The organism is Candidatus Methylopumilus turicensis (assembly GCF_000953015.1).
In the GTDB taxonomy this organism is placed as follows: domain Bacteria; phylum Pseudomonadota; class Gammaproteobacteria; order Burkholderiales; family Methylophilaceae; genus Methylopumilus_A; species Methylopumilus_A turicensis.
In genome coordinates this window covers 1436823-1494493 of record NZ_LN794158.1, presented here as the reverse complement: position 1 = coordinate 1494493, position 57671 = coordinate 1436823, and the positions used below count along the sequence as shown (strand labels likewise).

The 57671-nt window shown below is 44.7% G+C and carries 57 protein-coding genes (2 of these 57 cut by a window edge); 39 read left to right on the top strand and 18 right to left on the bottom strand.

Annotation, left to right across the window (positions count from 1 at the left end):
* Together argA and BN1209_RS07520 are read right to left on the bottom strand one after the other, a co-directional pair.
* A protein-coding gene (gene argA / locus BN1209_RS07525) for an amino-acid N-acetyltransferase (protein ID WP_045751628.1) crosses the window boundary here: on the bottom strand, positions 1-994 show its 5' portion. Its footprint begins 650 nt before the window's first position; the window shows 994 of its 1644 coding nt (coding positions 1-994); its start codon is at positions 992-994; its stop codon lies beyond the left edge, outside the window.
* 82 nt (positions 995-1076) lie between these two features.
* On the bottom strand, positions 1077-1826 hold the full coding sequence (locus BN1209_RS07520) for a 16S rRNA (uracil(1498)-N(3))-methyltransferase (RefSeq protein WP_045751627.1): 750 nt from the start codon (positions 1824-1826) through the stop codon (positions 1077-1079).
* 59 nt (positions 1827-1885) lie between these two features.
* Between BN1209_RS07520 and BN1209_RS07515 the strand changes: the two genes are divergently transcribed.
* The 9 genes from BN1209_RS07515 (at position 1886) to ppa (ending at position 11707) form a co-directional block, all read left to right on the top strand.
* On the top strand, positions 1886-2440 hold the full coding sequence (locus BN1209_RS07515; RefSeq protein ID WP_045751626.1) for a thioredoxin family protein: 555 nt from the start codon (positions 1886-1888) through the stop codon (positions 2438-2440).
* A 278-nt stretch (positions 2441-2718) separates the two neighbouring features.
* Entirely contained in the window at positions 2719-4704 is a 1986-nt protein-coding gene (gene tkt, locus BN1209_RS07510) for a transketolase (RefSeq protein ID WP_045751625.1), read from the top strand.
* 75 nt (positions 4705-4779) lie between these two features.
* A complete protein-coding gene (gap, locus tag BN1209_RS07505; RefSeq protein WP_045751624.1) occupies positions 4780-5778 on the top strand; it encodes a type I glyceraldehyde-3-phosphate dehydrogenase in 999 nt (332 codons plus the stop codon).
* A gap of 9 nt (positions 5779-5787) precedes the next feature.
* A complete protein-coding gene (locus BN1209_RS07500) occupies positions 5788-6963 on the top strand; it encodes a phosphoglycerate kinase (RefSeq protein ID WP_045751623.1) in 1176 nt (391 codons plus the stop codon).
* A 315-nt stretch (positions 6964-7278) separates the two neighbouring features.
* Positions 7279-9201: an EAL domain-containing protein gene (locus BN1209_RS07495; RefSeq protein WP_171816519.1), complete on the top strand. Its 1923-nt coding sequence runs from the start codon at positions 7279-7281 to the stop codon at positions 9199-9201.
* A gap of 132 nt (positions 9202-9333) precedes the next feature.
* A complete protein-coding gene (locus tag BN1209_RS07490; RefSeq protein WP_045751621.1) occupies positions 9334-10233 on the top strand; it encodes a phosphoribosylaminoimidazolesuccinocarboxamide synthase in 900 nt (299 codons plus the stop codon).
* A gap of 6 nt (positions 10234-10239) precedes the next feature.
* Positions 10240-10530 (top strand): YkvA family protein, encoded by a 291-nt coding sequence (locus tag BN1209_RS07485; RefSeq protein WP_045751620.1) that lies wholly within the window; start codon positions 10240-10242, stop codon positions 10528-10530.
* Positions 10523-11155: a carbonic anhydrase gene (locus tag BN1209_RS07480; RefSeq protein WP_045751619.1), complete on the top strand. Its 633-nt coding sequence runs from the start codon at positions 10523-10525 to the stop codon at positions 11153-11155. The genes BN1209_RS07485 and BN1209_RS07480 overlap by 8 nt, the downstream gene beginning before the upstream one ends.
* A 27-nt stretch (positions 11156-11182) precedes the next feature.
* Positions 11183-11707 carry an inorganic diphosphatase gene (gene ppa / locus BN1209_RS07475; protein WP_045751618.1) on the top strand — a complete coding sequence of 175 codons (525 nt, stop codon included), beginning with the start codon at positions 11183-11185 and terminating at the stop codon, positions 11705-11707.
* A gap of 52 nt (positions 11708-11759) precedes the next feature.
* Here ppa and BN1209_RS07470 read toward each other — a convergent pair whose 3' ends face one another.
* Positions 11760-12173 carry a DciA family protein gene (locus BN1209_RS07470; RefSeq protein ID WP_045752059.1) on the bottom strand — a complete coding sequence of 138 codons (414 nt, stop codon included), beginning with the start codon at positions 12171-12173 and terminating at the stop codon, positions 11760-11762.
* 199 nt (positions 12174-12372) lie between these two features.
* Between BN1209_RS07470 and secA the strand changes: the two genes are divergently transcribed.
* The 6 genes from secA to BN1209_RS07440 all read left to right on the top strand — a co-directional run bounded on the left by secA (position 12373) and on the right by BN1209_RS07440 (position 18876).
* Positions 12373-15081, top strand: coding sequence for a preprotein translocase subunit SecA (secA, locus tag BN1209_RS07465; protein ID WP_045751617.1), 2709 nt, complete (start codon positions 12373-12375; stop codon positions 15079-15081).
* Positions 15082-15084: 3 nt separating this feature from the next.
* Positions 15085-15270, top strand: a complete 186-nt coding sequence (locus BN1209_RS07460) for a DUF1289 domain-containing protein (protein WP_045751616.1) — start codon at positions 15085-15087, stop codon at positions 15268-15270.
* 116 nt (positions 15271-15386) lie between these two features.
* On the top strand, positions 15387-16616 hold the full coding sequence (argJ, locus tag BN1209_RS07455; protein WP_045751615.1) for a bifunctional glutamate N-acetyltransferase/amino-acid acetyltransferase ArgJ: 1230 nt from the start codon (positions 15387-15389) through the stop codon (positions 16614-16616).
* 2 nt (positions 16617-16618) lie between these two features.
* The gene (locus tag BN1209_RS07450) at positions 16619-17497 is read left to right on the top strand and encodes an ATP-binding protein (RefSeq protein WP_045751614.1); all 879 of its coding nucleotides are present in this window, start codon (positions 16619-16621) and stop codon (positions 17495-17497) included.
* The gene (locus BN1209_RS07445) at positions 17494-18435 is read left to right on the top strand and encodes a Nudix family hydrolase (protein WP_082048429.1); all 942 of its coding nucleotides are present in this window, start codon (positions 17494-17496) and stop codon (positions 18433-18435) included. The genes BN1209_RS07450 and BN1209_RS07445 overlap by 4 nt, the downstream gene beginning before the upstream one ends.
* Complete coding sequence (locus BN1209_RS07440; protein WP_045751613.1) at positions 18436-18876, top strand: hypothetical protein; 441 nt, start codon at positions 18436-18438, stop codon at positions 18874-18876. It abuts the gene before it with no gap.
* 5 nt (positions 18877-18881) lie between these two features.
* Here BN1209_RS07440 and BN1209_RS07435 read toward each other — a convergent pair whose 3' ends face one another.
* From BN1209_RS07435 to BN1209_RS07420, 5 genes are read right to left on the bottom strand one after another with little or no spacing between them, the layout of a single operon-like run.
* Entirely contained in the window at positions 18882-19328 is a 447-nt protein-coding gene (locus BN1209_RS07435) for a copper chaperone PCu(A)C (RefSeq protein WP_052661127.1), read from the bottom strand.
* Between the two features lies 1 nt (position 19329).
* Positions 19330-19527, bottom strand: a complete 198-nt coding sequence (locus BN1209_RS09060) for a DNA gyrase inhibitor YacG (RefSeq protein WP_082048428.1) — start codon at positions 19525-19527, stop codon at positions 19330-19332.
* Positions 19528-19550: 23 nt separating this feature from the next.
* On the bottom strand, positions 19551-20309 hold the full coding sequence (gene zapD / locus BN1209_RS07430) for a cell division protein ZapD (protein WP_045751612.1): 759 nt from the start codon (positions 20307-20309) through the stop codon (positions 19551-19553).
* Between the two features lie 46 nt (positions 20310-20355).
* A complete protein-coding gene (gene coaE / locus BN1209_RS07425) occupies positions 20356-20973 on the bottom strand; it encodes a dephospho-CoA kinase (protein WP_045751611.1) in 618 nt (205 codons plus the stop codon).
* A gap of 3 nt (positions 20974-20976) precedes the next feature.
* Positions 20977-21840, bottom strand: a complete 864-nt coding sequence (locus BN1209_RS07420) for a prepilin peptidase (protein WP_045751610.1) — start codon at positions 21838-21840, stop codon at positions 20977-20979.
* A 152-nt stretch (positions 21841-21992) separates the two neighbouring features.
* On the opposite strand from BN1209_RS07420, the gene BN1209_RS07415 reads away from it, so the two are divergent.
* Entirely contained in the window at positions 21993-22349 is a 357-nt protein-coding gene (locus BN1209_RS07415) for a hypothetical protein (RefSeq protein ID WP_045751609.1), read from the top strand.
* On the opposite strand, the gene BN1209_RS07410 is transcribed toward BN1209_RS07415, so the two are convergent.
* The gene (locus tag BN1209_RS07410; protein ID WP_231855126.1) at positions 22346-23314 is read right to left on the bottom strand and encodes a polyprenyl synthetase family protein; all 969 of its coding nucleotides are present in this window, start codon (positions 23312-23314) and stop codon (positions 22346-22348) included. The two genes, BN1209_RS07415 and BN1209_RS07410, sit on opposite strands and share 4 nt — an antisense overlap.
* Positions 23315-23553: 239 nt before the next feature.
* Between BN1209_RS07410 and rplU the strand changes: the two genes are divergently transcribed.
* The 6 genes from rplU to BN1209_RS07380 all read left to right on the top strand — a co-directional run bounded on the left by rplU (position 23554) and on the right by BN1209_RS07380 (position 28262).
* Positions 23554-23916, top strand: coding sequence for a 50S ribosomal protein L21 (gene rplU / locus BN1209_RS07405; protein WP_045751607.1), 363 nt, complete (start codon positions 23554-23556; stop codon positions 23914-23916).
* Positions 23917-23926: 10 nt separating this feature from the next.
* On the top strand, positions 23927-24184 hold the full coding sequence (rpmA, locus tag BN1209_RS07400) for a 50S ribosomal protein L27 (RefSeq protein WP_045751606.1): 258 nt from the start codon (positions 23927-23929) through the stop codon (positions 24182-24184).
* A 155-nt stretch (positions 24185-24339) separates the two neighbouring features.
* Positions 24340-25449, top strand: a complete 1110-nt coding sequence (gene obgE / locus BN1209_RS07395) for a GTPase ObgE (RefSeq protein WP_045751605.1) — start codon at positions 24340-24342, stop codon at positions 25447-25449.
* A gap of 12 nt (positions 25450-25461) precedes the next feature.
* Positions 25462-26598, top strand: coding sequence for a glutamate 5-kinase (proB, locus tag BN1209_RS07390; RefSeq protein WP_045751604.1), 1137 nt, complete (start codon positions 25462-25464; stop codon positions 26596-26598).
* Between the two features lie 27 nt (positions 26599-26625).
* A complete protein-coding gene (gene purE, locus BN1209_RS07385) occupies positions 26626-27126 on the top strand; it encodes a 5-(carboxyamino)imidazole ribonucleotide mutase (protein WP_045751603.1) in 501 nt (166 codons plus the stop codon).
* Positions 27127-27161: 35 nt separating this feature from the next.
* Positions 27162-28262, top strand: coding sequence for a 5-(carboxyamino)imidazole ribonucleotide synthase (locus tag BN1209_RS07380; RefSeq protein ID WP_231855167.1), 1101 nt, complete (start codon positions 27162-27164; stop codon positions 28260-28262).
* Between the two features lie 84 nt (positions 28263-28346).
* On the opposite strand, the gene rpsT is transcribed toward BN1209_RS07380, so the two are convergent.
* On the bottom strand, positions 28347-28610 hold the full coding sequence (gene rpsT, locus BN1209_RS07375) for a 30S ribosomal protein S20 (protein ID WP_045751601.1): 264 nt from the start codon (positions 28608-28610) through the stop codon (positions 28347-28349).
* A 221-nt stretch (positions 28611-28831) separates the two neighbouring features.
* On the opposite strand from rpsT, the gene murJ reads away from it, so the two are divergent.
* From murJ to BN1209_RS07310, 13 genes are all read left to right on the top strand, one after another.
* The gene (murJ, locus tag BN1209_RS07370; RefSeq protein ID WP_045752056.1) at positions 28832-30370 is read left to right on the top strand and encodes a murein biosynthesis integral membrane protein MurJ; all 1539 of its coding nucleotides are present in this window, start codon (positions 28832-28834) and stop codon (positions 30368-30370) included.
* A 4-nt stretch (positions 30371-30374) separates the two neighbouring features.
* A complete protein-coding gene (locus tag BN1209_RS07365; protein WP_045751600.1) occupies positions 30375-31295 on the top strand; it encodes a bifunctional riboflavin kinase/FAD synthetase in 921 nt (306 codons plus the stop codon).
* Positions 31296-31333: 38 nt separating this feature from the next.
* The gene (gene ileS / locus BN1209_RS07360; protein WP_045751599.1) at positions 31334-34156 is read left to right on the top strand and encodes an isoleucine--tRNA ligase; all 2823 of its coding nucleotides are present in this window, start codon (positions 31334-31336) and stop codon (positions 34154-34156) included.
* A complete protein-coding gene (gene lspA, locus BN1209_RS07355) occupies positions 34149-34607 on the top strand; it encodes a signal peptidase II (RefSeq protein ID WP_171816518.1) in 459 nt (152 codons plus the stop codon). The genes ileS and lspA overlap by 8 nt, the downstream gene beginning before the upstream one ends.
* A 39-nt stretch (positions 34608-34646) precedes the next feature.
* Positions 34647-35528, top strand: coding sequence for a transporter (locus BN1209_RS07350; RefSeq protein WP_171816517.1), 882 nt, complete (start codon positions 34647-34649; stop codon positions 35526-35528).
* Between the two features lie 40 nt (positions 35529-35568).
* Positions 35569-35973: a DUF2946 domain-containing protein gene (locus tag BN1209_RS07345; protein WP_052661126.1), complete on the top strand. Its 405-nt coding sequence runs from the start codon at positions 35569-35571 to the stop codon at positions 35971-35973.
* Between the two features lie 84 nt (positions 35974-36057).
* A complete protein-coding gene (locus tag BN1209_RS07340; protein WP_052661125.1) occupies positions 36058-38379 on the top strand; it encodes a TonB-dependent receptor in 2322 nt (773 codons plus the stop codon).
* A 27-nt stretch (positions 38380-38406) separates the two neighbouring features.
* Positions 38407-39588: a sialidase family protein gene (locus BN1209_RS07335; protein ID WP_045752053.1), complete on the top strand. Its 1182-nt coding sequence runs from the start codon at positions 38407-38409 to the stop codon at positions 39586-39588.
* Entirely contained in the window at positions 39585-40061 is a 477-nt protein-coding gene (locus tag BN1209_RS07330) for a TlpA disulfide reductase family protein (RefSeq protein WP_052661124.1), read from the top strand. The genes BN1209_RS07335 and BN1209_RS07330 overlap by 4 nt, the downstream gene beginning before the upstream one ends.
* A gap of 74 nt (positions 40062-40135) precedes the next feature.
* Positions 40136-42724, top strand: a complete 2589-nt coding sequence (gene clpB, locus BN1209_RS07325) for an ATP-dependent chaperone ClpB (protein WP_045751595.1) — start codon at positions 40136-40138, stop codon at positions 42722-42724.
* A 3-nt stretch (positions 42725-42727) separates the two neighbouring features.
* Complete coding sequence (locus BN1209_RS07320) at positions 42728-43252, top strand: hypothetical protein (RefSeq protein WP_045751594.1); 525 nt, start codon at positions 42728-42730, stop codon at positions 43250-43252.
* A 6-nt stretch (positions 43253-43258) separates the two neighbouring features.
* A complete protein-coding gene (locus BN1209_RS07315; protein ID WP_045751593.1) occupies positions 43259-43678 on the top strand; it encodes a secondary thiamine-phosphate synthase enzyme YjbQ in 420 nt (139 codons plus the stop codon).
* Between the two features lie 3 nt (positions 43679-43681).
* Positions 43682-44305 carry a glutathione S-transferase gene (locus BN1209_RS07310; RefSeq protein ID WP_082048426.1) on the top strand — a complete coding sequence of 208 codons (624 nt, stop codon included), beginning with the start codon at positions 43682-43684 and terminating at the stop codon, positions 44303-44305.
* A gap of 52 nt (positions 44306-44357) precedes the next feature.
* Here the strand turns inward: BN1209_RS07310 and clpA are convergent, their stop codons facing one another.
* The 7 genes from clpA to tgt all read right to left on the bottom strand — a co-directional run bounded on the left by clpA (position 44358) and on the right by tgt (position 52792).
* Positions 44358-46652 (bottom strand): ATP-dependent Clp protease ATP-binding subunit ClpA, encoded by a 2295-nt coding sequence (gene clpA / locus BN1209_RS07305; RefSeq protein WP_045751591.1) that lies wholly within the window; start codon positions 46650-46652, stop codon positions 44358-44360.
* Between the two features lie 29 nt (positions 46653-46681).
* The gene (gene clpS, locus BN1209_RS07300) at positions 46682-46993 is read right to left on the bottom strand and encodes an ATP-dependent Clp protease adapter ClpS (protein ID WP_045751590.1); all 312 of its coding nucleotides are present in this window, start codon (positions 46991-46993) and stop codon (positions 46682-46684) included.
* 55 nt (positions 46994-47048) lie between these two features.
* A complete protein-coding gene (locus tag BN1209_RS07295) occupies positions 47049-48323 on the bottom strand; it encodes an HlyC/CorC family transporter (protein ID WP_420885828.1) in 1275 nt (424 codons plus the stop codon).
* Positions 48324-48383: 60 nt separating this feature from the next.
* A complete protein-coding gene (secF, locus tag BN1209_RS07290) occupies positions 48384-49319 on the bottom strand; it encodes a protein translocase subunit SecF (protein WP_045751588.1) in 936 nt (311 codons plus the stop codon).
* Positions 49320-49373: 54 nt separating this feature from the next.
* Positions 49374-51191, bottom strand: coding sequence for a protein translocase subunit SecD (gene secD / locus BN1209_RS07285; RefSeq protein WP_045752052.1), 1818 nt, complete (start codon positions 51189-51191; stop codon positions 49374-49376).
* A gap of 76 nt (positions 51192-51267) precedes the next feature.
* Positions 51268-51585: a preprotein translocase subunit YajC gene (yajC, locus tag BN1209_RS07280; RefSeq protein WP_045751587.1), complete on the bottom strand. Its 318-nt coding sequence runs from the start codon at positions 51583-51585 to the stop codon at positions 51268-51270.
* Between the two features lie 94 nt (positions 51586-51679).
* Positions 51680-52792, bottom strand: a complete 1113-nt coding sequence (gene tgt / locus BN1209_RS07275; protein ID WP_045751586.1) for a tRNA guanosine(34) transglycosylase Tgt — start codon at positions 52790-52792, stop codon at positions 51680-51682.
* 124 nt (positions 52793-52916) lie between these two features.
* Here tgt and pssA point away from each other — a divergent pair, with 124 nt between their 5' ends.
* From pssA to BN1209_RS07260, 3 genes are all read left to right on the top strand, one after another.
* Positions 52917-53732, top strand: coding sequence for a CDP-diacylglycerol--serine O-phosphatidyltransferase (pssA, locus tag BN1209_RS07270; protein WP_045751585.1), 816 nt, complete (start codon positions 52917-52919; stop codon positions 53730-53732).
* Positions 53733-54013: 281 nt separating this feature from the next.
* A complete protein-coding gene (locus BN1209_RS07265; protein ID WP_045751584.1) occupies positions 54014-55555 on the top strand; it encodes a 2-isopropylmalate synthase in 1542 nt (513 codons plus the stop codon).
* Positions 55556-55621: 66 nt separating this feature from the next.
* Complete coding sequence (locus BN1209_RS07260; protein WP_045751583.1) at positions 55622-56287, top strand: histidinol-phosphatase; 666 nt, start codon at positions 55622-55624, stop codon at positions 56285-56287.
* 10 nt (positions 56288-56297) lie between these two features.
* On the opposite strand, the gene BN1209_RS07255 is transcribed toward BN1209_RS07260, so the two are convergent.
* Positions 56298-57101 (bottom strand): cytochrome C assembly family protein, encoded by an 804-nt coding sequence (locus BN1209_RS07255; protein ID WP_045751582.1) that lies wholly within the window; start codon positions 57099-57101, stop codon positions 56298-56300.
* A 129-nt stretch (positions 57102-57230) separates the two neighbouring features.
* On the opposite strand from BN1209_RS07255, the gene ffh reads away from it, so the two are divergent.
* Positions 57231-57671: the beginning of a signal recognition particle protein gene (gene ffh, locus BN1209_RS07250; RefSeq protein ID WP_045751581.1), read on the top strand. 912 nt of this gene lie beyond the right edge of the window; only the first 441 of its 1353 coding nucleotides appear in the window; it begins with the start codon at positions 57231-57233; the stop codon falls past the right edge of the window.

Sequence of the window (57671 nt, the reverse complement as noted above, 5' to 3'; positions counted from 1 at the left end):
TTTTGACGTGTTGCAAAAGATTTTTTGCTTTTTGCGCAGTCATTTCCCGCAAGAGTTCGCCTCTGGCATTGTGTACCCCAGAAGAGTCCATTAAGAAGATGAGCTTGTCAGCATCCAGTGCAATTGCAGTGCTCACGGCAACATCTTCCAGTGAAAGATTGAATGCCTCGCCGGTGGGTGAATAGCCAAGCGGAGATAGCAATACCATCTCGCCATCATCTAATCTCTTTTGGATGGCCATGCCATCTACCTTTCGCACTTCCCCGGTGTGTTGTAGATCAACGCCCTCAAGCACGCCAATCGGTTTTGCGGTGACGAAGTTTCCGCTAGCCACTCTAATATCAGAGCCCGCCATTGGCGAGTTCACCAAGCCCATCGAAAGCAGGGATTCAATTTCTACTCGAATTGAGCCATTAGCCTCTTTAACAACCTCCATTGCTGCGTCATCCGTGACTCGCAGGCCGCCTGCGAGTTTGGTTTCTAAATTTGCACGTTTTAACCGTGATTCAATTTGTGGGCGAGCCCCATGCACCAGCACTATTCTTACTTCAAGGCTCGCGAGCAAATTAAGGTCGTGGGATAAAGAAACAAATTGTCCATCGTCGACCACTTCACCTCCAAACGCGATGACAAAGGTTTTTCCACCAAAGGCATGGATGTAAGGTGCAACAGAGCGAAACCAACTGACGAACTCCTGCGGTCTATTGAGGCTTTGGGCTGAAGGCGTTTGAAATGGCTGCTTGTTAAAAATTGCGTAATCCGCAATTTTTTCAGAGGTGATGAGTGCTTGGCTAGGTTCGGATTGAGCGTACAAAAACGCAGGACTGCACTTTAAAGCAGCGCATAATTTACGCAGCATAACCTCGGTGATTCCTTGCTCACCCCGCTCTATTCTTGATAAATTACCAGCATCAGCACCGACCTCATCAGCAAGTGCTTGCAAGGTAAGGTGTAATGCTTTCCGTTGTTGTCTGATGGCTGCACCTAATGACATAAAGCACCTGCTAAATTTGTTTGAACAACAATATCTTAATGAAAAAATGTTTTAAATGCAAATTTAGCGGAGTTTTATTGCGTTAATCGCAAAAGTCACCCCAAATAGTTTGCATGGTGGCAATGGCAGCAAGTGGTGCCGTTTCTGTACGAAGGATACGTTTTCCTAGGCGTACTGGTGTAAAGCCTTGTGATTCGGCTAGGGTAATTTCATCTTCAGTGAGCCCGCCTTCTGCGCCAACAAGAAGGCATATATTACCTTTAGGTGCTGGGAGCTGTTTGAAATTGACTTCGGCGGTAGGTGCCAGTGTGATTTTGGTTTCTGCATCTGGTTTGCTGGCTAGCCATTGGTTAAGGGGCATAGGCATTGCAACTGTTGGCACAAAAGCACGGCCGGATTGTTCACAGGCTGAATTTACAACATTTTGCCAATGCTCACGACGCCTCTCGGCTCGTTCGCCTGAAAGTTTAACGACGCTGCGTTGGCTGGCGATGGGTTGAATTTCGGTGACGCCCATTTCCACTGCTTTTTGGATGGTGAAATCCATGCGGTCGCCACTTGATATTGCTTGCGCTAAAGTGATCTTGATGGGGGACTCTTTGTTGACTGCTTTGCAGCTGATGATCTTCGCGATGACTTCATTTTTCTTAATGAACGTTAACTCTCCGTGATAATCATTGCCATCACCGTTAAATAGAATCACTGAGGCGCCAATATCCAACCTCAGTGCTCGGGTTGCATGTGTTGCAGCACTTTCAGAAAGTTTGATTTGTGAGCCAAGTGCAAGCTTGTCTGAAGTCTTGGGGTCGCAGTAAAAGCGTGGGTTAGCCATAATTTTCGAGCCGAAGTGATAAAATCTTAAAGAAGTATTTTAATAGAAGGAATACCCAAATGGTAAGTTTGAATCCACCTGTCTGTGATTTTGGTTGGAAAGCACCGAACTTTAATTTGCCTGGCGTGGACGGCAGGAATTGGTCGCTTGATGACCTTGCCGGAGAAAAGGGCTTGTTGGTGATGTTTATTTGTAATCATTGTCCTTACGTACAAGCGATACGTGAAAGGTTAGTCGATGATATGGCAACGCTGAAGTTGCTGGGCGTTAATGCAGTTGCGATTTCATCGAATGATGTGGTGAATTATCCTCAGGACAATTTTGAGCGGATGAAGGAAGTTGCGCGCGCGTTTAATTTTGGATTTCCATATTTATTAGATAAGTCGCAAGCAGTGGCGCGGGCTTACGATGCAGTGTGTACACCAGACTTTTTTGGGTTCAACAAAAATTTAGAGTTGCAATATCGTGGTCGATTTGATGATCAAGGGCGTGATTTAACCCCTAAGGCGAATGCCACTAAAGATTTGTTGGAGGCAATGAAGTTAGTTGCGGCGACTGGTGATGGCCCAACAGCACAAATTGCCAGTATTGGATGCTCAATAAAATGGAAATAACCCAGGCTTAAAAAGTGCATTTTGTAACCATTAACAGATGATTGGTATTGCTCAAAATGCCTTATTAAGCAATAATTCAGCCCTAAGCTCCCGTAAAACTAATTAATAAATATCACGCTACCAAAAAAATAAGTAGCCTGGATGTGCATGAATTTGAGGGAGAGGCTTGAAGAATTTCAGTGCCATGCTTATTTTGATGCGTTTTTAACATTAATTCGCTCATTAAAATAAGCTGGCATTTTTTGCGCTTTATAGATTGATTGATTAGGGAGAAATAAATGGCAACTCGTAAAGATTTAGCAAACGCTATCCGTGCTTTGTCTATGGATGCGGTGCAAAAAGCTAACTCTGGCCACCCAGGTGCGCCGATGGGCATGGCAGAAATCGCTGAAGTACTATGGAACCACAACATGCGTCACAACCCAACAAACCCAAATTGGGCTGACCGTGATCGTTTCGTATTGTCTAATGGCCACGGCTCAATGTTGATTTATTCATTGTTGCATTTGACTGGCTACGATTTGCCTATGGATGAAATCAAGACATTCCGTCAATTGCATTCTAAATGTGCTGGTCACCCAGAATACAGCTATGCACCAGGTATCGAAACAACGACTGGTCCATTAGGTCAAGGTATCACTAACGCGGTTGGTTTCGCGATGGCTGAAAAATTGATGGCTAACCAATTCAACAAACCAGGTCACGACATCGTTGACCACTACACATATTGCTTCCTAGGTGACGGCTGTATGATGGAAGGTGTATCACACGAGGCTTGTGCTTTGGCTGGTACATGGGGCTTGGGTAAATTGGTGGCTTTCTGGGATGACAACGGTATTTCTATCGACGGTCATATTGAAGGTTGGTATACAGATGACACAGCTAAACGCTTCGAATCTTACGGCTGGCATGTTCAATCAGTCGATGGTCATGACTCTGATGCAATTAATGCAGCAATTCAAAAAGCGAAAGCAGTCACAGACAAACCATCATTGATTTGCTGTAAAACAGTCATTGGTATGGGTTCGCCAAACAAATCTGGTAGCCATGATTGCCACGGTTCTGCACTAGGTGAAGAAGAAGTTGCAGCGACACGTGCAAACATCGGTTGGAACTATCCTCCATTTGAAATCCCTGCAGACGTTTATGCTGGTTGGGATCAAAAAGCTAAGGGCGCTAAATTAGAAGCGGACTGGAATGCTAAGTTTGATGCCTACGCTAAAGCTTTTCCAGCTGAAGCGGCTGAATTCAAACGCCGTATGGCAGGTGATTTACCAGCTAACTGGAAACAAGCTTCTGATGCATTGATTGCTGCAACAAACGAAAAAGCAGAAACCATTGCAACACGTAAAGCTTCACAAAATGTTATCGCTGCTTTGGCGCCAACATTACCAGAATTCTTGGGCGGTTCAGCTGACTTGACTGGTTCTAACTTAACCTCATGCGGCAGCTTCACACACGTTGATGGTAAAAAGCCAGGTAACTACATCTCTTACGGTGTCCGTGAATTCGGTATGTTTGCCATCATGAACGGTATGGCATTGCACGGTGGTTTCTTACCATTCGGCGGTACATTCCACATGTTCTCAGACTATGCGAAGAGTGCATTGCGCATGGCTGCGTTGATGAAACAACGTACTGTTGCAGTGTTGACACATGACTCTATTGGTCAAGGTGAAGATGGTCCAACGCATCAACCAATCGAAAACACATCTGGCCTTCGTTACATTCCGAACATGGATGTATGGCGCCCAGCTGACTCTACAGAAACAGCTGTTGCTTGGGTTGCAGCGGCTGAGCGTGATAATGGTCCATCAAGCTTGGTATTAAGCCGTCAAAACGTGCCTGGCATCAAACACGACACAGCACACTTTGACTTAATCCGTAAGGGTGGTTATGTGTTCTCTGATGTTGCTGGTAAAGCAGATGTGATCATTATTGCTAACGGTTCTGAACTTGATTTGGCAATTAAGGCTGCTGCTGAATTGAGTGCTGCTGGTACGAAAGTACGCGTGGTTTCAATGCCATCAACAAACGTATTTGACCGTCAAGACAAAGCATACCGTGACAGCGTGTTAACTGCAGGCGTTAAGCGCGTGGCTGTTGAAGCTGCTCACCCTGACTTCTGGCGCAAGTATGTTGGCTTAGAGGGTGCTGTCGTTGGTATCGACACATTTGGTGAGTCTGCACCTGGTGGCGTATTGATGAAGCACTTTGGTTTCACTGTTGAAAACGTAGTGAAAACTGTTAAGTCAGTACTGTAATTATTGAAATAAGCTAGACCAAGGGAGCCTGTATTTTTTGGCTCCCTTTTTGTTTGTAAAACTAAGGTAACAATCATGACAGTTAAAGTAGGCATCAACGGATTTGGTCGTATTGGTCGCATGGCTTTGCGTGCGGCATTTCAGGATTTTGAGAATATTGAAGTGGTCGCGATTAATGGTACACAAGACCCTGATTATCTTGTTTACATGGCGAAATATGATTCAGTCCATGGCAACTTTAAAGGCAGCATCGAATACAAAGATGGCTATTTAGTTGTCGACGGTAAAAAAATACTGCTAACTTCGGAAAGAAATCCAGAGAACCTCAATTGGGGTGCCATGGATGTTGATGTCCTGTTAGATTGTACGGGTGTTTTCTTAACCCAAGAGAGTTGCCAAAAGCACATTGATGCAGGTGCTAAAAAAGTGGTGCAATCGGCGCCACCAAAAGATGATACGCCGATGTTTGTTTATGGTGTAAATCATGACGAATATAAAGGTGAAACCATTGTTTCAGCCGCTTCATGTACGACGAATGCTTTAGCGCCAATCGCTAAAGTGTTGAATGATACGTTTGGTATTAAGCGTGGGCTCATGACCACTGTGCATGCCGCAACGGCTTCACAGCAAACGGTTGATGGCCCTTCAAGCAAAGATTGGCGAGGCGGTCGTGGTATTTTAGAAAATATTATCCCTTCATCTACTGGCGCAGCAAAAGCTGTTGGTAAGGTAATTCCAGCACTCAATAAAAAACTCACCGGCATGGCATTCCGAGTGCCAACCTCCGACGTTTCTGTGGTTGATTTAACTTGCGAGCTTAATAAAGAGGCGAGTTATGAAGAAATTGTGGCCGCGATGAAGTCAGCTTCAGAGTCAGAGCTAATGAAGGGTGTTTTAGGCTTTACTAAAGACAAAGTAGTTTCGACGGACTTCCGTGGCGCTGCCTTTGCAGCTGTTTTTGATGCTGAAGCAGGCATTGCGCTTGACCCAACTTTTGTGAAAGTCGTTGCATGGTATGACAATGAGTACGGCTATACCTGCAATATGTTGCGATTAGCAGCCTACATCGCTTAAGGAAGCATCATGGCAATTATTAAAATGACCGATTTAGATTTGTCGGGGAAGCGTGTATTTATTCGTGCGGATTTAAATGTGCCTGTGAAAGATGGGCAAGTGACTTCCGATGCGCGTATTACAGCCTCCATGGCGACGATTGAGTTCGCGCTCAATGCTGGTGCAAAAGTGATGGTGACATCGCACCTTGGTCGTCCTGAAGAAGGTGTTTATTCTGAGGAGAATTCACTTCAGCCTGTTGCTGACATTATTTCTGCTAAGTTAGGAAAATCTGTTCGCTTAATCAAAGATTGGGTGGCTGGTGGATTTGATATTGCGGATGGTGAGTTAGTTTTGTTAGAAAACTGTCGCTTTAATCCAGGTGAAAAAAAGAACCTAGACGAAACTGCGCAGGCTTATGCCAAACTTTGTGATGTGTTTGTAATGGATGCGTTTGGAACAGCCCATCGTGCCGAGGCCTCGACTTACGGCGTAGCTAAATTTGCGCCAGTGGCTGCTGCCGGTATTTTGCTTACTCAGGAGTTGGACGCCTTAAGCAAGGCTTTGCTCAACCCTGCTCGTCCGATGGTCGCCATTGTCGGCGGATCTAAAGTCTCTACAAAACTGACCGTACTTGAAAGCTTATCTGAAAAAGTAGATCAGTTAGTGGTCGGCGGGGGCATCGCCAATACATTTCTAAAAGCAACAGGGCATGAGATTGGTCACTCGCTATGTGAGGATGACCTTCTTCCTACGGCTCGTGCACTCATTAGCAAAATGGCTGAGCGCGGTGCTGCTGTGCCAATTGCTGTTGATGTGGTGACGGGAAAGCATTTTGATGCAAATGAACCGGCGGTGATTAAGGATGCTGGCAAGATTGCGCCTGATGACATGATTTTTGATATTGGTCCAAAGTCTGCCCAGGAGCTTGCTAATATTATTATGAATGCGGGTACTGTGGTTTGGAATGGCCCGCTGGGTGTGTTCGAGTTTGATCAGTTTGGTGAAGGTACAAAGACGATTGCAATGGCTATTGCTCACACTAAAGCATTCACTTTGGCTGGAGGTGGCGATACGATCGCCGCGATCCAAAAATATAATATTTACGATCAGGTTTCATACATTTCGACCGCTGGTGGTGCTTTCTTAGAGTTTTTAGAGGGTAAGAAACTACCCGCCGTTGAGATTCTAGAATCACGGAGCTAAATCAACAATTTGGATGAAAAAAAGAAAAAGGGCCTACGGGCCCTTTTTCTTTAAGTTTAATATTTAACAATCTGAAAATTATGAATTTTAAATTTTATTGTAAATTATATTTTCTGATAGAATCCATCATCCTGACGTAGATTAGTATCATTAATCCACACGAATTGTTGAGCAAAAATTTTGAACCATACATCGACGGCACGTAATTTAAAGAGAGTCTTGGTGCTAGCCCGAGCGAATTTCATTCGTCTGATACCTACCGAGTCAATCTTTTATTTAAGAGAGGCGATGATTTGGACTTTGCCATGCGCAATTATGTCTGCCATTTTTGTTGCTACCGCCTTTATGTTTCAGTTGATAGGAATTGCGCCTGAGTTCGTTGCTAATTTGTCGAGTTTAAATAAGATATTTTCAGGCTTGATACCAATCATCGCAACGAGTGCGCTTGCTTATATATTAAGCGTTAAAAAGCGCTTACCCCCCATGCCAGTTTCTCTATTGGCTCTGATTTCTACGCTTGTTGCTAAACAGCAGCTTGGTGGTGACTCTAGTCGCGCCGATACTTTTATGTTGATCATTGGCATCATTATTCCTTTTGTTGTGGTGCCTTTAGTTTATTGGTTATACCAAAAAAAGTGGGCAAGAATTACTGATGCTGACTTTGCGGGTGGGAATGTGAAGGGTGCGCTTAATTTGACCATTCCTGGAATTGTGGTTTTTTCGATTATTTTCGTCACGCTCAAAGCGTTGATTTATGTCAGTTCTTTTTTTATTTTTCCTGATTTTCTGAGTGATGCATCGATTGGTGCATCTTACTTAGGGGGTGTTCTTTATACGAGTTTGAATTCTATATTGTGGTTTTTTGGTATTCATGGGGCAAATGTCTTACACCCATTAATGGTGCAATTGACAGAGAACTCAGCCGCAGGACTTGGCCTGGTAAACGAGTCATTTTTGGGTGCTTTTGTATTTATGGGAGGGTGTGGCGCAACGTTCTCGTTAATTATTTCAATATTAATTTTTTCTAGAAGTAAAACATTACGTTTGCTAGCAGTTGCTAGCGTGCCAATCGGCCTACTAAACGTCAATGAGCTACTGCTATTCGGCCTTCCCATTATTTTAAACCCAAAAATGTTAGTGCCATTTTTAGTTGTTCCAGTGGTGAATGTTGTGGTTGCCTTGACGGTTATCAACTTCGGTTGGGTGGCGATCCCTAATGCAACTATTCCACTCAATAGTCTAATTGGCTTCAATGCTTTTTTTGCAACGCATCACGACATTCACGCAGTCGCCTTACAGTTATTTAATATTATGCTTGGTTCTATGATTTACAGTCCTTTTATAAAAGTCATTGAACGAGAGAGCTCAAAATCTCTGAATGTTTATTTAAAGTCATTGAAAATGACTTATACACACTTTCAAGAAGAGGCATCCTTATTTTCGGATGACGTTGTACAGCAATCAAATACCTTACGTCATGCAAAGAATCGCAAACGTCAGCAGCTAGAGCGTTTAGCAGAGCTTGATTTCTTTTTGGAGTATCAGCCCCAGGTATCCGTGCAAACCAAGCATTTTGTTGGGGCTGAAGCCTTACCTCGCGCGCGTGAAAAATCAGGAAAAACGATTATGCCTTTCGAGTTTTTACCATGGTTGGACGAGGCTGGTTTGATGAAAAGTATTGATTTATGGGTCGCGGGTGAAGTGCTAGAACAAGATGCAATTTGGCAAGAAATGGGGGTTGATGTGCCAATAAAAATTAATGTGACCGGTGCCACGTTAAGCGAAAAAGTAGCGACCAATGAGCTGATTAATAAAATCAGCCAAGCAAAAGGCAGAATTTCAATTGAAATTGTTGAGCAGGACTTTTCAACAGGATTAGTTGAAGTGGTTGATGCAATTAAACGTATTCATGCATTTGGCGGGAAGGTTTATATTGATGACTTTGGAACTGGTTATTCATCATTAAGTTATTTAAATAGTTTGCATGCAGATTATATTAAAGTGGATAGAAGTTTTGTCCTCGCCCTCGAAACCGAGGGGGGGCAGAAAGTCATGTCCGGCATCTTCAACTTTGCTGAAGCTTTGGGCCTATCTCTAGTGGTTGAAGGGGTTGAGAGCGAAGAGCAACTGTCCAAAATTCCAAAGAATGTCCCATTCTCTGTTCAGGGATGGCTCTATAGTAAAGCGCTGCCCCCAGATTTAATTCCCGCTTTTGCTAAACAATATTCTGCTGCTTAATCTCCTTGGTTTTTAGAGATATGCACACTTAAGGTATAATCAATCCTAACGGATTAATGGCTTGAACATCTTATTTTGTATGCTCAAACGCTTTTAAATGGGTCTTCGTGAATTATTCATTAGGAAAATGCATTGTCTACTACGCTTACGCAATCAAGTATCAAGAGTCTGCCGCTGTTACATCAAGGGAAGGTTCGTGATATCTACGATATCGATGCTGATACTATGCTATTGATTGCCACAGATAGGCTATCTGCATTTGACGTTATTTTGCCTACGCCGATCAAAGACAAAGGTGCGATTTTGACTGAAATCGCTAACTTCTGGTTTGCGAAACTTGGGCACATTATTCCTAACCATTTGACCGGTATCAACCCAGACACGCTCGTGAGCGATCCTGCTGAAAAAGCGCAATTAGGAAAGCGTGCACTTGTCGTTAAGAAACTCAAGCCTTTGCCAATCGAAGCGATTGTGCGTGGGTATTTGGTAGGTAGTGGGTGGAAAGAATATCAAACCAGTGGCACTGTGTGTGGGATTGAACTTCCCGAGGGCTTAAAAGAGGCATCAAAATTGCCTGCGCCAATTTTCACGCCATCTAGCAAAGCGGATGTTGGCGATCATGATGAAAACATTACTTTAGAAAAATGTGCATCACTTTTAGGCCAAACGCTCGCCGAAAAGGTCTCAAGCGTGAGTCTTCGGTTATACAAAGAAGCGGCTGAATATGCATTAACACGAGGTATTATTATTGCCGACACTAAATTTGAATTTGGACTCGATGCAGTCGGTGAGCTTTATCTCATTGATGAAGCGCTGACGCCAGATTCATCTCGTTTCTGGCCTGCAGATCAGTATGTTGTAGGCAAGAACCCGCCAAGCTTTGACAAACAATACGTTCGTGATTGGCTTGAGGCTTCTGGATGGAATAAAACTCCGCCAGCGCCTATATTGCCTGATGATGTGGCAGAAAAAACCAGTGAGAAATATCGCGAAGCTTATACCAAGCTGACAGGTTTAGACTTGGTTGTTTAGACGCTCATGCTAAGTCAGCTTAAGACGGTTGCGGCACAACTAAAGCAGGAGTTTGAAGTTTATCGACTTGTTTTAAAGCATCCTGAGACGCCAATGGTGGCGAAGTTTTTTTTAGGCTTGGCGATAGGCTATGTATTGATGCCTTTTGATTTAATTCCAGATTTTATTCCGTTGATTGGCCAATTGGATGACTTAGTGATTGTGCCTTTATTAGTCTATATCGCCATAAAAATAATTCCAGATGGCTTAGTCAGTGAGTGTCGTGAACTGATAAAAAGAGAAAAAACGAATGAGTAATATTGATCAATTTGTTGCAGGGTACGAGCGCTTCCATGAAAATTACTTTGCCGGTGATACGCCATTATTCGGTGAATTGAGCCAAGGACAAAACCCGAGCACAATGATTATTGCTTGTTCGGACTCTAGGGTAGACCCAGCCATTGTGATGGATGCAAAGCCGGGTGATTTGTTTGTGGTGCGTAATGTAGCCAATCTTGTACCGCCTTATGAAAAGGGTGGTGGATATCACGGTGTGAGCGCTGCACTCGAGTTCGGTGTTTGTGGGTTGGGTGTTCGTCACATTATGGTGATGGGTCACAGACAATGTGGTGGTATCAAAGCGCTAACCGAAGGGGTGCCAGAGGGGATTGATGGTGAATTTATTCGTCCTTGGGTAAGCATGGCTAGCCATGCTTACCGACGTGTAAAGGCAGACTTTCCAAATGCAAGTGCCGGAGAAATGGCTTGCCATTGTGAGTTAGCAGGCATCATTGTTTCTCTTGAGAACCTAGCCACCTTCCCTTTTATCAAAAAGCGTATTGATGAAGGCACCTTGACCTTGCATGGTTGGTATTTTGATATTGAAACTGGGGTCATGTCTGCTTATGATCCTAAAACATTAAAATTTGCACCATTGTTATAATTTTTTAAAACTGCTTAAGGAAAAACGATGTCATTAAGTAATGTGCCTGCGGGCAAAGATGTGCCAAATGATTTTAACGTCATTATTGAAATCCCGATGCGTGGCGAGCCGATTAAGTTTGAAGTTGATAAAGAATCTGGAGCGATATTTGTAGATCGTTTCATGGGAACATCTATGCATTACCCGTGTAACTACGGCTATATTCCGCAAACACTTTCAGAAGATGGCGACCCAACGGATGTGCTTGTTATTACACCTATCCCATTGCAACCTGGCGTAGTGATTCGTTGCCGCGCCATTGGCGTGTTGATGATGGAAGATGAATCAGGCATGGATGCTAAAGTATTGGCGGTGCCAGTAGATAAAATCTGCCCGCAATACAAAAACGTAAAAAGCTATGAAGATATTCCTGATTTCCAATTAGCGCCAATTGCGCATTTCTTTGAGCATTACAAAGATTTAGAAAAAGGCAAATGGGTTAAGGTTGGCCAATGGCAGGGAGTCGATGCTGCAAAAGCTGAAATCGTTGCTAGCGTAGCACGCGCCAAATAATCAAAAGCTTGAGTTTTGAGAGAACAATGGCCACTTTTTAGTGGCCGTTTTTTTAGGTGCGTTTTGACAGTCTGGTTAAGACATCGCCCAGCTCAGAGCCCTCTAATTGCTTCGCTAATGATTGTAGACTGGTTGAGGCATTTTCGCTGATGTGGCGAGAGGGTTTTACTGCTTTATCTTGCTTAGACTGGACGTCTACTTGCACTCTGATCGAGGTGACTTCTACACCCTGCTTTTGTAGCTTGGTAATCAAGCTAGGCAATAAAAGCTTAATTTTGGCAGCAATTGCACCATTTTCAACATGCACAGTCAGACGTTTGTGTTCAATATTACCTGCCTGCGAATAGGGCTTGAGTTGAGTCGGGACGATTTCATTCCAAATTTTTTGGATGGAGGTCAGGTCTTTGGCTTTTTCAGCCATTTTTGACAGTGCGCTGTTTTTAAGTATTGCATTGATTAATTGCAAAATTAAGCCCTCGCGCAAGTGAAATTAAATAATGGTAGATTGTTCCTATTAATATTATATCGTCTGTAAGGCTGTTCGTGTTTTAAGTGTCGTTGTAATGGCTGCCGAGAGGTGGCTTGAGTATGGTAAAATCGCAAGAATTTATTTTTAAGTCAACCTTAAAGAAGGTTCCGCGATAGCGGAAAGTTGGTGTCACTCTATGTTATCCAAGCTTTTTAGAAAATTATTTGGTAGTCGTAACGATCGCCTAGTGAAGCAATATTTTGAGCAAGTGGCGGTGATTAATGCCCTTGAGCCTCAAATGCAAGCGCTCAGCGATGACCAATTGCGTGCAAAAACAGAAGAATTCAAGGGCCGTTTTCAGGCAGGCGAAACGCTAGATCAGCTTCTACCAGAAGCGTTTGCAGTGGTGCGCGAAGGCGGTCGCCGTGTATTCCAAATGCGCCATTTTGACGTGCAATTGATCGGTGGCATGGTGCTCAATGCAGGCAAAATTGCAGAAATGCGGACGGGTGAAGGCAAGACCTTAGTGGCAACACTGCCAGCCTATCTTAACGCGCTAACAGGGAAGGGTGTTCACGTCATTACCGTGAATGATTACTTGGCAAAGCGTGATGCTGAGTGGATGTCTAGACTTTACAATTTCTTGGGTTTAACGGTTGGTATTAACCTGTCACAGATGCCTCATGATGTAAAGCAACAAGCCTATGCTGCAGACATCACCTACGGTACCAATAATGAGTTTGGTTTTGATTACCTTCGTGACAACATGGTGTATACAGCTGAGGAGCGGGTACAACGCAGCCTAAGCTATGCCTTGATCGACGAGGTGGATTCGATTTTGATTGATGAGGCGCGAACCCCGCTGATCATCTCAGGTCAAGCCGACGATAGCATCGACTTATACAATCAAATGCACGGTATCGCTGCTCAGTTGGTCCGTCAAACGGAAGAAGAGGGCGAAGGCGATTACTGGGTTGATGAAAAATCCCAACAAGTCATTATGTCCGAGCAGGGCCATGAGCATGCAGAGCAGTTACTTGAAAAATCAGGACTGTTGGCAGAAGGTGTTAGCTTGTACGACGCTGCAAGTATTAGTTTGATCCATCATTTGTATGCATCTTTGCGCGCCCAGTCTTTATTTCATAAAGACCAGCACTATGTTGTGCGTGATGGCGAGATTGTCATCGTTGATGAATTCACAGGCCGTATGATGACAGGCCGTCGTTGGTCTGATGGCTTGCATCAAGCCGTTGAAGCGAAAGAGGGTGTGGCGATTCAAAAAGAGAATCAAACGCTTGCTTCTATTACTTTCCAAAATTATTTCCGCATGTATGGCAAATTATCTGGCATGACAGGCACTGCTGATACGGAAGCGTATGAGTTTAATCAAATTTACGGTTTAGAAACCGTTGTGATTCCAACGCATCGCATCATGCAACGTAAAGATCAGATGGATAAGGTTTATCGCACTGGGCGTGAAAAATACAATGCGGTGATCGAAGATATTAAAGAATGCCAAGGTCGTGGCCAACCAGTATTAGTCGGCACTACTTCGATCGAAAATTCTGAATTGATTGCTGATTTGCTGACTAAGGCAAAACTAGATCATCAAGTATTGAATGCAAAACAACATGAGCGAGAAGCCCACATTATTGTGCAGGCTGGTCGCCCAGGGATGATTACAATCGCCACTAATATGGCTGGTCGTGGAACGGATATTGTCTTAGGTGGCAATCCAGAACCTAAAATTGATCTTGTTCGTGCAGACGAGGGTCTTTCAGAAGCAGAGAAGCAAACTAAGATTGCAAACATTAAAGCAGAATGGCAAATTCGCCACGATGCGGTATTGGCTGCAGGTGGTTTGCATATTATTGGTACAGAGCGTCACGAGTCTCGTCGCGTGGATAACCAATTGCGTGGACGTTCAGGTCGTCAGGGCGATACAGGCTCTAGCCGCTTTTATTTGTCTCTTGAAGATCAATTATTACGTATTTTTGCATCTGATCGTGTTTCAGCGATTATGGAACGGCTCAAAATGCCTGAAGGTGAAGCGATTGAGCATCCATGGGTCACCCGTGCGATTGAAAATGCACAGCGTAAAGTAGAAGGCCGTAACTTCGATATTCGTAAGCAACTTTTGGAATACGATGATGTAGCCAATGATCAGCGTAAAGTGATTTACGAGCAACGTAATGAGCTCTTGGAAGTGACGGATGTGGGTGAAACGATTGGTGCAATGCGTCATGACGTCATTAACAACATCATTGCAACCTACGTGCCACCAGGTAGCGTGGAAGAGCAGTGGGATGTCGCTTCGTTAGAGAAAGTGTTGCAAGGTGAGTTTAATTTATCTCTGCCATTGCAAAAAATGTTGGAAGAAAATCCAGAATTGCACGAAGAAACATTACGCGACACTATCCAAGGTGCTGCCGAAGAAGCTTACACAGCCAAAGAACAAATGGCTGGCGCGGACACGATGCGTCAATTTGAGCGTGCGGTCATGTTGCAAAGTTTAGACAATCATTGGCGCGAGCACTTGGCTGGTTTGGATCATTTACGTCAAGGTATTCATTTACGTTCATATGCGCAAAAGAATCCTAAGCAAGAATACAAACGTGAAGCTTTTGAGTTATTTGCCGCTTTGCTTGATACGGTGAAGCATGAAGTGACGCAAGTCACCATGCAAGTTCAAGTCAAGAGCGCTGCCGATTTAGAAGCCGTTGAAAAGCCAACAGAGCTGGAGAATGTGCAGTATCAACATACAGACTATGACGAAGCTTTAGCCTCGTCAGCGGTTGAAGATAGTGCGCCATTTGAACGCGAAGGTGTGAAGATTGGCCGCAATGATCCATGTCCATGCGGCTCAGGACAAAAGTACAAACAATGTCACGGAAAGTTAAACTAATTTATGGGTATTGAAGATATCGTTTCGCCTTGTATTGGCGTTTGTGCAATCAATGATAGCAATGGTTTTTGCCAGGGCTGTTATCGCACGGTTGAAGAAATTCGTGAGTGGTGGAATATATCTGACCAAGAGCGAGATAAAGTGATGGGTACTTTAGACCAGCGTTTGTTAGATAACACCACGTTCTAAATAAAAAGCGGCTTTAAAGCCGCTTTTTTTATACTCAGAATCTGTGTTTTGCTTCATGCAAGTTTTGTCTATCGGTTAAAATCCTACTATTCCTTGATGACTTAGAGCTCACAAAAATGCCAGTTAATTTATCAGCACCGCAAGCCAATTCTTTATTGCCTGTGAAAGGTGTTCAACTCGGGTTTGCGGAAGCTAATATCCGCAAGCAAAACCGCAAAGATTTGTTAGTGATTAAGCTCAGTGAAGGCACACGCGTTGCTGGTGTCTTTACCAAAAATCAATTTTGCGCTGCGCCCGTGACTTTGTCTAAAGATCACCTCGCAAGCGGTAATGAAATTCGTGCGCTTGTGGTTAATACGGGCAATGCCAATGCGGGAACTGGTGAGCCAGGTATGCAACATGCCAAACAAACTTGTGTGGCGTTAGCTGATTTGTTGGGGGCGAAATCTGCATCACAAATTTTACCGTTTTCGACAGGTGTTATTTTAGAATCCTTGCCTGTGGATCGTGTGATTGCTGGTTTGCCCGCATGCATTGAGAACCTAAAGGAAGATAACTGGCTCAATGCTGCCGAAGCCATTATGACGACGGATATTGTGGCAAAAGGGTATTCCAAACGGATTTCTTTAGAAGGTAAGACCATTACCATTACAGGTATTTCTAAAGGCTCAGGCATGATTCATCCCAACATGGCGACCATGTTGGGTTATATCGCAACCGATGCGGCCATCAGCCAATTAGCGTTGGAGCAGTTGATTGATTACGCGGTCAATCGCTCATTTAATTGCATTACGGTAGATGGTGATACCTCCACAAATGATTCTTTAATTTTGATGGCGACTGGTCAATCTGGGATTGCTGAGATTCAAGCAGATACGGCCGATTATCTGGCTCTTCGCGATGCCATGACTGAAGTCGCCACATTGCTAGCGCAAGCGATTGTACGTGATGGAGAAGGCGCTACTAAATTTATGACGGTGCAAGTGGAGGCAGGTCGAGATCTCGAGGAGTGTCGCAAAGTGGCTTATGCCATTTCGCATTCTCCACTAATTAAAACGGCTTTCTTTGCATCAGACCCTAATTTAGGCCGTATCTTGGCGGCAATTGGTTACGCCGGCGTTGATAGTTTAGATGTCAATGCCATGCAGCTTTATTTAGGTGATGTGTTAGTGGCTGAAAATGGCGGTCGTGCACAAGCCTATCAAGAAGAGCAGGGTGCGGCGGTGATGAAAGAGCCAGAGATTTTAGTGCGCGTCGTGCTTAATCGCGGCGAAGCCAGTGCAACCGTTTGGACTTGCGACTTCTCATACGATTACGTAAAAATTAACGCGGATTATCGCTCTTAATGATGGCGAATATTGAAAGCCTGATTAATCGTGCGGAGTCTATTTTAGAAAGGCTTTCAGCCTATCTACCATCAATTCAGCAAGATGTTGATTGGAATGCTTTAGCTTGGCGTTGGCAAATCATGAATGGCCGAGGTTGTCTGCAAGCTGTTCCACATCCCCACCAAATCAAGCTAGAAGCCATTTGCAATGTAGATGCCCAAAAAGCTGAAGTTGTGCGTAACACAGCGCAGTTCGTCAGCGGCTTTCCTGCGAATAGTGTGTTGCTAACAGGCGCGCGGGGCACGGGAAAATCCACCCTTGTAAAAGCGTTGTTGAGTGAGTTTGCAAAAGATGGATTGCGTATTGTCGAGGTTGAGAAACAGGACTTGGTTGCCTTGCCCGAGATTGTCAGTTTGCTTCGCGCAAGGCCTGAGCGATTTATTATATTTTGCGATGACCTTTCCTTTGAAGCGACAGACCCAGGTTATAAAACGCTTAAAGTGGTGCTGGATGGCTCCATCGCAACCACTTCAGATAATGTCGTGGTTTATGCTACTTCTAACCGTCGGCACCTCATGCCTGAATACATGGCGGAAAACTTAGAAACCCAGTATGTGGGTGAGGAAATTCGTCCAGGTGAAACCTCAGAAGAGAAGGTCTCGTTGTCGGAACGTTTTGGCTTGTGGCTCTCTTTTTACGCGTTTGACCAAGATGAATATTTAACAGTCGCAGCTTATTGGTTATCCGAATATGGCATTGCTGAAATGAACGACGAAGTAAGACGTGCTGCATTAACTTTTTCTTTAACGCGCGGCGCCCGAAGTGGCCGTGTTGCCTATCAATTCGCACGTGACTATGCGGGCCGTCAGGCTTTGGCTAATCAAAAGTCAGCATCTTGAACACTAACAAAGTAGTCCATGCCGCAGTAGCAGTTTTGATGCGCGAAGATGGGATGGTCTTATTGGGTAATCGGCCTGCAGGGAAGGCCTGGGCTGGTTGGTGGGAATTCCCAGGCGGTAAGATTGAAGACGGCGAAACGCCACTTGAAGCCCTGCAACGTGAGCTAGATGAAGAGCTTGGCGTGCAAGCGACTGAAGCCTACCCATGGCTTGTTCGTACCTTTGACTACCCAGAAAAAACCGTCAAGCTCAACTTCTTTATCGTAAAGTCGTGGCAAGGCGAGCCTGTTGGGCGTGAAGGTCAGCAACTTAGTTGGCAAAACCCTGCAGCCTTAACGGTTGAGCCTATGTTGCCTGCTAATATTCCTATTCTCAGTGCCTTAAGTTTGCCAGCTGTTTACGCGATTACTAATATGATGGAGATGGGTGAAGCATCTTTTTTCAAGGCTTTAGCACTCCAATTGGAAAAAGGATTGAAGTTGATCCAAGTGCGTGAAAAACAACTGGGTCGAGAGGCATTAATTGCATTTGCACATAAAGTAATTGCGCTCGCACGTCCCTTCGGCGCTAGAGTGCTGATGAATGCAGATTGGGATGATGTGATGAAAGCAGGCGCCGATGGCATGCATTTGAATAGTCATGCGCTAATGAATTTGAGTGAGAAGCCTCATGGTTTGTTGGTCGCTGCGTCTTGTCACAATACTCAAGAAATGGCAAAAGCAGTCCAAATGAATGTAGATTTTGTGATGCTCTCTCCAGTATTGCCAACCCGCAGTCATCCGGAAACTCAAGCCATGGGCTGGGAAGCGTTTGCGAAGATGAAACAAGATTATCCATTACCTGTTTATGCACTTGGCGGCATGCAATATTCAGCGCTTAAAAATGCTTGGCAAGCAGGTGGCCATGGCATCGCCATGCAGAGAGCCGTTTGGGAATAAATGAAGAAATTTTTTTTACTACTAGTTTTGTTGATTGCACTAGGCTTTGGGGCGAAGTTTTATTTTGCTAAGCCAGAGTTGGCGCCCATTAGCGTTTTATCTTGTGCTGATATTACTCAGTCATGTGGCAATGAGGTGTTCACGGTTCAGTTTGCCGAAGCGCCGCAAGTGATGAAGCCGTTGCATTTAAATTTGCATCTTAATCGAGCTGAAGCCGTTAAAAACATTCATGTTGATTTTGCGATGCAAGATATGGAAATGGGCTTAAATCGTTACCGCTTAATCCAAGTGAATCAATCTGGCGATTGGAAAACAGAGGTGACTTTGCCTATTTGTATGCAGGGGCGTAGTGATTGGAATATGTTGCTTGAGATTGAAGCTGGCAATGGGATCCAGCGCCTTCAGTTGCCATTTTCAGTTATGGCTAATCGCGCTAATTAACTAGCTTATGGCTGTTCAGCAAGGATGGGACTGCTGACTGTAACCAAACTTTCTTTGCCAGCTTGATTTTTGAAATGCAAAGCAAATGAAACGGTTTCGCCAGCTTTTAGCGGTTTCTTCAAATCAAATAACATTAAATGGAATTCCCCCGGCGCAAGCTTGTTGGGTGTGTTCGCTTTTAAATCTAATTGTTCAAGCATGCGCATTTTCATGACGCCATTTTCCATGATCATGCTATGAATTTCGACACTATCTGAAGCAGAGCTTTCCACTTTGACCAGGCGGGTGTCTGATGTGCTGGTGATGGTCATATAAGCCGCGCCTACCTCTTGGCCTTCAGCTGTTGCACGGACCCAATTGTCAGTGATGGAAATTTCGGGCGCTTGTTTGCTGCAAGCCAGCAACATTGTCACTAAGATTGTTAATACAAAATATAGCTTCTTTTTTAGCATCTTAATTCAGACCTTCTGTATCTAAATCATCTGCAGTGATAGGTGTTTCAATGCGATAGCCTTCACTTGCCCAAATGCCTAAATCAATCATTTTGCATCGCTCAGAGCAAAAGGGTCTAAACGCATTGCTAGGACTAAATTCAGAAAGTTTTCCACATTCTGGGCATGGGACTAGACGTTTTTTTTCGACAGATTGCATTGGGGACTAAACTTAAAAAAGAATTAAAGGTTGCCGAGTGTGAGTGAGAATGGAATATCAAATTCACATGGATGTGGTTTTTCAGTGCGGCTCATGGAGATAAAGCGCAAATTGATTGCATATTTATTAGCACTAATTTCAGGATAGCAATTTAAGTCGTCATCGACTTTTACTTGCAACATTTGGGCTGGTTTTGCATTACCAAGCATTTGCTGGTAAGCCCCATTGACAGCAATATTTGCAACGCCTTTACCGCTTCCTCTGAGGATGTTTAGAATGATTCCTAGTGCGTCATAGATTGGCGTGACGTGACCTAACCATTTTTCTAAATCCTGCTTTCGTTCCTCCGCAGGACTTTCTAACCAATAATGGTAAGAGGGCAAATCAAACTCGCACAAGCCGCCAGGAATAACAGCGCGCTGTTTAATCGACATCAGCCACTCGTTTTCTTTGAGCGGCTGGCCTATTCTGGTGCTAATGGTTCTAAGTCGCGCTGACGTGCCAATGATTTTGTCTAAAATAGGCTGAAGCACTTCAGATGCGATGTTTGGATTGCCTACTAAACTTGTCATGATGACTTTTTGGCGATCTAACTCTTGTAGTAGGTCAGTTTTTAAATCTGTACGGTCAAGAATATCCAGAATCTGGAAAAAAGACACAATGGCATTATGGTGATGGCTTGGGTGTTCTGAAGCGATATTAAGCAAAACCTTAGAGAATAAATCCTCTAGACGAAGCAGAGTTCTGATTCTTTCGTTAAAAGGAAATTCGTAAATCGCCACTTTAGTTTTCGCTTAAATATTTTATTAAACACTTAGATACGTCAGATTATGGGTTTGAATTGTCAATTACGCAAGTATTGATATATTTCTCATGTACGCGCTTAATTTTCTCTTTTAATTCTTCAATTAAGCCGTCATTTAAAATGATATCGTCTGCGAGTGCGTTTCGCTTTTCACGTGGTATTTGGATATCAATGATTTTCTGAATATCCGACTCTGAAAGGCCGTCTCGCTTGCTTGCTCTGGAAATTTGCATCTCAGGACTACTATCAATCACTAGACTGCGATTGATGATTTTTAAGTAACGGTCACTTTCAAACAAAAGCGGAATGGCTAAAACTTGATAAGGAGCTGTAGCATTTTTATTAAGCGCTTCCATTGCCTTGTTGTAAATGGCTGGATGGAGAATGGTTTCTAGTTTTTTTCTAGCTTCGCGATCTGCAAACACTTTTTGGCGTAAAGCTGCTCTATTGAGGCTGCCATCGCTATTTAGCATATCTTTACCAAAAACCTGGGTAATTTCTTCCAAAGTGCCTTGGCCGCTGGCGGTTAATTCATGGCTGATGATGTCGACGTCCACGATAGGCACCCCTAGCTCAGCAAATAGCCTTGCTGCTTCACTTTTTCCGCTACCTATGCCACCTGTGAGTCCAACAACATACATCGCTTAGCCACCCAAATATAAGTGTGAAAGTTGCGTGCCCCAAAACAAGGCTGCAATGCCACCGAGTGCGAGATAAGGCCCAAAAGGAATGGCGGTGTTTCTTCCCTTTTTAGCGAAAATAATCAAGCCAATCCCGATAATTGAGCCGGCAATGGAGGAGAGCAGGATGACCGCTGGGAGCATCGCCCAGCCAAACCAAGCGCCTATTGCCGCTAGCATTTTAAAGTCACCATAGCCCATGCCTTCTTTGCCCGTAATCAGCTTAAATGCCCAATAAACGATCCACAAGATTAAATAGCCCGCTACTGCACCGATGATGGCTGATTGAATATCTGTGAAGCCGCCATTTAGGTTGAAAAGCAAGCCTAGCCAAAGTAGCGGCAGGGTGATGTCGTCTGGTAAAAGCTGGGTGTCTAAATCTATCAAGGTGAGTGTTAACAGCGCTAGAACAAACGCTGATGCGGCCAAGGCGTTGATCGAAAAGCCGAACTGATAGGCAGTTAGGCCCACTATTAATGCACTGATGATTTCAACAGCAGGGTAACGCCAGCTAATAGTAGCTTTACATTCTTTGCATCTACCGCCAAGTACTAGAAAGCTAATGACAGGAATATTGTGCCATGCTGCGATGGCTTTTTGGCAATGCGGGCAGGTTGATCGCGGATTGATTAAATTATATTTTTTGGTTTTTTCGGCATGATCAATACCGTTAAGTGAGGCACATTGTTCGCGCCAATTCATCTCCATCATGATGGGCAATCTGTGTATCACCACATTCAAGAAGCTACCAGTCACAAGGCCTAAGAGGCTGGCGATAATGATGAAAATGGTTGAGTTTTGTTGAATGAGCGCAATTAATTCGGACATGAGACTTTCTTTTGTTTATTGGTTGATCTTAATGAAGAGCATATTCGCATTGAATATTGGTCAGGGCAACTCCATAAATAATATGCGCTATTGAAATGCAAAAAACAGTCTCCAATATATAATGAATAAAACTGCTGTTAGGAAAAGATTGTATGCGCCCTGAGCCAAATGTAGAAGCCTCAATATTAGAAATGGATGAAACCCAAGTGGAAGCTTGGACTAAGCCTGTTGTCTGCCGCGTAGAGGTAGATTTGCCTAATTGGATGGCCCAGCTGACGGGCCATAAAAACTGGGAAGTATTTAATGAAGAGGAAACTGACGATTATATGAGCTATGCGATGCGCTTGGGTCGTCAAGAGGCTGAAGTGACTCTATATCACAGCGGTTATGCCGTGGTCGATGTGGACGGGGAGTCCTTATTTAACGGCACACTCACGAATGGCAAGAATGCTTGCGCGCAATTGACTTACTTCAACCCAGAAAACGGCGAGCCTATTACCCTTAATTAATAGGTTCTGGCGACGGAAAATTCTGCTAAATCAATCAGTGCTTGGTGTTGGGCTGTCTTTGGTAAATGTGCAATCGCTTGGCATGCAAGCGTCGCTTCTTGTTTTGCAAGGCCTCTCACGTAGTCTAAGGCACCCGTCTCTTTAACCGCTTGTGTCACAGCAGCTAAATCCTCCAAGCCCCCTTGTTCAATGGCGTTACGAATAAGATTGCGCTGGGCTTCGTTGCCGTTTCTCATCGCATATAGTAGCGGTAGCGTTGGCTTTCCTTCAGCGATGTCGTCGCCAAGATTCTTACCGATATCTTCGCTCTCGCCGCTTAAATCAAGCACATCGTCAATGAGTTGGAAGGCTGTGCCTAAGCGCATGCCATACTCTGCCATGGCCTGTTCATCGTGGGCTGATGCTTGGCAAATTACAGCGCCTAATCGAGTGGCGGCCTCAAATAATTTAGCCGTTTTGTAATGAATGACGCGAAGATAGTCTTCATCGCTAATATCAGCATCATTAATGTTGAGCAGTTGTAACACTTCGCCTTCAGCAATGATGTTGGTGGCTTCAGCCAAAATATCCATGACGCGCATATTCTGAACGCTTACCATCATTTGGAAGGCGCGCGAATAAACAAAATCACCTACTAACACGCTGGCGGCGTTACCAAATAGGGTATTTGCGGTTGCGCGGCCGCGACGCATGGCAGACTCATCAACAACGTCATCATGTAATAAGGTCGCGGTGTGGATGAATTCCACAACTGCAGAGAGCATGTGGTGGTGCGGCTCAATTTTTCCGAAAACGCCTGCAGATAAAAGCACTAAAGCAGGACGCAAGCGTTTGCCACCGCTATTAATGATGTAATCCGCCACTTGATTAATGAGGACGACTTCAGAATGGAGTGATTGACGGATGACGTCATCGACGGCACGCATGTCGTCTGCAATGCTTGATTGAATAAGGCTAAGTGACAATTGAAGCTACCAATAAAATTTATAGCAATTTTAGCATTTATAAGGCCTGTTTCGCCGGACTTTTTATGCGGATAAAGCGCTAAAAACCTGGTGATAAGCTTACTTAGGTTAAAATATGATGTGTAGCTTGATTTAGGTGCTTAAGGTTTTTTAGATAAAGCCTATTTTGTATTTGCTTAAGTCCGAATTTTACGTATAATGCGCAGTTCATTTGAATGCGTAGCAAACGAGGCTTAATCATGTATGCAGTCATCAAGACTGGCGGTAAACAGTACCGCGTAACTCCTGGCCTAAGGCTTAAGGTAGAAAAATTAACGGGTGATGTCGGTAGCGACGTTACTATCGATCAAGTATTAGTGTTGGCTGATGGTGAGAATGTCACTATTGGTGCGCCATTAATCGCTGGCGCTAGCGTGACAGCTAAAGTGTTATCACACGGCCGTGGCGACAAGGTAATGATTTTCAAATTCCGTCGTCGTAAACACTACCGTAAGACACAAGGTCATCGTCAAAGCTATACAGAAATCCAAATTGCAGATTTCGGTGGCGCTTCAACTAAACCAGCAAAAGCTAAAGCTGCAAAAGCTAAAGCAGCTGAATAAGGAGTAGAAAATGGCACATAAGAAAGCTGGCGGGAGTTCCCGTAACGGTCGTGACTCACAGGCCCAACGATTAGGTGTTAAAGCCTTTGGTGAGCAAGAAGTTTCAGCTGGTAGCATCATCGTTCGTCAACGTGGCACACGTATGCACGCTGGTGAAAATGTCGGCATGGGTAAAGACCACACACTATATGCAAAAGTAGACGGTAAAGTTGCTTTCGCTATTAAAGGTGCGTTGCGTCGTAAGATGGTAAGCATCATCCCACTTTAATGCTATCGAGCACTATAAAAAGCCCTATCGCTTGGTAGGGCTTTTTTGTTTTATATGGGGCTAACTTGGCGGTATGATACGGTTAGTTCAAAATGGATTTTAAGCTTGAGTTCCAATGCTGAGTCCGAAGTGTTATATCAATTATGCGGTGACCAATGAAATTTATAGATGAAGCTACCATTAAGCTTTTTGCGGGTGATGGCGGTAATGGTGTAGCAACTTTCCGTCGTGAAAAATATGAGCCCATGGGCGGACCAAATGGCGGCGATGGCGGCCATGGCGGTTCCGTATACTTTGAGGCTGACCGCAATATTAATACATTGGTCGATTATCGCTATACACGTAGCTTCCGCGCACAGCGTGGTGAAAACGGCCGTGGCTCTGATTGTTACGGCGCTGGTGGTGATGACATGGTGTTGCGCGTACCTGTTGGCACTGTCATTAGTGATAAAGCCTCAGGTCAAACATTGATTGATCTGGCCGAGCACGGGCAGCGTGCGATGTTGGCTAAAGGTGGCAAGGGTGGTTTAGGTAATATTCACTTCAAGTCGAGTTTGAATCGCTCACCACGCCAGTGCACTAAAGGTGAGCCAGGCGAAGAAATTGAACTTTATCTAGAGCTTAAAGTGTTGGCTGATGTGGGTTTGCTTGGTATGCCCAATGCAGGTAAATCGACGTTTATTCGTTCGGTTTCAGCCGCAAAGCCAAAGGTTGCCGACTATCCGTTTACCACCTTGCATCCTAATTTGGGCGTTGTTCGCGTTGATACTAACCGCAGTTTTGTAATCGCGGACATTCCTGGGTTGATTGAAGGTGCTGCTGAAGGTGCTGGTCTTGGTCACCAGTTCCTACGCCATTTAGCACGTACGCGTTTGCTGCTTCATATTGTGGATTTAGCGCCATATGATGAGGCGGTTGATCCGGTGGCTGAAGCTAGAGCGATTGTAGAAGAGCTTCGCAAATATGATGAAGAGCTTTATAACAAACCACGTTGGTTGGTGTTGAATAAAGTCGACATGCTTGAAAACTCAGCCGAAAAAGTAGCTGAGTTTGTAAAAGCTTACGGCTGGAAAGGCCGTACTTTTGCGACTTCTGCAATCAGCGGTATCGGCTGTAAAGAGCTTGTGTATGCGATTATGGATCATGTGGAAGAAGTGAGCGCAAAAGCGCGTGAAGAGGAAGATGCTGAACAAGCAAAACTAGCGGCTGAAAAGTTAGCTCGCAAAGAAGCGGCAGCATTAAAGAGAGCTGAAAGCGCAGAATAAAGTTTGAGTGAGATGAAATCATTATTAGCTGACGCAAAATGTATTGTGATTAAGGTAGGTTCTAGCCTAGTCACGAACAATGGCGAGGGTTTAGACCAAATGGCGATTGCTGCTTGGGCGGCTCAAATCGCCCAATTAGTGCGTCCAGCGAATGGCGATATTCAAGCAAGAAAAGTAGTGTTGGTTTCTAGTGGCGCAGTGGCCGAAGGTATGCAGCGCTTGGGCTGGAAAAAGCGTCCAACAGCGGTGAATGAGTTGCAAGCTGCGGCGGCAGTTGGCCAAATGGGCTTAGTGCAAATGTATGAGTCATGTTTTGCTCAGCACTCACTACATACAGCGCAAGTCTTACTGACTCATGATGATTTGGCTGACCGTAAGCGTTATCTCAATGCGCGTAGCACTTTGCGTACGCTGCTTGATTTAGGTGTGATTCCAATTATTAATGAGAACGATACTGTCGTCACTGATGAGATTCGTTTTGGGGACAATGATACCTTAGCTTCTTTGGTCGCTAATCTAATCGAAGCGGATGCTTTAGTGATTTTGACTGACCAAGCCGGCCTCTATTCAGCTGACCCACGCAAAAATCCTGATGCCAAGTTTATTCAGCACGCAACAGCCGGTGACGAAGCTTTGGAGCAAATGGCGGGTGGTGCTGGCAGTAGCGTAGGGACTGGCGGTATGTTGACTAAAGTTTTGGCGGCTAAGCGAGCAGCGCGAAGTGGCGCACATACAATTATTGCTTCTGGTCGTGAGAAAGAAGTGCTCATTAAGTTGGCTTCTGGCGAAGTCATTGGCACGCACCTGCACACAGAGCAAGGCAAAATGCTTGCTAAGAAACAGTGGATGGCAGACCATTTGCGTGTTTCTGGCCAATTAAAACTCGATACTGGCGCAGTAAAAGTGTTGCGGACTGACGGTAAAAGTTTATTACCAGTCGGGGTTGTAGCGGTTGAAGGCAGTTTTGAACGTGGCGATGTTGTGGCTTGTTTAGATGAGCAAGGCAAAGAAATCGCCCGCGGATTAGTGAATTATTCTTCAGCTGAAACAGCGCGAATTTTGCGTCAGCCGAGCAGTGAGATTGCATCCATTTTGGGTTATGTGGATGAAGCTGAATTGATACACCGAGATAACCTTATTCTTTTGTAAGATTTACATTTAAGTACTGGGGCAACCATGACTAAAACATCACCAAAAGTAGCCATTATTATGGGGTCTGACAGCGACTGGCCAACCATGAAATTGGCTGCGCAAATGTTGGCAGATTTCGGTGTGCCGTATGAAGCGCAAGTGGTTTCTGCACATCGCACACCAGACTTGATGTTTGAATTTGCCGAAACAGCTTCAGCTAAAGGCATTCAAGTGATTATCGCTGGTGCGGGGGGTGCTGCACACTTGCCTGGGATGGTTGCTGCTAAGACTACATTGCCTGTGTTAGGCGTTCCTGTTGCGAGTAAACACTTACAAGGTAACGACTCTTTACTCTCTATTGTGCAAATGCCAAAAGGCATTCCAGTGGCTACTTTTGCGATTGGCGATGCCGGAGCAACGAATGCTGGCTTGTTCGCTGTGTCTATTTTGGCGAATAGTGATGTAGATTTGGCTAAAAAACTAGAAGATTTTCGTGCGGCACAAACCGCAAAAGTATTGAATATGACATTAACGGAGCAGCCTTGAGTTCTCATATCATCCTTCCTCCAGCAATGCTGGGAATGTTGGGCGGCGGCCAGCTTGGTCGGTTTTTTGTGATTGCTGCCCACGAAATGGGTTATCGCGTTACCGTGCTAGATCCAGATAAAAATAGCCCTGCAGGCAAAATTGCGGATGTGCATTTATGTGCTGATTATGATGACGCTGCTGCATTAAAAACCATGGCAGAAACTTGCCAAGCGATTACAACTGAATTCGAAAACGTTCCTGCAAGCACCTTGGAAAATTTGGCGCAGACACGTACTGTTCGTCCATCAGCTAAAGCAGTTTCAATTGCGCAACATCGCGTATTAGAAAAACAATTTATCCGTGACGCCGGCATTCCAGTTGCGCCATTTGTCGTGGTGAATGCGGCATCAGATTTGCCAGCAGATGCTGATGCAATTTATCCTGCCATTTTAAAAGTGGCGCGTTTTGGCTATGACGGCAAAGGCCAAGCGCGTGTTGCCGACAAAGCGCAAGCGCAAACAGCTTTTGAAGCATTCAAAGGCGAGCAGTGCGTATTAGAAAAAATGTTGAGCTTGGATTATGAAGTTTCAGTAGTGTTAGCTCGCGATGCGCAAGGTAATGTTGCGGCTTATCCTTTGGCTGAAAATAGTCACTTAAATGGCATTTTGGATGTCAGTATTGTGCCAGCGCGTGCGCCAAAAGCCATTCAAGACCAGGCGCGTCAATTGGCGATTAAGATTGCTGAGAAGTTGGAGTACGTTGGTGTGCTAGCAGTTGAGTTTTTTGTGAGCAATGGCGAGTTGTTAGCCAATGAAATGGCCCCGCGCCCTCACAATTCAGGCCATTACACTATTGATTCAAATGTTACCAATCAGTTTGAACAACAATTGCGAGCTTTAGTGGGTTTGCCTTTGGGTGACAGTCGTTTGCATAGCCAGGCAGTGATGGTCAATATTCTTGGCGACGTTTGGAAAAACGGTACTGAGCCTGCTTGGGATAAGATTTTCGCCAGACCAGAACTAAAACTGCATTTGTATGGCAAGCATGAGCCACGCCCGGGGCGTAAGATGGGCCACTATACTGTCATTGGTGCAGATCAAGAGACGGTGATTGTGAATGCAATCAAAGCGCGTGAAGAGTTAGGGATTGGGTAACTTAAAACTATCGAGTGATAGACAACAAAAAAGCCGAACATTTAGTCCGGCTTTTTTGTTTGACGCTCATTAAAACTAGACTGATTAAGCCATTGCCTTAATTGAAGCGTTCAAACGGCTCTTATGACGAGCAGCTTTATTTTTGTGAATAATGTTCTTGTCTGCAATGCGATCAATAACACTCACATTTTCAGAGTATGCAGCTTGAGCAGCACCTTTGTCACCAGCTTCTACCGCTTTAATGATCTTTTTGATCGCGGTGCGCAAAGTAGAACGCAAGCTGGCGTTATGGGCGCGTTGCTTAACTGCCTGACGAGCACGTTTTCTTGCCTGCGCGGTATTAGCCATGAATTTTCCTAATTAACAAAATACGAAGCCGAACATCTTAACGTTTTATTAAAGCTTTTGCAATATATTGTCAGCGTTAAATTGCGCTTATTTGCAATAATGTTGCTGTGGGCGATGTGCTTGTGAGCAGCTTGTAATCAATTGCGTTCGGGGTTTTAGCCCTTCGCATGCTAAAATCGCCATTAATTTCAACAGTATTTTACACGACAACAAACACACGCATGAATCTGCTTAAAGCACTTGCCACCGTTGGGAGTATGACATTTCTCTCGCGCATCTTGGGTTTCGTTCGCGACACCTTGATTGCACGCGTGTTCGGTGCTGGTGTTGCAACAGATGCTTTTTTTGTTGCCTTCAAAATACCGAATCTCTTACGTCGAATTTCAGCTGAAGGTGCTTTTTCGCAGGCCTTTGTACCTATTCTGGCTGAGTATAAAAAACAGCGCAGTGTCGATGAAACCAAGGCCTTGATTAACCATGTGGCTACCTTGCTGGGGCTTTTTTTAGTCGTCATTACCATTCTAGGGATGTTAGCTGCCCCTTGGGTGGTGCAAGTAAGTGCACCAGGGTTCGCGGCCGATAAAGCCAAATTTGATTTAACGGTCGATTTACTGCGTGTCACCTTCCCGTATATTTTCTTTATTTCATTGGTTTCGCTGGCGGGTGGCGTACTCAACACTTTCGGTAATTTCCGTGTGCCAGCCATGACGCCTGTTTGGTTGAATCTTTCGTTTATTGCCGCAGTGATGTTTGTTGCGCCTTATTTTGATCATTCAGTGATGGTCTTGGGCTGGGCGGTTTTTGCGGGCGGTATCGCACAATTAATCTATCAACTCCCTTACCTGCGAAAACTAGGCTTGTTGCCAAGGTTTGAGATTAACTTAAAAGATGCCGGTGTTTGGCGCATTCTCAAATTGATGGGTCCAGCAATTTTCGGCGTATCAATTGCGCAAATTTCACTGCTCATCAACACCATTTTTGCTTCTTTTTTAGTCACGGGTAGTGTTTCTTGGCTTTATTATGCGGACCGTCTAATGGAGTTTCCTACCGGAATTTTAGGCGTGGCCTTGGGTACCATTTTGTTACCTAGTTTGGCGAAAAGCTACGCTGATAAATCCGACGGTGAGTACTCCCAATTATTGGACTGGGGCTTGAGACTCACATTCATTCTTGCATTGCCAGCGGCAGTTGCTTTGGCGGTGCTTTCGGTGCCACTAGTGACGGGCTTATTCCACTATGGGGCATTTAGTGCTTTAGACGTAGAGATGACCCGTCAAGCGTTGATGGCGTACAGCCTAGGTTTGTTAGGGCTGATTTTGGTAAAAGTGCTTGCGCCAGCATTTTACTCACGCCAAAACATTAAAACCCCAGTCAAAATTGCCTTGTTTACCTTGGCATCAACACAGCTCATGAATCTGGCTTTTATTGGCCCGTTTAAACACGCTGGTTTAGCCTTGGCGATTGGTCTAGGCGCTTGTATGAATGCGGGCTTGCTCTATTTTTATTTGCGTAAAGCGGGTGTGTTTAAGCCACAGCCTGGTTGGTATGCCTTTATGGCAAAACTTGCGCTAGCGGTTGGTGCTATGGCTTTGGTCTTACATTTTGCTGCTGGTTCAGACGCTACTTGGATGGCTTATAAGTTGGTGCCGAAATTGTTGCATTTATTGATATTGCTTGTGCTGGGCTCTGGCACCTATTTCTTTGTGCTATGGGCATTGGGTATTCGCCTCAAAGACTTTATGAAGCGCACTGTTATTTAGTCCAATGCAAATCCTTAGACATTTCCCTAGTGAGAGTAATCAGCCATGTGCATTGGCGATAGGCAATTTTGATGGAGTGCATTTAGGTCATCAAGCTTTGCTCAAAGAGCTTAAAGCAGTGGCAAGCGCGCAATCATTACAAATGGCAGTGATGACGTTTGATCCGCATCCGCGCGAGTTTTTTTCACCAGAAAAAGCGCCAGCGAGATTAGCCTCACTAAGAGAAAAGTTAGAGCGCTTTGCAGATGCTGGCGTTGATGTTGTGTATTTGTGCCGATTTAATCAGCGCTTTGCCAGCTTGAGTGGTGAAGCTTTTATCAACGATATTTTGATTAAATCGCTCAATGCTAAAACTGTTTTAGTGGGTGAAGATTTTAGTTTCGGTGCAGGTCGCCGTGGCGGCGTTGTTGATATTGCTAATGCAGGATTAAATCTCATTAGCCTGCCGCAAGTTAATTTAAGCGATGAAGATGTGCAATCCCTTGGCGATAGTGAGCGTGTTTCTAGCACCCGCATAAGAAATGCGCTTGCGGCAGGTCGGCTTGATGTCGCTAAAAATCTACTTGGTCGTCCTTATAGTATTAGTGGCAAAGTGATTCACGGAGCGCAATTAGGTAGAAAGCTAGGGTTTCCGACAGCAAATGTGCATATGCGGCACGAACGACCTGCCTTAACCGGTGTGTATGCAGTAAAATTAAACGGTTTGAATGGCGTTGCCAATTTAGGCGTGAGGCCGACCATTGCTGGTGTGCCTAAGTTGCTGTTAGAAGTGCACTTATTTGATTTTGATGGTGATTTATACGACAAGCATGTGCATGTCGAGTTTTTCCATAAAATTCGAGATGAAATGAAATTTGACGGTTTAGACGCGTTAAAAGCCCAAATCGCAAAAGACGTGCAAGTGGCACGTCATTTTTTCAAATAAAATTTAGATAATTAAAAGTAAAAAACCGAAAGTTCGTCATGACTGAAGATTCAAAACAAGACTCGAAATATAAGCTCAATCTCCCTGAGACCAGCTTCCCTATGCGTGGCGACTTGGCTAAGCGTGAACCAGCGTGGCTTAAAGAATGGCAAGATAAAAAGCTCTATGAGCGCATTCGCAAAGCGCGCGCGGGTAAACCTAAATTTATTTTGCATGATGGCCCGCCCTACGCAAACGGCGATATTCATATCGGTCATGCGGTGAATAAAATTCTTAAAGACATTATCGTTAAATCTAAAACCATGAGCGGTTTTGATGCCCCTTATGTGCCAGGTTGGGATTGCCACGGCTTGCCGATTGAGTTGGTGGTTGAGAAAAATCACGGTAAGGAAATTGCCCCAGCTAAATTCCGCGAGCTTTGCCGTGACTATGCAAAAGAACAAGTGGAACGCCAAAAGAAAGACTTCGTACGTTTGGGCGTGTTGGGCGATTGGGATAATCCTTATCTCACCATGGATTTTAAAACTGAAGCCGACATCATGCGCGCTTTAGGTGATATTTATAAAAACGGCTATTTGTATCAAGGCAGTAAACCTGTGCATTGGTGCGTAGATTGTGGTTCTGCACTGGCAGAGGCTGAAGTTGAATATGAAGATGTGAACTCACCAGCGATTGATGTGGGCTTTAAAGTGTCAGGCAATCAGCCTGACTTAAACAAAGCGTTTGGCATTGAAATCTTGGGCGATGTTTTTGCCGTGATTTGGACGACGACACCTTGGACTCTGCCTGCCAACCAAGCCGTGAGTGTGCATCCTGAGTTGGATTATGACCTCATTCAAACCAGCAAAGGTTTGTTAATTCTTGGCCATGATTTAGCGCAAGCAACATTAACGCGATATGGTGAAGAGGATGCTAAAACACTCGCGTCATGCAAAGGTGCTGCCTTAAATGGTATTCAGTTAAATCACCCTTTTGATAAGCGCCAAGTGCCAGTCATTTGTGGCGAGCATGTGACCACTGAAGCTGGTACTGGCTTGGTGCATACCGCTGCTGCGCATGGTAATGATGACTGGTTGGTCATGCGTGCTAACTTCCCGCAAGAAAAACCACGTGTTCTCATTGGTGCAGACGGTAAATTTTTTACTAGTGATTTAGTTGAGCTTGAGGCGATTCGTGGTTTAAGTCGTCAAGACGCAAATAAGGTGATTTTAGGTTTGATGCAAGAAAGTGGCGCTTTAGTTGCAAGCGCCCGCCTAAACCATAGCTTCCCCCATTGCTGGCGCCATAAAACGCCACTCATGCAATTGGCTACACACCAATGGTTTATTGGCATGAATGAAACAGACGCATCGGGTAAAAGCCTGCGTGAGTATGCCAATAAAGCTGTCGATGAAACCGAGTTTTTCCCGAGTTGGGGTCGTGCGCGTTTAGAGGCCATGATTAAAAACCGTCCTGATTGGTGTGTTTCACGCCAACGAAATTGGGGCGTGCCGATGCCACTATTCGTGCACAAAGAAACTGGCGAGCCACATCCAAAAACAGCTGAGTTATTAGAACAAGCTGCTTTGCTGACAGAGCAAACAGGCGTTGAAGCTTGGTTTAGTTTAGATGCCGCTGCTTTCTTGGCCAAACATGCACCAGAAAACGCAGACCAATACAAAAAAGTGACTGATACTTTAGACGTTTGGTTTGATTCGGGCTCAACGCATGCGGCTGTGCTTAAACGTCGTCCAGAATTAAAACACCCTGCTGCTTTGTATTTAGAAGGTTCAGACCAACATCGTGGTTGGTTCCAAAGCTCACTTTTAACAGGGTGTGCGATTGATGGCCGCGCCCCTTACGAAGCCCTGCTCACGCATGGTTTTGTGGTGGATGGTGCTGGTCACAAAATGAGTAAATCCAAAGGCAACGTGGTTGCGCCGCAAAAGGTAATGGATACTTACGGTGCCGACATCTTACGTTTGTGGGTAGCATCGACTGATTACTCAGGTGAACTGACGATTTCTGATGAGATTCTCAAGCGCGTGGCAGAAAGCTATCGCCGCATTCGTAATACTTTACGTTTCTTAATGGCCAATTTAGCTGACTTTGATGCAAGCAAAGATTTACTGCCCGTTGACCAATGGCTTGAAATTGACCGTTATGCACTTGTGCTTACAGCGAAATTACAAACAGAAGTCTTGGCGGATTTTGATCGTTATGAGTTTCACTTGGCGGTGCAAAAATTTGTGGGCTTCTGCTCTGAAGATTTAGGCAGTTTTTATTTAGACATTCTTAAAGACCGTCTCTATACCACGGGTGAAAAGTCACATGCTCGTCGTGCGGCGCAAAGCGCTTTGTATCACATTACCCAAACCATGATGCGTTTGATGGCGCCTATCTTGAGCTTTACGGCTAACGAGATTTGGCAAACATTAGGCTTGGATAAAGACGCAACCGTATTCGAAGAGCTTTGGTATGACTTGCCTGCGCATGGTTTGAGCGATGCCCAAATCGACGACTGGAAAAACATTATCGAAGTGCGTGCGTTAGCCAATAAGGCAATTGAAGAAAAACGTGGTGCAGGTGAGGTGGGTTCTTCATTGCAGGCTGAAATCAGCATTGCTGCGGATGGCGCTGCTTATGATTCACTTGCTCGTATGGAAGATGCGCTTCATTTTGTATTGATTACTTCGCAAGCGAATCTTGAAAAGCAATCAGGTTCAGGTTTGACATTCAAGGTTGCGGCAAGCAAACACGCTAAATGTGACCGTTGCTGGCATTATCGTGAGGATGTAGGCGCAAGCGCTGAGCACCCAACGATTTGTGGTCGCTGTGTGAGCAATTTATTTGGTCAAGGTGAAAAGCGTACCCATGCGTAAATGGTTAAGCCTTAGCGGGATTGTGATTGCGATAGACGTTTACACCAAACATCTTATTCAGCAGGCGTTTGAATATGGCGAACGCGTTCAAATCTCTTCGTTCTTTGATTTGGTTCGCTTTCATAATGAAGGTGCGGCGTTTAGTTTTTTAGCAAATCAAGGTGGTTGGCAGCATTTCTTTTTTGCGGCTGTGGCGATTGTCGCTTCCGCTGTTATGGTCTATTTGCTGCGTAAAAATCCTGAGCAAAAGCTATTTTGTTTTGCGATTGCGCTGGTGTTGGGTGGGGCGTTAGGCAACCTCTACGATAGGCTGACTTTGGGCTATGTGGTGGATTTCCTATTCTTCCATTACCAAGCTTTTTATTGGCCAGCATTTAATGTGGCCGATTCCGCAATCACTGGCGGTGTTGTATTGCTATTGATTGATGGTTTTAAAAATCCTCAGCGCTAGAATCAAAGTCTTTAAATGCGCGATTGTGAAAAGCCTAGCATGAAGTGTTACTCCTTAAAATTTACCCTCATCAGCTTTTTGTTCGCGCTGCAATCTTATGAAGCGCTAGCGATTGATTTGCAGCCTAACGATGCACGTCCGCCGCCTCCTGGCATCAGTACCATACAATTGACTTATCAGCATTCCGAGCGCAGTGATTTTTTCAAAGCCGGGATTAAGACAGATGGTTCTGGGCAAATCTCTTCAGATGTTTACCAATGGCGTTTGGGTCATTCATTCACCATTGCAAACCAACCCGCCTATGTTTATGCGAATGTGCCAATGGGAGCTGTTCACCCGCAAAAGTCTCTTGCTGGACTATCAAGTGACTCTGGATTAGGGGACACCACTTTTTTATTAGCCTATTGGCCCTATGCCAATCGTGAAACCCATCGATATTTTGCCCTTGGGGCATATCTTTCTTTACCCATAGGAAGTTACGATAAAAATCGTTACTTTAACGTTGGAGAGAATGTCTACAGAACGGCTTTGCAGGCAGCTTATCAACAGCCAATTGCTGATAAGTTGAATGTAATGGCCGCATTGGATGTAGTGTGGACTGGAGATAATGCGGAGTATTTATACCAAGCAAGACAAACCAAGCTTCAACAAAGTGCGCAATATAATGCGCAAGTGGGGTTGAGTTACGCGTTAACACCCGTCTATGAGGTCTCAGCGAGCTACTTCTATACACTCGGTGCAGAAGGAACAATCGATGGTGTCAAACAGGATAATGCAAAAGACATCCAACGCTATCAAGTGTTTGCCAGGGCCAAATACCCTATTGGGCGCTTCACTGTGCAATATGGTAGTGATATCAAAACAGAAAATGGTTATTTTGAAGATCAGCGACTTACTTTGCGATATTTGAAAGTTTTTTAGGCGATAGCGCTTTTAGCCCACCCTAAAGTATAATCATCTGATGTTTACGCGCTATGCAAAGAGATTAACCAGCTGGATTGCCATCGCGGCAGTCGTTTTTGCGTCGCTAGCCCCTAGCATTTCTCATGCTTTTTCAGTAAAAAATAATCGGCCAACCATGTTGCAAGAGATTTGTAGCGCGCAAGGCACAAAGCGATTGATTGCGGTTGATTTAGCCGTAGATACGCAAAAAGCCCCAAGCCAAAATCAAGTGGCTATGCATTTTGAGCATTGCCCTTATTGTGCAACGCATGCGGGCAGTACTGCTATTCCAACCTCCCCAATTACATTATTCTTAGCAGAAATTAATGCAACTCAGCTTATTGAAATTCATGCTCAAGTTTTACCAAGCGCCTTTCACCAAGTCACCCCTCCCTCGCACGCCCCACCCGCACTCTCAATCTAATGAGTTTTTTTATTGATGCGTAAGCGCTTAATCGCGCCTATCGATTAACGCATCTTTTCTTTGGATTTTTGATTGAGATGCCCAATGACTCACTTACAAATTAAAGCGCTTTTTGAGGCAAAAAATGCCCCATGGGGTCGCCACATTACAATTCCTGCGCTGACTATTCTCACTGCATTTAGCCAACAAGCCCTCGCAATTGATGAGGAACTTAAGATTCAAAATGTTGAAGTGCGTGCACCCGCGATTGATAGCCGCATTATGAAGTATCCCGCTACCGTTGAAACTTACGATAGACAACAAATACAAGACAGCGTGAATGCCGCCACACCAGCCCAAACAATGAAGTATTTACCAAGCATTCAAGTGCGTGAGCGTTTCATTGGAGACCGTAATGGGATTATTGCGACACGCACGATTGGCGCCATCTCTAGTGCCCAAAGCTTGCTTTATGCCGATGGCATATTGCTTTCCAACCTGCTTGGTAACTCCTTTTCCTATCCGCCTCGCTGGGGCATGGTAAGTCCTGAAGAAATTGAAAGCATCAGCATGATGTATGGACCATTCTCTTCACTTTATGCAGGTAATTCCTTTGGCGGTGTGATCAGTATTCATACACGTATGCCTGAAAAGTTTGAGGCACATGCCAATGTACAAAGTTTTGTACAGAACTTTAAGTTGTATGGCACTGATGTGACGAATTGGGGTAATCATCAAAGTGCTTCGGTCGGAGATAAAATCAATGATTTTAGCTTTAGATTAGGTGTGGATAGGCTAGAAAATACTGGTCAGCCTATGGATTATGCCTTCAGTGACGTAAAAAGTCCTTCTGCTGGAGGAACTCTTGTAACAGGTGCATACCAAGATATCAGCGAAAAAAATAAGAGTCGTGTTATTTTTGGCGCAACGAGCATTGATAAAAGTGAGCAAATTAATACCAAATTTAAGGCGACTTACGACTTTACACCTGAAATTAAAGCGGCTTATACCATCGGCTTATGGGACATTGATGGAAAGACTGACGTTCAAAGTTATCTCAAGGATACGAATGGAAACCCTGTATATGCAGGAGATGTGAGCTTTAATGGCGCTAAATATACACTTCCTGCCATTAGCCCAGGAAAGACAGATGCTTTGCACATCATGCAAGCTCTGGAATTGAAATCGAATACCAAAGGCTTTTTTGATTGGCAGTTTAATTTGTCTGATTATGATTATCAAAAAGACCTTAATGCGAGCGCTAGAATCAGTACGGGCAACCCCTATATCGACCGCAGTGGTGTCGTGACTGATTTGTCAGGCACAGGCTGGACAGTGTTTGATGCGCGTGGAACTTTGCGTCCACGAAATCATACCTTGGATGTTGGCTACCATATTGATGATTATCAATTACGCAGTACAACGACGAATAGTGCTGACTGGTCTGCGATTAGCAAGGGTAACTTTAACGCATCTTCTCAAGGCGATACGCAAACTCAGGCTGTCTATGTGCAGGATAAATGGCAACTCAACCCCCGATGGGCTTTAACCTTGGGTGCGCGTCAGGAGTTTTGGCGGGCTAGTGAAGGGCGTAATCAATCCACAACAAGTGTTGCCAATTATCAAGATAAATACTCTAATAAATTTTCACCGAAAATCTCTTTAAGCTTTGAACCACAGCCTGCTTGGGGTTTTAGGGCTGCATTTGGACAAGCTTTCCGTTTCCCTACAGTGACAGAACTTTATCAGCAGTTGACCGTAGGCGGCAGTATGGTCGTCAACAATCCAAATCTTAAACCAGAGGAGGTGCTATCAGCCGAGTTAACAGCAGAAAGGCGTTTTTCTAATGGATTAATTCGTCTAAGCGCTTTTAATGAGCACAAATACGATGCTTTGCTTTCGCAGACTCAAACGGTAAACACTTTAAATTGTCCAACCGTTAACACAATGACTCCTTGTACATTTACACAAAACGTAGACCATATTCGTACCTACGGATTAGAGGCGGCAACAGAGTGGAAAGATGTCTTTATTTCCGGCTTAGATATTCGTGCCAATGCCACTTGGACTGATGCGAAAGTTTTGCAGGATGATGCGGCCCCCGTCTATGTGGGCAAAAATGCACCCAGAATTCCTAAACAGCTGTATAAAGCAGTCGCCACTTACCATGTGAGTGACGATTTCACAGTCAGTGTAGGTGCGCGTTATAGCGGCAGACAATATATTAACCTGGATAACTCGGATGTGAACCCTGACACTTATCGAGCAGCGAGTCAGTTTTTCTTGATGGATGTGAAAGCCAACTATAAATTTGCTGACCGCTGGATGGCTTCTGTTGGGATAGATAATCTGACTAACTATAAAGCTTATGTTTCGCATCCATTGCCACAACGTACTTTGTACGCCCAAATTAAATTTGATTATTAAGTTTGTATAATGGGATTTATGAAAGTAATGAAAACGATAAAACTACTATTGAGTTTGGCTTTAGTGATGGCGCTGGCATTCAATGCTGAGGCCCATGAGGGCCACGACCATGGACCACCATTGGCGGTCTCAGTCGCGCTTGATGGGCAAGATAATCTTTGGCGTGTGAGTGTTAAAGATGGCTTTGTGCTGGTCGACAAGGCGACAGCGAGTTCGCCTTTAGTATTTTCAGCACCGAAAAAACTAAATCAGCAAGCCCACAAAGTTGGCACAGATGGTGATGCACGTCCCAAAATGGCTATTGCTAAAAATGGCAATATTTATGTGACTTGGACGCAAGCTTTACCAACGCCCTATAGCGGTTATATTTGGTTTTCGCGGTCGACTGATGGCGGCAAAACCTTTTCACAGCCGAGTATTGTGCATCAAGACCGCGCTGAGATTACCCACCGCTTTGATGGTCTAGCAGTCTCGCCATCCGGCCGAATATATGTGGCTTGGGTAGATAAACGTGATTTGATTGCAGCAAAAAAAGCCAAGCAAGCTTATGAAGGTGCCGCGATTTATTATGCGTTTTCAGACGACGCTGGGGCAAGTTTTAGTCCAGAACGTAAAGTCGCAGATAGCAGCTGTGAGTGTTGCCGCATTGCAATAATGGCAAATGAACAAGGCGATGCGGTGATGATGTGGCGCCATCTTTTTGATGGTGGTGTGCGCGACCATGCAATGGCCAAAGTAAGCGTCAACGCAACGAATCCAACAATTCATCGCGCTAGTTTTGGCAATTGGAAGATTGATGCATGTCCGCATCATGGCCCAGCTATTGCTAGAGGTGGCGACTGGGGTTATCACATGGCATGGTTTGATGGCGGTGATAAAGCTGGCTTGTTTTATGCCCGCATGGATGGCGAAGCTTGGGTTTCTTCTCCGGCAAAGCGCTTCGGCGATGCGAATAGTCAGGCGGGACATCCTGCTTTAATAAGTGATGGGGAACAGGTGTGGCTTGCTTGGAAGGAGATGACGGAGACAGCCAGTCTAATAAAACTTGCTAAGTCCAACGATGGTGGTCGCTCTTGGGACGCGCCGATTGTGATTAAGCAAACCAAAGGCAAGTCGGATTACCCACAATTGTTGTTGAAAGAGGCAAAAGCCTATCTGGCGTGGAATACCGAATCCGATGGTTTTGTATGGTTAAAGGTTGCGTTATGAAGCAAATGTTGAGGCTCTTTTTACTTCTTGGTTTGTTGTTAAGTCATCAGGTTGACGCTAAGCCACTCAAGCCATTTGTTGGTGCTAGCCGATTAGCCATTGAAAAGGCTTACCAAGGCCAGCCCTTGATTTTGGCTTTTTGGTCCTTGGACTGTAATTATTGCTTGGATGAACTCACCACCCTAGGAGAGCTTGTCAAACAGCATCCTAAAGTTCACTTGGTATTAGTCAATACAGATGGCCTGAGCACCTCACAAGAAGTGGTCAACGCGCTGAAAAAAATTCGATTGCCGGTTGCTTATGACGCCTGGCAATTTTCAGAGCCTGATGAAGAGCGCTTGAGATACAGCGTTGATAAAGCATGGTATGGCGAGCTTCCACGCACTTACTATTATGATCGCTCGCATCAAGTCAAAGCCATCAGCGGTAGTCCTGATTTGCTTTGGCTCAAAAGCTGGGCAAGTCAATTCTAAATCGCTGATCCCCATTGAAATAATCGATATCTGCCCCATATAAGATTTACAAACATCCTAGATGGAGTAATGCAATGAGAATTGATAAGCTAACCACCAAATTCCAACAAGCCTTGAGCGATGCGCAGAGCTTAGCTGTTGGCAACGACCATACCAGTATCGAGGCTGCACATTTGCTATCCGCTTTATTGAGTCAAGAAGATGGCGGCACGTCATCCATACTGGCACGTGCGGGCGTGAATCTTGAGCCGCTAAAAGCAGGCCTGCAAGTTGCGATTAGACAACTTCCTAAAGTGAGTGAGAGCGCTGGCGAAGTGGCGATTTCACGCGACCTTAATAACCTCCTTAACCTCACCGACAAGCACGCTCAAAAACGTGGCGATGCCTATATTGCCAGTGAAATGTTCTTGTTGGCATTAGCTGAAGATAAAGGCGATACAGCAAAATTGCTCAAACAAGTCGGCTTGAATAAAGCTGCTTTGGAAGCGGCAATTAGTGCTGTCCGTGGCGGTGAGTCTGTGGACAATCAAGAAGCAGAAGGTCAACGCGAAGCGCTCAAAAAATACACCTTGGATTTAACCGAACGTGCTCGGATGGGTAAGCTAGACCCTGTGATTGGACGTGATGATGAGATTCGTCGCGCTATCCAAGTATTACAACGTCGTACCAAAAACAACCCTGTCCTCATTGGTGAGCCAGGCGTGGGTAAGACCGCAATTGTAGAAGGCTTGGCGCAACGGATTGTAAATGGCGAAGTACCTGAATCACTCAAAGGCAAAAAAGTCCTGTCACTCGATATGGCTGCTTTGCTCGCTGGTGCAAAATACCGCGGTGATTTTGAGGAGCGCTTGAAATCTGTGTTAAAAGAATTGGCGATGGATGAAGGTCAAACCATTGTCTTTATCGACGAGCTGCACACCATGGTGGCTGCTGGTAAAGCCGAAGGCGCAATGGATGCTGGCAATATGCTTAAGCCTGCATTGGCCCGTGGGGAGTTGCATTGTGTAGGCGCAACGACTTTGGATGAATACAGAAAATACATTGAAAAAGACGCAGCGTTAGAGCGTCGTTTCCAAAAGGTTTTGGTGGATGAGCCTACCGTTGAAGCGACTATTGCGATTTTGCGTGGCTTGCAAGAAAAATACGAGCTTCATCATGGCGTAGAAATTACTGATCCTGCGATTGTAGCAGCAGCTGAGCTTAGCCATCGTTATATTACCGACCGCTTCTTGCCTGACAAGGCGATTGATTTGATTGATGAAGCGGCAGCGCGCATCAAGATGGAAATCGACAGTAAGCCAGAGGCTTTGGATAAACTTGATCGTCGTTTGATTCAATTAAAAATTGAGCGTGAAGCCGTGCGTAAAGAAAAGGACGAAGCTTCTAAAAAGCGCTTTGCTTTGATTGAAGATGAAATCGGTCGCCTTGAGAAAGAATCGGCTGATTTAGAGGACATTTGGAAAGCCGAAAAAGCGCAAGTGCAAGGCTCTGCGCATATCAAAGAAGAAATTGAAAAGATTAAGCAGCAAATGGATGAAGCCACTCGCAAAGGCGAATGGCAAAAAGTATCTGAGTTGCAATACGGCAAGTTGCCTGCCTTAGAAGCGCAGCTAAAAAACGCTGCCGCTGAAGAAGATAAAGGCGAAGTGAAGCTTAACAAGCTACTTCGCACACAAGTTGGCGCGGAGGAGATTGCTGAAGTGGTGAGCCGTGCCACGGGGATTCCTGTGTCTAAAATGATGACGGGCGAACGTGCAAAATTACTCACCATGGAAACCAAGCTCCATGAACGTGTGGTCGGCCAAGATGAAGCAGTGCGTTTGGTATCGGACGCTATTCGCCGTTCACGTTCAGGTTTGAGTGATCCGAACCGTCCTTATGGCTCGTTTTTGTTCTTAGGCCCAACGGGTGTAGGTAAAACCGAGCTCTGTAAGGCGCTGGCTGGCTTCTTGTTTGATTCAGAAGACCATTTAATTCGTATCGATATGAGCGAGTTTATGGAGAAGCATTCTGTGTCACGCTTGATTGGTGCGCCTCCTGGCTATGTGGGCTATGAAGAAGGCGGCACGTTAACGGAAGCTGTTCGCCGTAAACCTTACTCAGTGATTTTGCTAGATGAGGTTGAAAAAGCGCATCCTGATGTATTTAACGTCTTGCTCCAAGTGTTGGATGATGGTCGTTTGACGGATGGTCAAGGACGCACTGTGGACTTTAAAAACACTGTCATCATCATGACCTCTAACTTAGGTAGCCAGATGATACAAGGCATGCAGGGTGATGATTACCAAGTGGTGAAGTTGGCAGTGATGGGGGAAGTCAAAACACATTTCCGTCCTGAGTTTATCAATCGTATTGATGAAATTGTGGTGTTCCACGCATTGGGTGAAAGCAACATTAAAGCGATTGCTGGCATTCAATTGCAATACTTGGCTAAACGCTTGGCGGCGATGGATATGCACCTAGAGGTCAGTGAAGCTGCATTGTCTGAAATTGCTAATGCAGGTTTTGATCCTGTTTACGGGGCAAGACCGCTAAAACGTGCGATTCAAAGTGAGCTTGAAAACCCACTTTCTCGCGAGATTTTGGCAGGTACTTTCGCACCGAAAGACACCATTAAGGTAGACTTCAAAACTGGAAAAATGCTTTTTACTAAACAAGGATAATCAATGAATGGTTTGATTTTTTTGGCTAAACATGCGGTATGGCTAGCGGCTGTAATATTGGTCGTTGGCTGTGCCAGCATTCCTGATCAACCGCCACAAATTCAGCGGATTTCGCCTGAAGAACTTGAGCGCATCATGCCCAAGCAAGTGCCTAATTTGAGCTTGGATGAAATTGTTCAGCTTTCGCAAGCTAAAGTACCTGCCGAGCAAATTATTCAAAAAATCAAAGAGAGCCAATCGCAATATGCCTTAACCCCATCTCAAGTATTGGAGATGGGTCAAAAAGGCGTGGACGCAAAAGTGCTTGATTATATTCAAGCTAGCCATGAGCAAGCGATACGTGACGGGTTTGCCGAGGAGTTAAATAAACGCGAGCAAATGAAACTCCAAGAACAGCAAAAGCTGAAGCGCGAGTACCAATTAAGAAAACCGTATTATGACCCTTGGTGGGGCTACTCTCGCAGTCCTTATTGGGGCTACCCTCGTCCTTATTATGGCCCGGGAATGTTTTATCGCTTTGGGTTTTAATGGTTGATGCAACAGCTTAGTCATAAAATCAGCGTTAAAACCAGCGGTCGTCGTTTATACGACCTTACGCCTCAAGTGCTGACTTGGGCGAAGAACAGCGGCCTTAAAATGGGCTTGTTGACCCTTTATGTTCAACATACCTCAGCCAGCCTTTTGATTAATGAGAATTACGATTCAGATGTGCTGGTGGATATGGAAAGCTTTTTTGCACGGCTGGTGCCAGATGGCGATCAATTATTTATTCATACGTCAGAAGGCCCTGATGATATGCCTGCGCATATTCGCAGCGCTCTTACCCAAACATCGATTTCTATTCCTTTTATTGATGGCAAAGTGGCGCTTGGCACCTGGCAAGGCATTTTTTTGTATGAGCATCGTTTGGCATCGCATACCCGTAATGTATTGCTTCATTTGATCGCTGAGTAGCTTTTGCATCAGCCAATTTTATATTCCTATCGTCGTTGCCCTTATGCCATGCGGGCTCGTATGGCACTCCATTATGCCAATATTGATGTTGAAATTCGTGAGATTGCTTTAAGAGAAAAGCCTGCTCATATGCTCGCAGTTTCACCCAAGGGCACGGTGCCTGTGTTAGTACTTGCTAGCGGCAAAGTGCTTGAGCAGAGCTTGGATATTATGGATTGGGCTTTAGAACAATCCGATGTAAATGCATGGATTATTCAAGACCCGGAACTACAAAAATTTAGTGCTGATTTGATTGAGGTAAACGATGGTGCTTTTAAACAGGCCTTGGATAAATACAAATACGCGATTCGTTTTCCTGAAAATCCACCTGATGTTTATCGCGCGCAAGGCGAAGCATTTTTAGAGCGCTTAGAGTCACTGCTTCAACAAAACGCCTACTTGTGTCGCAACACAGTTTCAAAAACTGACGTCGCTATTTTTCCTTTTGTGCGGCAGTTTTGTATGGTGGATGAGGCTTGGTTTGAGGGCGCCAATTACCCAGCACTGAAGACTTGGTTAAGTGGTTTATTAAGTAGCCGATTATTTATTGATGTGATGCAAAAGCATCCGGTGTGGCGTGAGACTTAACCATAAAAATAAGGGCGCAGTAATGAACTGCGCCCTTATTTTTTTACTTTTGTTAGTCCGTCAAATCCGCTGTCTGCTGATCCGAATTTCCAACAGATTTATCCGATGCGATATCTTCAAAATCTAAAGTGATTTGGTCTTTGTCATCAATATCTACAAATACATGACCGCCATTCGCTAGCTTGCCAAATAACAACTCGTCTGCCAGGCCACGTCTAATGGTGTCTTGAATTAAACGAGACATCGGGCGAGCACCCATCAGTGGATCGAAGCCTTTTTTACCTAAATAAGCTTTGAGCTTGTCACTAAAGTTCGCCTCTACTTTCTTCTCGTGCAATTGATCTTCTAATTGCATCAAGAATTTATCCACCACGCGCATGATGATTTCTTGTGAAAGTGGTGCAAATGAAACAGTTGCGTCCAGGCGGTTGCGGAACTCAGGGCTGAATAGACGTTTAATCTCTGCCATTTCATCCCCTGCTTGCTTGCCTTGCGTAAATCCGATGGTGGTTTTAGAAAGGGATTCTGCGCCAGCATTAGTCGTCATAATAATAGTGACGTTGCGGAAGTCAGCTTTGCGGCCATTATTGTCAGTGAGCGTGCCATGATCCATCACTTGTAACAAGATATTGTAAATATCAGGATGTGCTTTTTCGATTTCGTCGAGTAGCAATACGCAATAAGGATGTTTGGTGATTGCCTCAGTCATCAAGCCACCTTGCTCAAAACCTACATAGCCAGGAGGCGCGCCAATCAAGCGTGATACGGCATGACGTTCCATATACTCAGACATATCAAATCGCACTAACTCGATGCCTAGGGTATAGGCGAGTTGCTTGGCCACTTCAGTTTTACCAACGCCTGTTGGGCCTGAGAATAAGAAAGATCCGATAGGTTTGTTTTGACTGCCTAAGCCGCTGCGGGCCATTTTGATGGCGGACGCAAGCGATTCAATGGCTTTATCTTGGCCAAATACAACGGCTTTCAAGTCGCGGTCTAGCGTTTTGAGTGCATTGCGGTCATCGCTGGAAATATTCTTAGGCGGAATACGCGCAATTTTAGCTATGATGTCTTCAATCTCTTTATCGCCAATGACTTTCTTTTGCTTGGATTTAGGCAAAATTCGCTGTGCGGCACCTGCTTCATCAATGACGTCAATCGCCTTGTCTGGTAAGTGACGGTCATTAATATATTTAGCTGAAAGCTCAGCGGCGGTATTGAGTGCGCCAAGGGTGTATTTCACGCTGTGATGTTTCTCGAAGCGTGATTTTAATCCCTTAAGAATTTGCACCGTTTCAGCAATACTAGGTTCTTCGACGTCTACCTTTTGAAAGCGACGTGACAGTGCGTGATCTTTTTCAAAAATACCGCGATATTCTTGGTAGGTGGTTGCACCTATGCATTTGAGCGAGCCGTTTGAAAGGGCAGGTTTGAGCAAGTTTGAAGCATCTAAAGTGCCGCCACTGGCTGCACCTGCGCCAATCAAGGTGTGGATTTCATCAATAAATAACACAGCATCAGGCTGTTCCTCTAATTTTTTCATTACAGCTTTGAGGCGTTGCTCAAAGTCCCCGCGGTATTTGGTGCCAGCTAATAATGCGCCCATGTCGAGTGAGTAAATGACAGCATTAGCCAGCACTTCTGGGACAGATTTTTCAACAATACGACGAGCTAGACCTTCGGCAATAGCAGTTTTGCCAACGCCAGCTTCACCAACTAATAGCGGGTTATTTTTGCGGCGACGGCAAAGGGTTTGAATGACGCGTTCGAGTTCTTTGTCGCGGCCGATGACTGGGTCTATTTTTCCAGCGAGGACTTGTTCATTTAGGTTGAGTGTATAGCTGTCTAGAGCGCTTGCTGGAGGCGCTTCAGTATCCGCTGCTTGGTCAGTGTCAGCACGTTTAGCTTCTTCTGCCATTTTTGCTACACCATGAGAAATGTAGTTCACCACGTCTAGACGTGTAATGCCTTGTTGTTGCAAAAAGAACACTGCGTGTGAATCTTTTTCGCCGTAGATTGCCACTAATACGTTGGCGCCTGTTACCTCTTTTTTGCCCGATGATTGCACATGCAAGATCGCACGTTGAATCACGCGTTGAAAACCTAAGGTCGGTTGTGTATCGACTTCTTCATCGCCACCCACCATTGGGGTATGTTCTTCGATGTAATGATTAAGCTCAGAGCGAAGGTTATCTAAGTTAGCGCCACATGCCCGCAAAACGTCAGCAGCCGTTGGATTGTCTATCATCGCCACTAGCAAGTGTTCGACAGTGATGAGCTCGTGACGCTTCTGACGGGCGTCCATAAAGACCATGTGTAGGGAAACTTCTAATTCTTGAGCAATCATGATTACTACCTTTATTACTTCTGATTAAATTAAATTTCTTGCATATTACATTGCAAAGGATGGCCATGCTCGGTTGCAAACGCAATGACTTGCCCAACTTTAGTTTCAGCGATGTCGAGCGGATAAATGCCGCATACGCCTGAACCTTTGGTATGTACTTGGAGCATAATTTGCGTCGCTTGTTCACGGTTTTTATTAAAAAAACGCTGGAGCACTTCGACGACAAATTCCATTGGGGTGTAATCGTCGTTAAAGATCAACACGCTATACATCGAAGGCGGCTTTGGTTTTTGGGTTTTCGTTGCCTCGATTGTATTTTCTTGATGCTTAATGCCAGCCATGATGTTTCCTATATTGCGCTTGATCTAAAAAATTCAATCTTAAAGTGCTTGTCGATTAGCCTAGTTCGACTTCTTGATTTAGTGGCATCAAGCGCACGCTTTTCACAATTTTGTCTTGTGTTTGCATAATCTCCAATGCGCAGTCGCCAATGCGAATGCTGGTGCCAGGTTCAGGAATATCCTCAAAGTGCTCAAGCACAAGGCCATTGAGTGTTCTCGGGCCATCAATGGGTAGATTAAGCCCTAGTTTTTTGTTCAAATCTCGTAATGAGCAGCTACCATCCACAACCCAAGTGCCATCTTCCTCTTGATGAAACGTATTGGCGCGGAGTGGTGATTGGGTCGTAAAGTCGCCAATAATCTCTTCCAATATATCTTCGAGTGTCACCAGGCCTTTGAGTTCACCATACTCATCCACAACCAATGCCATGCGCTGATGATGTTCTTGGAACTGCTGAATTTGGGTGTAAAGCGGTGTGCCGGATGGGATGAAGTAGGGCTCACTAATCACTTCGCGCAATCCTTCGATGGTGAGTTCGCCATTGCGCAGTTGATTGATCACCTTGCGAATATGAATGATGCCTACAATTTCTTCTTCAGCCCCTTGTTTTACTAATAAGCGCGTGTGGTTGCTAGATGATATTTGTTGTAACAGCTCTTCAAAAGGCGTGTCGAGATCAACATCTTCAATTTGAGTATGCGCGGTCATCACGTCATCGACCGTAGCGTTTTCTAAATCAAACAAGTTAAGCAAAATTGCACGGTTTTTATGAGGAATGTAATGCCCTGATTCAGTCACAATACTTCTAAGCTCCTCAGTCGTAATGGCCTGCGTCACTTCAGAAAAATTGACTTTAATACGAAATAGCTTGAGTAATCCAGTCACGAATAAATTAGTAAACCAAATGGCTGGGTAGAGTATTTTTGTAAGCGGGTATAGAACGTAGCTGTAAGCAAAAGCTATTTTCTCGGCGTGTGCTGCAGCAACTACTTTAGGGGTGATTTCGCCAAAAATTAAAATAATAAATGTGACTGAAACTGTGCCAACAATAAGACCTGTGTTGCCCTCACCAAGCATCTGCATACTAATGTCGTCACTAATCGTTGCGATAGCTACTGCGGCAAAAGTATTGCCTAACAAAATTGCACCAAGTAGGTGATCAGTTTTTTTTAGTAGCGCCTGTGCTAATTTAGCCCCGCGATGGCCATCGTTTGCGAGATGACGCAACCTATATCGATTGAGGGTCATCAGGCTGGTTTCAGCGCTTGAAAAAAACGCTGATAAGCCAAGTAGCAATCCTAGTACGATGAATTGCAAATGTAGAGGGATGTCCAAGTTAAATCGCTATTGAATAGAATAGTTTAGTTTCTACGCTTTAGCCTTTAGTTGTCAAGGCATCTCGTCGATGGTTTCTTTCTTTTCAGCACCCGTAATTAGGTTTTCGCGGGAAACACCTAAATACAAAGCGATTGGACATGCCACCAATACTGAAGAATAGATCCCGAATAAAATCCCAATGGTCAGCGCTAATGAGAAGTTGTGCAGCGTTTCGCCACCGAACAACAACATTGAAAGCACCATCAATTGAGTACAGAAGTGGGTAATCACGGTACGTGACATGGTGCGGGTAATTGCGTTATCAATTACAGTGGTGACAGTTGCTTTACGCATTTTTTTGAAGTTCTCACGCACGCGATCAAAAACCACCACTGATTCGTTCACTGAGTAGCCGAGTACCGCTAAAATTGCTGCAAGCACGGTGAGGTTAAATTCCCATTGGAAAAATGCAAAGAAGCCAAGAATGATAATCACGTCATGCATGTTTGCGATAATGGCAGCAACCGCAAAGCGCCATTCAAAACGTAATGCTAAGTAAGCCATGATGCCGATTGAAACAAGCAATAAAGCCAATGCACCGTTTTCGTAAAGCTCTTGACCCACTTGTGCACCAACGGTTTCAACCCGGCGCATTTCAACAGTACTGTCTTCTTGTTTTAACGCCGTTAAGACCTGCTCTGAAAGTTGTGCTGAAGTCACACCCTTTTTAAGCGGTAAGCGAATCATCACGTCATGACTGGAACCAAAGTTTTGGACGGTGGCTTCATTCAGTCCGATGCTGTCCACTGCATGGCGTATTTTTACAAGGTCTGCGGATTGTGGGTAGCTGACTTCAACGACCGTGCCACCAGTAAAATCGACACCAAGGTTTAAGCCTTTAGCTGCGAGAAAGAACACCGCAAACAAGAAGGTGACCAATGAAATGGCTGTGGTCAGACGGCCATAACTCATAAACGGAATGTCTTTTTTAATCTTAAAAATTTCCATAATCTTTACTCTTAATCAACGTTTGTTAGAGAAGCGTTAGTTTGATGCTTGGAATTAGCCAATCGCCAATTGATTGATTTTGCGGCGATAACCATACACCAGGTTCACAATCGCGCGCGATACAACAACCGCACTGAACATAGAAGTCAAAATACCAAGCACGTGCACCACAGCAAAGCCTTTCACTGGGCCAGAGCCGAACATAAACAATGCTAAGCCTGCAATCATGGTGGTGACGTTGGAATCCAAAATCGTATCGAACGCCCGGTCGTAACCAGCATGAATCGATGCTTGGGCTGAGTTACCGCTGCGTAACTCTTCACGTATACGTTCGTTAATCAATACGTTCGCATCAATCGCCATCCCCAGTGTCAGTGCAATCGCGGCTAAGCCTGGTAATGTCAATGTGGCTTGGAGCATTGAAAGGATTGCTAGCAACAACAATAAGTTGATACCAAGCGCGACCACCGAAATGCCACCAAACATCACGTAGTAAATAATCATAAATACAGCGATTGCTGCAAATCCCCACATCGTAGAGTGCATGCCGCGTTTAATGTTTTCTTCACCCATGCTTGGGCCGACAGTACGTTCTTCAATAATGTCCATTGGGGCAGCAAGTGCGCCAGCCCGAAGAAGTAAGGAAATGTCAGTGGCTTCTTGTGTGTTATTCATGCCAGAAATTTGGACGCGACCGCCACCAATTTCTTCGTTAATTACTGGCGCAGTGATTACCTCGGCTTGGCCTTTTTCAATGAGTAAAATAGCCATGCGTTTGCCGACGTTGTCTTTAGTCACTTGTCTGAAAATACGTGCGCCACGACCATCAAGCGTCACGTTAACCGCTGAACGACCACTTTGCTGATCAGCACCAGGGCCTGCATCAGTAATGTATTCACCAGTGAGTTCCACTTTCTTTTTCACAAGGATTGGTTGACCGTTGCGGTCCATAAAGAACTCATCACCAAATGGGACTTGGCCATTACGTGCTTGTTCTAATGTCGTAGGATCACTTTTGTCTTCATCAACTAAACGAATTTCTAAGGTGGCTGTTCTGCCTAAAATTTCTTTCGCTTTTGCGGTGTCCTGAACACCCGGGAGTTGAACAACAACACGATCTAGCCCTTGTTGTTGAATGATAGGCTCAGCCACACCAAGCTCATTGATACGGTTATGTAAGGTCTGGATGTTTTGTTTCAGCGCGAACTCTTGAATACGTTTTTGCGCCTGTAAGTTCAAAGTAGCTGTGAGGGAGTCACTCGTTTCTTTGAGGGTTAAGTCGGGAAAATCATTACTAATAATTTTCTTTGCTTTGGCGAGTTCTTTAGCATCGCTAAATTTGATTTGTATGCTTTGCTCATCACGAACAACACCAGAATAGGAAACACGCTCTTTGCGAAGTGATGCACGGAAGTCGCCGACATAGCGATCTGCAGCCTTGTCTAGCGCGGCCTTCATGTCAACTTGCAGTAAAAAGTGAACCCCACCACGTAAATCTAAGCCCAAATACATTGGACGCGCATGAATGTTAGTTAGCCAGCTTGGTGACCGAGAAATCAAATTCAATGCAATCACATAATCTTTACCAAAACTACTTTTGAGGACGTCTTTTGCTTTAATTTGGGTATCAGCATCGGAGAATCTAACTTTCACACCCGTTGCATCCATAAAAATCGCATCAATTTTGATGTTTTCTTGTTGGAGCACTGCTTCCACCTTGCCTAATAACGCTGGATCTAATTTTGACGTTGCTTTCGCGGTGGTGATTTGTACCGCCGGAGACTCGCCAAAAATATTGGGCATGGAATAAACAAGTCCTAATAAAAGGACTGTCAAAACTAAGATATATTTCCACAATGGATAACGATTCATAATGCGGCTCGCGTTAAGGTCTAATGACATAGGCTTGTGACTCACAAGCCTATGGTTTTGGTGAGAGTTAAGTTGTTCAGAGTGCTTTAATGGTGCCTTTATCTAACAGGGCTTGAACGGCTGATTTTTGTACATTGATAATAATGGATGGAGCAATTTCAAGGCTCACAACGTTATCACCTACTTTAGTGACTTTGCCAAGAATACCGCTTGAAGTAGCGACTTCATCGCCCACCTTTAATGCTTCAATCATGGCGCGTTGTTCTTTTGCTTGTTTCATTTGTGGGCGAACCAGCATGAAATAGAACAATACAAAAATCACAATCATTGGAACAAAACTTGTCCAATCTGATGGAGCAGTGCTAGTAGCCGCGTATGCAGAACTAATAAACATAAGATATAGCCTTTCTATAGATTGAGCTTAAATAGCGAGGTTGAGACAATTATTCAATACAGAAATTTTAGCATAGAGTGGCAATGCCTACCTATTATACCTTTTGGTTAAGACTGCTGCGCTTAGTGATAAATTCTTGCTTAAAGGCTTCAAAGGTATGTGATTCAATCGCCGAGCGCATGCCAGCCATCAGCTCTTGGTAGTAATGCAGGTTATGAATAGTATTGAGGCGCGATCCCAAAATTTCACCTAATCTGTGCAAGTGATGCAAGTATGCGCGACTAAAGTTTTGACAGGTATAACACGTGCACTCTGGATCTAGAGGCCCTGTATCCATTTTGTAGCGGGCATTTTTAAGCTTAATGTCGCCGTTACGCGTAAATAACCAGCCGTTGCGTGCATTGCGAGTCGGCATCACACAATCAAACATATCTACGCCATTGCTAACGGCCGCTACTAAATCTTCAGGTGTGCCCACGCCCATCAAATAGCGAGGCTTGTCTTTCGGCATCTTGGGTGCAGTGTGCGCTAGGATGCGTAACATATCCTCTTTTGGTTCACCCACAGAAAGTCCGCCAATCGCATAGCCATCAAAGCCAATCTCAGTGAGTCCATTGAGTGATACGTCACGTAAGTCTTCGTACATGCCGCCTTGGATAATGCCAAACAATGCATTTGGGTTGCCTTCGTGGGCATCTTTACTACGGCGCGCCCAGCGCAAACTTAATTGCATGGAGTCGCGGGCTTCTTGAACGGTGGCTGGATAAGGGGTGCATTCGTCAAAAATCATGACGATGTCAGAATTGAGGACTTTTTGAATCCGCATCGATTCTTCAGGGGTCAAGAAGCAACTGTCACCATTAATAGGTGAGCGGAATTTCACGCCTTCCTCTGAAATTTTGCGTAAGTCGCCCAAGCTCCACACTTGGAAGCCGCCCGAGTCCGTCAAAATTGGGCCATCCCAACTCATGAATTGATGAAGGCCGCCATGCGCCTCAATAACATCCAAGCCAGGTCTTAGCCATAAGTGAAAGGTGTTGCCGAGCACAATGTGGGCGCCAATATCGCGGATTTCACTGGGGGATAAAGATTTGACAGACCCGTAAGTGCCCACAGGCATAAAAGCTGGCGTTTGCACGTCGCCATGTGTCAGGCTTACTGTGCCGCGGCGCGCTTGGCCGTCTTGTGTAATCAGAGAAAATTGCATGAAAATAATAGCTTGATGTTTATCAGGGTTAATGAATCAAAACGCGATACTATCATAGTCAGCCATGCTCTATTTGGCTTGGCTTTGATATACTAAACAAAATTTACTATTGGAAATCACCCAGATGGCTGAAGCTACTCCACGTCCTCGTCGCAAAAGAAACGCATTAGAGCCAAGTTTGCGTGAGCGCGGCATTTATCTTTTGCCCAATTTGTTTACCACTGCTGCCTTGTTCGCTGGTTTTTACGCTATCGTACAGGCCATGAATGGCAAGTATGAACACGCCGCCGTGGCGATTTTTATCGCAATGGTGATGGATGGTTTGGATGGGCGAGTGGCTCGCATGACCAATACGCAAAGTGCGTTTGGTGCGGAATACGATAGTTTGTCTGACATGGTGTCATTTGGTGTTGCGCCAGCATTAGTGGTTTATGTTTGGGCATTAAAGCCTATGGGTAAGTTGGGCTGGATTGCGGCATTTATTTATTGTGCGAGTGCTGCATTACGCTTGGCTAGATTTAACACCAAACTTGGTACTGCTGATAAACGTTATTTCCAAGGCTTGCCCAGTCCTGCTGCTGCTGCATTGTTAGCTGGTTTGGTTTGGGTGGCTTTCGATAATGACATTGCTGGAGATTTCATTTTTTATCCATGGTTCAAAATGAAATGGATTGCTTGGTCAGTGACTTTATTTGCCGGTTTGTCGATGGTGACAGATTTGCGTTTTTACAGTGGCAAAGAGATTAACTTAAAAAATAGTGTTCCTTTTGTGGTGATTCTTTTAATCGTCTTAGCGTTCGTACTGATTTCATATAGTCCACCAGAGGTCTTGTTCTTTGTGGCATTGGTTTATGCCTTATCTGGGTATGTGTTGTGGTTGATGCTTTTTTCTAAGCCCAAGGCTGTATTGGGTAATCAAGTCAGTGAATCAGAAAATTGACCATAAAGCTTTCGTAATAAAAACTTATCAGCCTCATCAATTTAATTGTCTTGAGCTAGAAAAAAAGCATGATATTATTTCTTGATGTTATTAAACAATTACACATCAGCTTGTTCAAATTCCAGCCAAATCTTGGCTGGCGCTTTATCACGTCTAGCGCTACTGCCTTAGGCAGTATACTGACGCACACCTCATATATAGATTTGCCACGCCGTTATGACGAATGCATAGCGGGTATTGCTATAAAAATTTAGCTATAGAAATTTAGATGGAAAAATAAAATGACAACAAATAATCAATTAATCATATTTGATACAACCTTGCGCGATGGCGAACAAAGCCCAGGCGCAGCAATGACTAAAGAAGAGAAAATCCGTATTGCGCGCCAACTTGAAAAGTTGGGTGTCAACGTGATCGAGGCAGGTTTTGCCGCGGCAAGCCCTGGCGACTTTGACGCAATTCATGCTGTGGCTGAAATCATTAAAGAATCGACCGTTTGTTCATTAGCGCGTGCGAATGAGAATGATATTCGTCGTGCGGGCGAAGCGATTAAACCTGCGAAAAAAGGCCGTATTCATACTTTTATTGCAACATCGCCTATCCATATGGAAAACAAATTACGCATGACGCCAGACCAAGTGTTGGCGCGTGCGGTGCAGGCTGTTAAATGGGCGTTGGAATATACCGATGACGTTGAGTTCTCTGCGGAAGATGCTGTGCGCTCTGATATGGACTTTTTAGTGCAAGTGTTTGATGCTGTGATTGAGGCGGGCGCTAAAACCATTAACGTGCCAGATACTGTTGGCTATTCAATTCCCGCGCTTTGGGGCGAGCGCATGCAACAATTGATTGCGCGCGTTAAGAACTCAGACAAAGTGGTCTGGTCAACCCATTGCCATAACGACTTAGGCATGGCAGTAGCCAACTCCTTGGCCGCGGTGATGTGTGGTGCGCGTCAAGTGGAATGTACGATTAATGGTTTGGGAGAGCGCGCAGGTAATGCCAGCTTGGAAGAAATTGTGATGGCAGTGCGCACCCGCCGTGACGTGTTTAATTTAGAAACATCGATTGATGCGACACAAATTGTGCCGACATCAAAATTGGTTTCTACGATTACTGGCTATCCAGTGCAGCCAAATAAAGCTGTGGTTGGCGCCAATGCTTTCGCGCATGAGAGCGGCATTCACCAAGATGGCGTATTGAAGTTCCGTGAAACTTACGAAATTATGCGTGCAGAAGATGTGGGTTGGAACGCCAACAAATTAACCTTAGGTAAGTTGTCTGGCCGAAATGCTTTCCGTTCTCGCTTAGATGAATTGGGCATCGCTTTGGATGGCGAAGAAGCATTGAATGCAGCTTTCGCTCGCTTTAAAACTTTGGCTGATAAAAAATCTGAAATTTTTGATGAAGACATCCAAGCCTTGGTGAGCGATGATTTCGTCAGTGACGATACAGAATATTTTAAATTAGCTTACTTGCAAGTTTGCTCACAAACTGGCGAAACGCCACATGCAGTGGTGGCTGTGCTTGATAGCGGCACTGAAAAACGTGCGGAGGCCGATGGTGGTGGTCCTGTAGATGCTGCATTTAAAGCGATTGAGAAGATTGTAAATAGCGGCGCTGAATTGCTTTTGTATTCAGTTAACAACATTACTAGCGGTACGGATGCGCAAGGTGAAGTGACCGTTCGTCTTGCTAAAGGTGGCCGTATTGTGAATGGTCAAGGTGCTGATACGGATATTGTGATAGCTTCCGCAAAAGCTTATTTAAATGCTTTGAACAAGCTTCATTCCAAATCAGAACGGGCACATCCGCAGATTTAATTTAGTCATCAAGTAAGCGCAAAGCCCCCAAAAATTAGGGGGCTTTTTTCATCAAGGGAGTAGGCATTGGATTTAGCAATTTTTGATTTGGATAACACCTTGTTAGCTGGTGATAGCGATTATCAGTGGGGTGAGTTTTTAATTGATATCGGCGTGGTCGATCGTGCGGCACACGCAAGCATTAACGACCAATTTTATGCGGATTACAAAGTGGGTAAGCTTGATATTGATGCGTTCTTGGCGTTCCAGCTTAAGCCTTTAAGCAACAACTCAAGAGCGCAGCTAGATGCTTGGCATTTGCAATTTATGCAAACCAAAATCCAGCCGATGATGACAGAAAAATCGCGTGCATTGGTTGAGAAGCACCGAGCCAATGGCGATGTATTGCTGATTATTACTGCCACAAATAGCTTTGTGACCGGCCCAATTGCCCAGGCTTTCGGCATCCCCAATTTAATTGGTACTGTGCCTGAAGAAGTGAACGGAGAATTTACAGGTAAGGTCGTTGGTACGCCTAGCTTTCAGCAAGGTAAGATTACGCGCCTAAATGAGTGGCTTGCTGAGCGCGGAGAGACCTTAAAAGATTTTGATACCACTTGGTTTTATAGCGACTCACACAATGATTTGCCATTGATGAAGCGAGTGGACAAGCCTGTGGCTGTGAACCCAGACCCAGTACTAGAGGCTTATGCTAAAGATCAAGACTGGCCAATCATCAGTCTGCGTAACTAATTAATTGAGCCTAACGACCAAGCAACACCTCTAGCACAAACTTACTGCCAATATAGGCTAACAGTAGTACAGCAAAGCCTGTCAGCGTCCAGCGGATGGCTGTGCGACCTCGCCAGCCATAGCGGGCTCTGCCAAGTAGCAAGCTACCAAAAATCAGCCATGAAATAATCGTAAAGATGTTTTTATGGTTGAGCTTTAGCGCCTGATGAAAAATTTGTTCAGAAAACAGCATGCCGCTAATCAACGTCAATGTGAGCAAGATAAAACCCAAGCCAATAATTCTGAACAGCAATGTTTCCATGGTCATGATGGGCGGAAAGCTTGGTAGCTTAATAAGTGATGTTTTTTGATGCAGGCTACGTTCAGCGGCAGCCATCAATAGTGCATGTAATGCGGCAAACGTAAACAGGCTATAAGCAAGTAATGCGATTGCAATGTGGATCATAAAGAGCGGGTCGTTGGCAAAAGCCACGATCACATTATTATGAAAGTAGGCTTGCAAGGCCAAGCTTGCAGCTGCTGGCGGCAACACAAAGGCTTGAAGGCTCTGAAGGTCGTGCTTAAAGTTAGCAATCCAATAGATAAAGACAGTCAGCCATAAAATAAGCGAAAGTGTATTGGCAATATTAAGATTGAGATCACCAATAAAAATGTCTTGATAGAGCAAGCTGGCATGAACAATGAGCCCAAGTGCGATCAAAACAGCATGTTTGTTTGATTTTGATTGCATTGATGATGTGCGCCAAAAACGAACAGCGACAGCGCTATATAAAACAATCACAATTAAATAGGGTAAGTAGATTGATGCTTGCATAGGTTTAATATCAAAGTAATGATATGAGTTAAAATGTTGATAAATGAATTCATACTATAGCATGAGCGCTCTGGCAGGTTAATGCCAGACCTGCCCACTGTTTGAAAGAAAAATAAGGTAACCCCCAACATGTTAGAAAACTTAAGCGGCCGCTTACAAAGCGTCATTAAAAACTTGCGCGGCCAAGCTCGGCTTAGTGAAGATAATATTGCCGATGCAATGCGTGAAGTGCGCATGGCGCTTTTGGAAGCGGATGTGGCATTGCCCGTCGTTAAAGACTTTATTGCTGAGGTCAAAGTGCGTGCGCAAGGACGTGAGGTGCTTGATAGCCTGACCCCAGGCCAAGCGGTGATTCAAGTGGTGCATGATGAGCTTACTAAGCTGATGGGTGCACAAAACGCAGGCTTAAATCTTGCCGCGGTGCCACCAGCGATTATCCTCATGGCGGGTTTGCAAGGCTCTGGTAAAACGACTACCTCGGCAAAATTAGCCAAATTATTAAAAGAGCAAAAGAAAAAAGTCTTGCTTGCGAGTGCGGACATTTACCGTCCTGCCGCCATCGAACAATTA

Coding starts and splice junctions, on each gene's coding strand:
- BN1209_RS07265 (WP_045751584.1), top strand. CDS start 54,014: ATGACAACAAATAATCAATTAATCATATTTGATACAACCTTGCGCGAT.
- BN1209_RS07365 (WP_045751600.1), top strand. CDS start 30,375: ATGCAAATCCTTAGACATTTCCCTAGTGAGAGTAATCAGCCATGTGCA.
- ileS (WP_045751599.1), top strand. CDS start 31,334: ATGACTGAAGATTCAAAACAAGACTCGAAATATAAGCTCAATCTCCCT.
- secF (WP_045751588.1), bottom strand. CDS start 49,319: ATGGAAATTTTTAAGATTAAAAAAGACATTCCGTTTATGAGTTATGGC.
- rpmA (WP_045751606.1), top strand. CDS start 23,927: ATGGCACATAAGAAAGCTGGCGGGAGTTCCCGTAACGGTCGTGACTCA.
- coaE (WP_045751611.1), bottom strand. CDS start 20,973: ATGTATGTTGTTGGACTCACAGGTGGCATAGGTAGCGGAAAAAGTGAA.
- BN1209_RS07460 (WP_045751616.1), top strand. CDS start 15,085: ATGGGTATTGAAGATATCGTTTCGCCTTGTATTGGCGTTTGTGCAATC.
- BN1209_RS07415 (WP_045751609.1), top strand. CDS start 21,993: ATGCGCCCTGAGCCAAATGTAGAAGCCTCAATATTAGAAATGGATGAA.
- BN1209_RS07480 (WP_045751619.1), top strand. CDS start 10,523: ATGAGTAATATTGATCAATTTGTTGCAGGGTACGAGCGCTTCCATGAA.
- BN1209_RS07340 (WP_052661125.1), top strand. CDS start 36,058: ATGACTCACTTACAAATTAAAGCGCTTTTTGAGGCAAAAAATGCCCCA.
- murJ (WP_045752056.1), top strand. CDS start 28,832: ATGAATCTGCTTAAAGCACTTGCCACCGTTGGGAGTATGACATTTCTC.
- proB (WP_045751604.1), top strand. CDS start 25,462: ATGAAATCATTATTAGCTGACGCAAAATGTATTGTGATTAAGGTAGGT.
- obgE (WP_045751605.1), top strand. CDS start 24,340: ATGAAATTTATAGATGAAGCTACCATTAAGCTTTTTGCGGGTGATGGC.
- clpA (WP_045751591.1), bottom strand. CDS start 46,652: ATGATTGCTCAAGAATTAGAAGTTTCCCTACACATGGTCTTTATGGAC.
- BN1209_RS07335 (WP_045752053.1), top strand. CDS start 38,407: ATGAAAACGATAAAACTACTATTGAGTTTGGCTTTAGTGATGGCGCTG.
- clpS (WP_045751590.1), bottom strand. CDS start 46,993: ATGGCTGGCATTAAGCATCAAGAAAATACAATCGAGGCAACGAAAACC.
- purE (WP_045751603.1), top strand. CDS start 26,626: ATGACTAAAACATCACCAAAAGTAGCCATTATTATGGGGTCTGACAGC.
- BN1209_RS07495 (WP_171816519.1), top strand. CDS start 7,279: ATGTCTGCCATTTTTGTTGCTACCGCCTTTATGTTTCAGTTGATAGGA.
- BN1209_RS07255 (WP_045751582.1), bottom strand. CDS start 57,101: ATGCAAGCATCAATCTACTTACCCTATTTAATTGTGATTGTTTTATAT.
- lspA (WP_171816518.1), top strand. CDS start 34,149: ATGCGTAAATGGTTAAGCCTTAGCGGGATTGTGATTGCGATAGACGTT.
- BN1209_RS07440 (WP_045751613.1), top strand. CDS start 18,436: ATGAAGAAATTTTTTTTACTACTAGTTTTGTTGATTGCACTAGGCTTT.
- gap (WP_045751624.1), top strand. CDS start 4,780: ATGACAGTTAAAGTAGGCATCAACGGATTTGGTCGTATTGGTCGCATG.
- tgt (WP_045751586.1), bottom strand. CDS start 52,792: ATGCAATTTTCTCTGATTACACAAGACGGCCAAGCGCGCCGCGGCACA.
- tkt (WP_045751625.1), top strand. CDS start 2,719: ATGGCAACTCGTAAAGATTTAGCAAACGCTATCCGTGCTTTGTCTATG.
- ppa (WP_045751618.1), top strand. CDS start 11,183: ATGTCATTAAGTAATGTGCCTGCGGGCAAAGATGTGCCAAATGATTTT.
- BN1209_RS07435 (WP_052661127.1), bottom strand. CDS start 19,328: ATGCTAAAAAAGAAGCTATATTTTGTATTAACAATCTTAGTGACAATG.
- BN1209_RS07420 (WP_045751610.1), bottom strand. CDS start 21,840: ATGTCCGAATTAATTGCGCTCATTCAACAAAACTCAACCATTTTCATC.
- BN1209_RS09060 (WP_082048428.1), bottom strand. CDS start 19,527: ATGCAATCTGTCGAAAAAAAACGTCTAGTCCCATGCCCAGAATGTGGA.
- BN1209_RS07450 (WP_045751614.1), top strand. CDS start 16,619: ATGGCGAATATTGAAAGCCTGATTAATCGTGCGGAGTCTATTTTAGAA.
- rplU (WP_045751607.1), top strand. CDS start 23,554: ATGTATGCAGTCATCAAGACTGGCGGTAAACAGTACCGCGTAACTCCT.
- BN1209_RS07500 (WP_045751623.1), top strand. CDS start 5,788: ATGGCAATTATTAAAATGACCGATTTAGATTTGTCGGGGAAGCGTGTA.
- clpB (WP_045751595.1), top strand. CDS start 40,136: ATGAGAATTGATAAGCTAACCACCAAATTCCAACAAGCCTTGAGCGAT.
- BN1209_RS07485 (WP_045751620.1), top strand. CDS start 10,240: ATGCTAAGTCAGCTTAAGACGGTTGCGGCACAACTAAAGCAGGAGTTT.
- secA (WP_045751617.1), top strand. CDS start 12,373: ATGTTATCCAAGCTTTTTAGAAAATTATTTGGTAGTCGTAACGATCGC.
- BN1209_RS07520 (WP_045751627.1), bottom strand. CDS start 1,826: ATGGCTAACCCACGCTTTTACTGCGACCCCAAGACTTCAGACAAGCTT.
- BN1209_RS07515 (WP_045751626.1), top strand. CDS start 1,886: ATGGTAAGTTTGAATCCACCTGTCTGTGATTTTGGTTGGAAAGCACCG.
- secD (WP_045752052.1), bottom strand. CDS start 51,191: ATGAATCGTTATCCATTGTGGAAATATATCTTAGTTTTGACAGTCCTT.
- BN1209_RS07380 (WP_231855167.1), top strand. CDS start 27,162: ATGTTGGGCGGCGGCCAGCTTGGTCGGTTTTTTGTGATTGCTGCCCAC.
- yajC (WP_045751587.1), bottom strand. CDS start 51,585: ATGTTTATTAGTTCTGCATACGCGGCTACTAGCACTGCTCCATCAGAT.
- BN1209_RS07345 (WP_052661126.1), top strand. CDS start 35,569: ATGTTTACGCGCTATGCAAAGAGATTAACCAGCTGGATTGCCATCGCG.
- pssA (WP_045751585.1), top strand. CDS start 52,917: ATGGCTGAAGCTACTCCACGTCCTCGTCGCAAAAGAAACGCATTAGAG.
- BN1209_RS07315 (WP_045751593.1), top strand. CDS start 43,259: ATGCAACAGCTTAGTCATAAAATCAGCGTTAAAACCAGCGGTCGTCGT.
- BN1209_RS07330 (WP_052661124.1), top strand. CDS start 39,585: ATGAAGCAAATGTTGAGGCTCTTTTTACTTCTTGGTTTGTTGTTAAGT.
- BN1209_RS07320 (WP_045751594.1), top strand. CDS start 42,728: ATGAATGGTTTGATTTTTTTGGCTAAACATGCGGTATGGCTAGCGGCT.
- argJ (WP_045751615.1), top strand. CDS start 15,387: ATGCCAGTTAATTTATCAGCACCGCAAGCCAATTCTTTATTGCCTGTG.
- BN1209_RS07350 (WP_171816517.1), top strand. CDS start 34,647: ATGAAGTGTTACTCCTTAAAATTTACCCTCATCAGCTTTTTGTTCGCG.
- rpsT (WP_045751601.1), bottom strand. CDS start 28,610: ATGGCTAATACCGCGCAGGCAAGAAAACGTGCTCGTCAGGCAGTTAAG.